Source organism: Microbacterium sp. Leaf179, assembly GCF_001423785.1.
Classification (GTDB): domain Bacteria; phylum Actinomycetota; class Actinomycetes; order Actinomycetales; family Microbacteriaceae; genus Microbacterium.
The window spans coordinates 1596276-1650770 of sequence record NZ_LMPH01000001.1 but is presented as its reverse complement, the minus strand read 5'-3'; the positions used below and the strand labels follow the sequence as shown (position 1 = coordinate 1650770).

57 protein-coding genes and 3 rRNA genes (1 of these 60 cut by a window edge) are annotated in these 54495 nt (G+C 69.2%); 25 read left to right on the top strand and 35 right to left on the bottom strand.

The window, feature by feature from the left end:
* Positions 1-74 precede the first annotated feature (74 nt).
* The 5 genes from rrf to rpsA all read right to left on the bottom strand — a co-directional run bounded on the left by rrf (position 75) and on the right by rpsA (position 7927).
* A 5S ribosomal RNA gene (rrf, locus tag ASF96_RS07580) occupies positions 75-191 on the bottom strand.
* Positions 192-292: 101 nt separating this feature from the next.
* A 23S ribosomal RNA gene (locus tag ASF96_RS07575) occupies positions 293-3404 on the bottom strand.
* A 426-nt stretch (positions 3405-3830) separates the two neighbouring features.
* Positions 3831-5352 (bottom strand): 16S ribosomal RNA (locus ASF96_RS07570).
* Together the 16S, 23S and 5S rRNA genes form the textbook arrangement of a ribosomal RNA operon.
* 839 nt (positions 5353-6191) lie before the next feature.
* Entirely contained in the window at positions 6192-6365 is a 174-nt protein-coding gene (locus tag ASF96_RS16855; RefSeq protein WP_156458758.1) for a hypothetical protein, read from the bottom strand.
* Between the two features lie 107 nt (positions 6366-6472).
* Entirely contained in the window at positions 6473-7927 is a 1455-nt protein-coding gene (gene rpsA / locus ASF96_RS07565; protein WP_055835770.1) for a 30S ribosomal protein S1, read from the bottom strand.
* Positions 7928-8342: 415 nt separating this feature from the next.
* Between rpsA and ASF96_RS07560 the strand changes: the two genes are divergently transcribed.
* The gene (locus tag ASF96_RS07560; protein WP_055937509.1) at positions 8343-9347 is read left to right on the top strand and encodes a lytic transglycosylase domain-containing protein; all 1005 of its coding nucleotides are present in this window, start codon (positions 8343-8345) and stop codon (positions 9345-9347) included.
* A gap of 28 nt (positions 9348-9375) precedes the next feature.
* Here ASF96_RS07560 and ASF96_RS07555 read toward each other — a convergent pair whose 3' ends face one another.
* Positions 9376-12333: a DEAD/DEAH box helicase family protein gene (locus ASF96_RS07555; protein ID WP_055937506.1), complete on the bottom strand. Its 2958-nt coding sequence runs from the start codon at positions 12331-12333 to the stop codon at positions 9376-9378.
* Between the two features lie 69 nt (positions 12334-12402).
* Between ASF96_RS07555 and ASF96_RS07550 the strand changes: the two genes are divergently transcribed.
* On the top strand, positions 12403-13524 hold the full coding sequence (locus tag ASF96_RS07550; RefSeq protein ID WP_055937503.1) for a hypothetical protein: 1122 nt from the start codon (positions 12403-12405) through the stop codon (positions 13522-13524).
* A gap of 29 nt (positions 13525-13553) precedes the next feature.
* Here the strand turns inward: ASF96_RS07550 and ASF96_RS07545 are convergent, their stop codons facing one another.
* The 6 genes from ASF96_RS07545 to ASF96_RS07520 form a co-directional block, all read right to left on the bottom strand.
* Complete coding sequence (locus ASF96_RS07545; protein ID WP_055937501.1) at positions 13554-15248, bottom strand: ABC1 kinase family protein; 1695 nt, start codon at positions 15246-15248, stop codon at positions 13554-13556.
* Between the two features lie 52 nt (positions 15249-15300).
* The gene (locus ASF96_RS07540; protein ID WP_055835753.1) at positions 15301-15879 is read right to left on the bottom strand and encodes a PadR family transcriptional regulator; all 579 of its coding nucleotides are present in this window, start codon (positions 15877-15879) and stop codon (positions 15301-15303) included.
* A 90-nt stretch (positions 15880-15969) separates the two neighbouring features.
* Complete coding sequence (locus tag ASF96_RS07535; RefSeq protein ID WP_055937498.1) at positions 15970-16875, bottom strand: hypothetical protein; 906 nt, start codon at positions 16873-16875, stop codon at positions 15970-15972.
* A gap of 365 nt (positions 16876-17240) precedes the next feature.
* A complete protein-coding gene (pgi, locus tag ASF96_RS07530) occupies positions 17241-18956 on the bottom strand; it encodes a glucose-6-phosphate isomerase (RefSeq protein ID WP_055937495.1) in 1716 nt (571 codons plus the stop codon).
* Between the two features lie 27 nt (positions 18957-18983).
* Positions 18984-19715, bottom strand: a complete 732-nt coding sequence (locus tag ASF96_RS07525; RefSeq protein ID WP_055937492.1) for an NUDIX hydrolase — start codon at positions 19713-19715, stop codon at positions 18984-18986.
* Between the two features lie 117 nt (positions 19716-19832).
* Complete coding sequence (locus ASF96_RS07520) at positions 19833-20810, bottom strand: dioxygenase family protein (RefSeq protein ID WP_055937489.1); 978 nt, start codon at positions 20808-20810, stop codon at positions 19833-19835.
* A 169-nt stretch (positions 20811-20979) separates the two neighbouring features.
* Between ASF96_RS07520 and ASF96_RS07515 the strand changes: the two genes are divergently transcribed.
* Positions 20980-21291, top strand: a complete 312-nt coding sequence (locus ASF96_RS07515; protein WP_055835734.1) for a hypothetical protein — start codon at positions 20980-20982, stop codon at positions 21289-21291.
* 49 nt (positions 21292-21340) lie between these two features.
* On the opposite strand, the gene ASF96_RS07510 is transcribed toward ASF96_RS07515, so the two are convergent.
* On the bottom strand, positions 21341-22168 hold the full coding sequence (locus ASF96_RS07510) for an SDR family NAD(P)-dependent oxidoreductase (RefSeq protein ID WP_055835731.1): 828 nt from the start codon (positions 22166-22168) through the stop codon (positions 21341-21343).
* 186 nt (positions 22169-22354) lie between these two features.
* Between ASF96_RS07510 and msrB the strand changes: the two genes are divergently transcribed.
* Both msrB and msrA read left to right on the top strand, forming a co-directional pair.
* A complete protein-coding gene (gene msrB / locus ASF96_RS07505; protein WP_055937486.1) occupies positions 22355-22813 on the top strand; it encodes a peptide-methionine (R)-S-oxide reductase MsrB in 459 nt (152 codons plus the stop codon).
* A 38-nt stretch (positions 22814-22851) separates the two neighbouring features.
* Positions 22852-23406, top strand: coding sequence for a peptide-methionine (S)-S-oxide reductase MsrA (msrA, locus tag ASF96_RS07500; protein ID WP_055835725.1), 555 nt, complete (start codon positions 22852-22854; stop codon positions 23404-23406).
* A gap of 48 nt (positions 23407-23454) precedes the next feature.
* Here msrA and ASF96_RS07495 read toward each other — a convergent pair whose 3' ends face one another.
* Positions 23455-23853 carry an arsenate reductase ArsC gene (locus ASF96_RS07495; RefSeq protein WP_055835721.1) on the bottom strand — a complete coding sequence of 133 codons (399 nt, stop codon included), beginning with the start codon at positions 23851-23853 and terminating at the stop codon, positions 23455-23457.
* Positions 23854-23916: 63 nt separating this feature from the next.
* Between ASF96_RS07495 and ASF96_RS07490 the strand changes: the two genes are divergently transcribed.
* On the top strand, positions 23917-25152 hold the full coding sequence (locus tag ASF96_RS07490; RefSeq protein WP_055937484.1) for an FAD-dependent oxidoreductase: 1236 nt from the start codon (positions 23917-23919) through the stop codon (positions 25150-25152).
* A 32-nt stretch (positions 25153-25184) separates the two neighbouring features.
* Here the strand turns inward: ASF96_RS07490 and ASF96_RS07485 are convergent, their stop codons facing one another.
* The 3 genes from ASF96_RS07485 to ASF96_RS07475 are packed head-to-tail and all read right to left on the bottom strand — an operon-like array spanning position 25185 to position 27422.
* Positions 25185-25700: a GNAT family N-acetyltransferase gene (locus ASF96_RS07485; protein ID WP_200934078.1), complete on the bottom strand. Its 516-nt coding sequence runs from the start codon at positions 25698-25700 to the stop codon at positions 25185-25187.
* Positions 25697-26650 (bottom strand): dipeptidase, encoded by a 954-nt coding sequence (locus tag ASF96_RS07480; protein WP_055937481.1) that lies wholly within the window; start codon positions 26648-26650, stop codon positions 25697-25699. Before ASF96_RS07480 ends, ASF96_RS07485 begins: the two co-directional genes overlap by 4 nt.
* 1 nt (position 26651) lies before the next feature.
* Positions 26652-27422: a sulfurtransferase gene (locus tag ASF96_RS07475; RefSeq protein ID WP_055937479.1), complete on the bottom strand. Its 771-nt coding sequence runs from the start codon at positions 27420-27422 to the stop codon at positions 26652-26654.
* A gap of 86 nt (positions 27423-27508) precedes the next feature.
* On the opposite strand from ASF96_RS07475, the gene ASF96_RS07470 reads away from it, so the two are divergent.
* From ASF96_RS07470 to ASF96_RS07460, 3 genes are all read left to right on the top strand, one after another.
* Entirely contained in the window at positions 27509-28342 is an 834-nt protein-coding gene (locus tag ASF96_RS07470) for a glycosyltransferase family 2 protein (RefSeq protein WP_235560541.1), read from the top strand.
* Entirely contained in the window at positions 28342-29172 is an 831-nt protein-coding gene (locus tag ASF96_RS07465; protein ID WP_055937473.1) for an endonuclease/exonuclease/phosphatase family protein, read from the top strand. The genes ASF96_RS07470 and ASF96_RS07465 overlap by 1 nt, the downstream gene beginning before the upstream one ends.
* A gap of 97 nt (positions 29173-29269) precedes the next feature.
* Positions 29270-29800, top strand: coding sequence for a hypothetical protein (locus ASF96_RS07460; protein WP_235560540.1), 531 nt, complete (start codon positions 29270-29272; stop codon positions 29798-29800).
* A 45-nt stretch (positions 29801-29845) separates the two neighbouring features.
* Here ASF96_RS07460 and ASF96_RS07455 read toward each other — a convergent pair whose 3' ends face one another.
* A complete protein-coding gene (locus tag ASF96_RS07455; protein WP_055937471.1) occupies positions 29846-31393 on the bottom strand; it encodes a catalase in 1548 nt (515 codons plus the stop codon).
* Positions 31394-31575: 182 nt separating this feature from the next.
* Between ASF96_RS07455 and ASF96_RS07450 the strand changes: the two genes are divergently transcribed.
* Entirely contained in the window at positions 31576-31791 is a 216-nt protein-coding gene (locus ASF96_RS07450; RefSeq protein WP_055937469.1) for a DUF2945 domain-containing protein, read from the top strand.
* A gap of 151 nt (positions 31792-31942) precedes the next feature.
* Here ASF96_RS07450 and ASF96_RS07445 read toward each other — a convergent pair whose 3' ends face one another.
* Complete coding sequence (locus tag ASF96_RS07445; RefSeq protein WP_055937467.1) at positions 31943-33400, bottom strand: cryptochrome/photolyase family protein; 1458 nt, start codon at positions 33398-33400, stop codon at positions 31943-31945.
* Positions 33397-33552, bottom strand: a complete 156-nt coding sequence (locus ASF96_RS16475; RefSeq protein WP_082509373.1) for a DUF2256 domain-containing protein — start codon at positions 33550-33552, stop codon at positions 33397-33399. The genes ASF96_RS07445 and ASF96_RS16475 overlap by 4 nt, the downstream gene beginning before the upstream one ends.
* A 113-nt stretch (positions 33553-33665) precedes the next feature.
* On the opposite strand from ASF96_RS16475, the gene ASF96_RS17520 reads away from it, so the two are divergent.
* Positions 33666-33800 carry a hypothetical protein gene (locus ASF96_RS17520; RefSeq protein ID WP_268768481.1) on the top strand — a complete coding sequence of 45 codons (135 nt, stop codon included), beginning with the start codon at positions 33666-33668 and terminating at the stop codon, positions 33798-33800.
* Positions 33801-33839: 39 nt separating this feature from the next.
* On the opposite strand, the gene ASF96_RS07440 is transcribed toward ASF96_RS17520, so the two are convergent.
* A complete protein-coding gene (locus tag ASF96_RS07440) occupies positions 33840-34331 on the bottom strand; it encodes a pyridoxamine 5'-phosphate oxidase family protein (protein ID WP_055835696.1) in 492 nt (163 codons plus the stop codon).
* Positions 34332-34382: 51 nt separating this feature from the next.
* Positions 34383-34739, bottom strand: coding sequence for a hypothetical protein (locus ASF96_RS07435; RefSeq protein WP_055937464.1), 357 nt, complete (start codon positions 34737-34739; stop codon positions 34383-34385).
* A 529-nt stretch (positions 34740-35268) separates the two neighbouring features.
* Between ASF96_RS07435 and ASF96_RS07430 the strand changes: the two genes are divergently transcribed.
* Both ASF96_RS07430 and ASF96_RS07425 read left to right on the top strand, forming a co-directional pair.
* Positions 35269-35472 carry a cold-shock protein gene (locus ASF96_RS07430; protein WP_055835690.1) on the top strand — a complete coding sequence of 68 codons (204 nt, stop codon included), beginning with the start codon at positions 35269-35271 and terminating at the stop codon, positions 35470-35472.
* Between the two features lie 246 nt (positions 35473-35718).
* Positions 35719-36834 (top strand): fatty acid desaturase family protein, encoded by a 1116-nt coding sequence (locus tag ASF96_RS07425; RefSeq protein WP_082509371.1) that lies wholly within the window; start codon positions 35719-35721, stop codon positions 36832-36834.
* Between the two features lie 84 nt (positions 36835-36918).
* On the opposite strand, the gene ASF96_RS07420 is transcribed toward ASF96_RS07425, so the two are convergent.
* Both ASF96_RS07420 and ASF96_RS07415 read right to left on the bottom strand, forming a co-directional pair.
* Positions 36919-37527, bottom strand: a complete 609-nt coding sequence (locus tag ASF96_RS07420; RefSeq protein ID WP_055937460.1) for a M15 family metallopeptidase — start codon at positions 37525-37527, stop codon at positions 36919-36921.
* Between the two features lie 68 nt (positions 37528-37595).
* On the bottom strand, positions 37596-38099 hold the full coding sequence (locus tag ASF96_RS07415; RefSeq protein WP_055937457.1) for a metallophosphoesterase family protein: 504 nt from the start codon (positions 38097-38099) through the stop codon (positions 37596-37598).
* Between the two features lie 52 nt (positions 38100-38151).
* Between ASF96_RS07415 and ASF96_RS07410 the strand changes: the two genes are divergently transcribed.
* Complete coding sequence (locus tag ASF96_RS07410) at positions 38152-38820, top strand: response regulator transcription factor (protein WP_055835675.1); 669 nt, start codon at positions 38152-38154, stop codon at positions 38818-38820.
* On the top strand, positions 38813-39910 hold the full coding sequence (locus ASF96_RS07405; RefSeq protein WP_055937454.1) for a sensor histidine kinase: 1098 nt from the start codon (positions 38813-38815) through the stop codon (positions 39908-39910). The genes ASF96_RS07410 and ASF96_RS07405 overlap by 8 nt, the downstream gene beginning before the upstream one ends.
* Here ASF96_RS07405 and ASF96_RS07400 read toward each other — a convergent pair.
* Positions 39883-40347 (bottom strand): VanZ family protein, encoded by a 465-nt coding sequence (locus ASF96_RS07400; RefSeq protein WP_055835668.1) that lies wholly within the window; start codon positions 40345-40347, stop codon positions 39883-39885. The genes ASF96_RS07405 and ASF96_RS07400 overlap by 28 nt on opposite strands.
* Before the next feature lie 182 nt (positions 40348-40529).
* On the opposite strand from ASF96_RS07400, the gene ASF96_RS07395 reads away from it, so the two are divergent.
* The gene (locus ASF96_RS07395; RefSeq protein ID WP_055937453.1) at positions 40530-40913 is read left to right on the top strand and encodes a DUF3054 domain-containing protein; all 384 of its coding nucleotides are present in this window, start codon (positions 40530-40532) and stop codon (positions 40911-40913) included.
* Positions 40914-40970: 57 nt separating this feature from the next.
* Here the strand turns inward: ASF96_RS07395 and ASF96_RS07390 are convergent, their stop codons facing one another.
* Entirely contained in the window at positions 40971-41483 is a 513-nt protein-coding gene (locus ASF96_RS07390) for a glycine cleavage system protein R (RefSeq protein ID WP_055835664.1), read from the bottom strand.
* Positions 41484-41544: 61 nt separating this feature from the next.
* Between ASF96_RS07390 and ASF96_RS07385 the strand changes: the two genes are divergently transcribed.
* Positions 41545-41823, top strand: coding sequence for a DUF6412 domain-containing protein (locus ASF96_RS07385; protein WP_055937451.1), 279 nt, complete (start codon positions 41545-41547; stop codon positions 41821-41823).
* A 165-nt stretch (positions 41824-41988) separates the two neighbouring features.
* Positions 41989-42720, top strand: coding sequence for a YidC/Oxa1 family membrane protein insertase (locus ASF96_RS07380; RefSeq protein WP_055937449.1), 732 nt, complete (start codon positions 41989-41991; stop codon positions 42718-42720).
* Here the strand turns inward: ASF96_RS07380 and ASF96_RS07375 are convergent.
* From ASF96_RS07375 to ASF96_RS07365, 3 genes are all read right to left on the bottom strand, one after another.
* Complete coding sequence (locus tag ASF96_RS07375; RefSeq protein WP_082509367.1) at positions 42650-43939, bottom strand: MFS transporter; 1290 nt, start codon at positions 43937-43939, stop codon at positions 42650-42652. The two genes, ASF96_RS07380 and ASF96_RS07375, sit on opposite strands and share 71 nt — an antisense overlap.
* 122 nt (positions 43940-44061) lie before the next feature.
* Positions 44062-44277 carry an SCO4848 family membrane protein gene (locus ASF96_RS07370; protein WP_055835654.1) on the bottom strand — a complete coding sequence of 72 codons (216 nt, stop codon included), beginning with the start codon at positions 44275-44277 and terminating at the stop codon, positions 44062-44064.
* Between the two features lie 9 nt (positions 44278-44286).
* Positions 44287-44640, bottom strand: a complete 354-nt coding sequence (locus tag ASF96_RS07365; protein ID WP_082509365.1) for a TraR/DksA family transcriptional regulator — start codon at positions 44638-44640, stop codon at positions 44287-44289.
* 52 nt (positions 44641-44692) lie between these two features.
* Between ASF96_RS07365 and ASF96_RS07360 the strand changes: the two genes are divergently transcribed.
* Positions 44693-45046, top strand: a complete 354-nt coding sequence (locus tag ASF96_RS07360; RefSeq protein ID WP_055835647.1) for a DUF2834 domain-containing protein — start codon at positions 44693-44695, stop codon at positions 45044-45046.
* Between the two features lie 72 nt (positions 45047-45118).
* Here ASF96_RS07360 and ASF96_RS07355 read toward each other — a convergent pair whose 3' ends face one another.
* Positions 45119-45979: an SDR family oxidoreductase gene (locus tag ASF96_RS07355; RefSeq protein ID WP_055937446.1), complete on the bottom strand. Its 861-nt coding sequence runs from the start codon at positions 45977-45979 to the stop codon at positions 45119-45121.
* A gap of 92 nt (positions 45980-46071) precedes the next feature.
* Here ASF96_RS07355 and ASF96_RS07350 point away from each other — a divergent pair, with 92 nt between their 5' ends.
* The 3 genes from ASF96_RS07350 to ASF96_RS07340 all read left to right on the top strand — a co-directional run bounded on the left by ASF96_RS07350 (position 46072) and on the right by ASF96_RS07340 (position 48229).
* On the top strand, positions 46072-46440 hold the full coding sequence (locus ASF96_RS07350; RefSeq protein ID WP_055835642.1) for a winged helix-turn-helix transcriptional regulator: 369 nt from the start codon (positions 46072-46074) through the stop codon (positions 46438-46440).
* A 27-nt stretch (positions 46441-46467) separates the two neighbouring features.
* Complete coding sequence (locus ASF96_RS07345) at positions 46468-47499, top strand: FUSC family protein (RefSeq protein ID WP_055937444.1); 1032 nt, start codon at positions 46468-46470, stop codon at positions 47497-47499.
* Positions 47500-47578: 79 nt separating this feature from the next.
* The gene (locus tag ASF96_RS07340; protein ID WP_055937441.1) at positions 47579-48229 is read left to right on the top strand and encodes an LON peptidase substrate-binding domain-containing protein; all 651 of its coding nucleotides are present in this window, start codon (positions 47579-47581) and stop codon (positions 48227-48229) included.
* A 93-nt stretch (positions 48230-48322) separates the two neighbouring features.
* Here the strand turns inward: ASF96_RS07340 and ASF96_RS07335 are convergent, their stop codons facing one another.
* The 3 genes from ASF96_RS07335 to ASF96_RS07325 form a co-directional block, all read right to left on the bottom strand.
* Positions 48323-49099 carry an isocitrate lyase/PEP mutase family protein gene (locus ASF96_RS07335; RefSeq protein ID WP_055937438.1) on the bottom strand — a complete coding sequence of 259 codons (777 nt, stop codon included), beginning with the start codon at positions 49097-49099 and terminating at the stop codon, positions 48323-48325.
* Complete coding sequence (locus ASF96_RS07330) at positions 49096-49770, bottom strand: SDR family oxidoreductase (protein ID WP_055937435.1); 675 nt, start codon at positions 49768-49770, stop codon at positions 49096-49098. Before ASF96_RS07330 ends, ASF96_RS07335 begins: the two co-directional genes overlap by 4 nt.
* 84 nt (positions 49771-49854) lie before the next feature.
* On the bottom strand, positions 49855-50253 hold the full coding sequence (locus ASF96_RS07325) for a YchJ family protein (RefSeq protein WP_055937432.1): 399 nt from the start codon (positions 50251-50253) through the stop codon (positions 49855-49857).
* A 48-nt stretch (positions 50254-50301) separates the two neighbouring features.
* On the opposite strand from ASF96_RS07325, the gene ASF96_RS07320 reads away from it, so the two are divergent.
* Positions 50302-51213 (top strand): 5'-3' exonuclease, encoded by a 912-nt coding sequence (locus tag ASF96_RS07320; RefSeq protein ID WP_055937781.1) that lies wholly within the window; start codon positions 50302-50304, stop codon positions 51211-51213.
* 3 nt (positions 51214-51216) lie between these two features.
* On the opposite strand, the gene ASF96_RS07315 is transcribed toward ASF96_RS07320, so the two are convergent.
* A complete protein-coding gene (locus ASF96_RS07315) occupies positions 51217-52209 on the bottom strand; it encodes a PHP domain-containing protein (RefSeq protein WP_055937429.1) in 993 nt (330 codons plus the stop codon).
* Positions 52210-52215: 6 nt separating this feature from the next.
* Positions 52216-53277 carry an anthranilate phosphoribosyltransferase gene (trpD, locus tag ASF96_RS07310; RefSeq protein WP_055835617.1) on the bottom strand — a complete coding sequence of 354 codons (1062 nt, stop codon included), beginning with the start codon at positions 53275-53277 and terminating at the stop codon, positions 52216-52218.
* Positions 53278-53410: 133 nt separating this feature from the next.
* On the opposite strand from trpD, the gene ctaE reads away from it, so the two are divergent.
* On the top strand, positions 53411-54082 hold the full coding sequence (gene ctaE / locus ASF96_RS07305) for an aa3-type cytochrome oxidase subunit III (RefSeq protein WP_055835614.1): 672 nt from the start codon (positions 53411-53413) through the stop codon (positions 54080-54082).
* A gap of 16 nt (positions 54083-54098) precedes the next feature.
* Positions 54099-54495, top strand: the beginning of a protein-coding gene (gene qcrC / locus ASF96_RS07300) for a cytochrome bc1 complex diheme cytochrome c subunit (protein WP_055835609.1). Its footprint extends 416 nt past the window's final position; only the first 397 of its 813 coding nucleotides appear in the window; it begins with the start codon at positions 54099-54101; its stop codon lies off the right edge, out of view.

Here is a 54495-nt window from a genome sequence, read left to right as displayed (position 1 = left end):
GACCACGAACACGAAATGTGCCCGTAAATGCGRAATGGCCACCCAACATTGGGTGGCCATTCCGACTAAAAGAAGTCCGGCGGTGTCCTACTCTCCCACAGGGTCCCCCCTGCAGTACCATCGGCGCTGAGAGGCTTAGCTTCCGGGTTCGGAATGTAACCGGGCGTTTCCCTCTCGCTATGGCCGCCGAAACACTATTGATGTTTCAAAAACCAACAACGACATSATCATTGTTGAGTTCCCGACCGTACATCGAGAACCACTCAGTGGACGCAAGCACCAAAAACGGTGTGTTATCAAGTCATCGGCTTATTAGTACCGGTCAGCTTCACGTATTGCTACGCTTCCACATCCGGCCTATCAACCCAGTAGTCTGGCTGGGAGCCTCTCGCCCCGAAGGGCATGGAAGTCTCATCTTGAGGCCGGCTTCCCGCTTAGATGCTTTCAGCGGTTATCCATCCCGAACGTAGCTAATCAGCGGTGCTCCTGGCGGAACAACTGACACACCAGAGGTTCGTCCAACCCGGTCCTCTCGTACTAGGGTCAGATCCTCTCAAACTTCCTACGCGCGCAGCGGATAGGGACCGAACTGTCTCACGACGTTCTAAACCCAGCTCGCGTACCGCTTTAATGGGCGAACAGCCCAACCCTTGGGACCTACTCCAGCCCCAGGATGCGACGAGCCGACATCGAGGTGCCAAACCATGCCGTCGATATGGACTCTTGGGCAAGATCAGCCTGTTATCCCCGAGGTACCTTTTATCCGTTGAGCGACAGCGCTTCCACAAGCCACTGCCGGATCACTAGTCCCGACTTTCGTCCCTGCTCGACCTGTCAGTCTCACAGTCAAGCTCCCTTGTGCACTTACACTCGCCACCTGATTGCCAACCAGGTTGAGGGAACCTTTGGGCGCCTCCGTTACATTTTGGGAGGCAACCGCCCCAGTTAAACTACCCACCAGGCACTGTCCCTGAACCGGATCACGGTCCTAAGTTAGATATCCAGAGTGACCAGAGTGGTATTTCAACAATGACTCCACACTCACTGGCGTGAATGCTTCACAGTCTCCCACCTATCCTACACAAGCCACACCGAACACCAATACCAAGCTGTAGTAAAGGTCACGGGGTCTTTCCGTCCTGCTGCGCGTAACGAGCATCTTTACTCGTAATGCAATTTCGCCGAGTTCGCGGTTGAGACAGTTGGGAAGTCGTTACGCCATTCGTGCAGGTCGGAACTTACCCGACAAGGAATTTCGCTACCTTAGGATGGTTATAGTTACCACCGCCGTTTACTGGGGCTTAAATTCTCAGCTTCGCCTTACGGCTAACCGGTCCTCTTAACCTTCCAGCACCGGGCAGGCGTCAGTCCGTATACATCGTCTTGCGACTTGGCACGGACCTGTGTTTTTAGTAAACAGTCGCTACCCACTAGTCTCTGCGGCCACCACACCCTTTCGGAGCAAGTCCTAATAAGTGGATGGCCCCCCTTCTCCCGAAGTTACGGGGGCATTTTGCCGAGTTCCTTAACCACGATTCTCTCGATCTCCTTGGTATTCTCTACCTGACCACCTGAGTCGGTTTGGGGTACGGGCGGCTTGAACCTCGCGTCGATGCTTTTCTTGGCAGCATAGGATCACCCACTTTTTATCCGCATCGTGTCTCAGCCTCAATGAGTGACGGATTTGCCTATCACTCGGCCTACGCACTTGCACCAGGACTACCATCGCCTGGCTTGGGCTACCTTCCTGCGTCACACCTGTTAATACGCTAGCCGCACCAGCATGGGGTCGAGCGTTCACACAGACGTCCATCACCCCGAAGGGATCCAAACAATTCTGAGCTAGGACTCTTAGCACCACTGGATTRACTTGGGCGGTTCTTCGCCGGTACGGGAATATCAACCCGTTGTCCATCGACTACGCCTGTCGGCCTCGCCTTAGGTCCCGACTTACCCAGGGAAGATTAGCTTGACCCTGGAACCCTTGGTCTTTCGGAGGACGTGTTTCTCACACGTCTTTCGCTACTCATGCCTGCATTCTCACTCGTGTGGCGTCCACGGCTGGGTCACCCCGCCGCTTCACTCGCCACACGACGCTCTCCTACCCATCAACACGGCTGGACCACGAAGGCCTACCAAAAATGCTAATGCCACAACTTCGGTGGCGTGCTTGAGCCCCGTTACATTGTCGGCGCGGAATCACTTGACCAGTGAGCTATTACGCACTCTTTCAAGGGTGGCTGCTTCTAAGCCAACCTCCTGGTTGTCAAAGCAACTCCACATCCTTTCCCACTTAGCACGCGCTTAGGGACCTTAGTTGGTGGTCTGGGTTGTTTCCCTCTCGACTATGAAGCTTATCCCCCACAGTCTCACTGCTGCGCTCTCACTTACCGGCATTCGGAGTTTGGCTGACGTCAGTAACCTTGTAGGGCCCATCGGCCATCCAGTAGCTCTACCTCCGGCAAGAAACACGCAACGCTGCACCTAAATGCATTTCGGAGAGAACCAGCTATCACGAAGTTTGATTGGCCTTTCACCCCTATCCACAGCTCATCCCCTCAGTTTTCAACCTAAGTGGGTTCGGTCCTCCACGACGTCTTACCGTCGCTTCAACCTGGCCATGGATAGATCACTTCGCTTCGGGTCTAGAACACGCGACTCAAACGCCCTATTCAGACTCGCTTTCGCTACGGCTACCCCACACGGGTTAACCTCGCCACGTATCACTAACTCGCAGGCTCATTCTTCAAAAGGCACGCTGTCACCCCTACTAAGGAGGCTCCAACGGTTTGTAAGCAAACGGTTTCAGGTACTATTTCACTCCCCTCCCGGGGTACTTTTCACCTTTCCCTCACGGTACTTGTCCGCTATCGGTCATCTGGGAGTATTTAGGCTTATCAGGTGGTCCTGACAGATTCACACGGGATTTCTCGGGCCCCGTGCTACTTGGGATACTTCTCACGCCAAGAACAGGCATTTCGACTACGGGGTTCGCACCCTCTATGACCGGCCATTCAAAACCGTTCGTCTATACCTACTTGTAACGTCGACTGCTCGGCAGAACAATCAGAAAAGTCCCGCAACCCCCAACGTGCAACACCTGCCGGCTATCACACACGCTAGGTTTAGCCTCTTCCGGTTTCGCTCGCCACTACTTACGGAATCGCTTTTGCTTTCTCTTCCTGTGGGTACTGAGATGTTTCACTTCCCCACGTTCCCTCTACCCGCCCTATATATTCAGGCGGGAGTCACCAGGTCGGCACGCCGCCCAGCGGGGTTTCCCCATTCGGACACCCTCGGATCAAAACTCGCTTATCAGTTCCCCGAGGCTTATCGCAGATTGCTACGTCCTTCTTCGGCTCCAGATGCCAAGGCATTCACCGTTTGCTCTTAAAGACTTGAAATCACATGAGTTGAATCGTCAAAAAATTGACTAATGATCTTTAAGATCATCTTCACCACACAACCCCGAAGAGTTGCATGGAAGATGCTCGCGTCCACTGTGTAGTTCTCAAAGTACGGGCGGTACCCCACCCCAACCACCGGAACACCGGCGCCGAGACGAGGCCCACAAGGAAACAGCCACCAACCACCCCAGCCCAAAGACTGACGCAATCAGCGCCCGGCCCCTCAGGACCCAACAGCGTGCATGTACTACCCGAACCAACCCCATCCCGTTCCCACCGCAAGCGGTGTACTGAGGACGAAGAAAACCCGAACAGCACCCCATCAAATGTTCCACCCATGAGCTACCGGCAGACACATTCGGTCTGATCCGGCGCCTGGACACCACACGCTCCAAAGAACCCGTGATGCCAGATGCTCCTTAGAAAGGAGGTGATCCAGCCGCACCTTCCGGTACGGCTACCTTGTTACGACTTAGTCCTAATTACCGATCCCACCTTCGACGGCTCCCTCCACAAGGGTTGGGCCACCGGCTTCAGGTGTTACCGACTTTCATGACTTGACGGGCGGTGTGTACAAGACCCGGGAACGTATTCACCGCAGCGTTGCTGATCTGCGATTACTAGCGACTCCGACTTCATGAGGTCGAGTTGCAGACCTCAATCCGAACTGGGACCGGCTTTTTGGGATTCGCTCCACCTCACGGTATTGCAGCCCTTTGTACCGGCCATTGTAGCATGCGTGAAGCCCAAGACATAAGGGGCATGATGATTTGACGTCATCCCCACCTTCCTCCGAGTTGACCCCGGCAGTATCCCATGAGTTCCCACCATTACGTGCTGGCAACATAGAACGAGGGTTGCGCTCGTTGCGGGACTTAACCCAACATCTCACGACACGAGCTGACGACAACCATGCACCACCTGTTTACGAGTGTCCAAAGAGTTGACCATTTCTGGCCCGTTCTCGTATATGTCAAGCCTTGGTAAGGTTCTTCGCGTTGCATCGAATTAATCCGCATGCTCCGCCGCTTGTGCGGGTCCCCGTCAATTCCTTTGAGTTTTAGCCTTGCGGCCGTACTCCCCAGGCGGGGAACTTAATGCGTTAGCTGCGTCACGGAAACCGTGGAATGGTCCCCACAACTAGTTCCCAACGTTTACGGGGTGGACTACCAGGGTATCTAAGCCTGTTTGCTCCCCACCCTTTCGCTCCTCAGCGTCAGTTACGGCCCAGAGATCTGCCTTCGCCATCGGTGTTCCTCCTGATATCTGCGCATTCCACCGCTACACCAGGAATTCCAATCTCCCCTACCGCACTCTAGTCTGCCCGTACCCACTGCAGACCCGAGGTTGAGCCTCGGGATTTCACAGCAGACGCGACAAACCGCCTACGAGCTCTTTACGCCCAATAATTCCGGATAACGCTTGCGCCCTACGTATTACCGCGGCTGCTGGCACGTAGTTAGCCGGCGCTTTTTCTGCAGGTACCGTCACTTTCGCTTCTTCCCTGCTAAAAGAGGTTTACAACCCGAAGGCCGTCATCCCTCACGCGGCGTTGCTGCATCAGGCTTCCGCCCATTGTGCAATATTCCCCACTGCTGCCTCCCGTAGGAGTCTGGGCCGTGTCTCAGTCCCAGTGTGGCCGGTCACCCTCTCAGGCCGGCTACCCGTCGACGCCTTGGTGAGCCATTACCTCACCAACAAGCTGATAGGCCGCGAGCCCATCCCAGACCGAAAAATCTTTCCAAACACGACCATGCGATCACGTCTCATATCCAGTATTAGACGCCGTTTCCAGCGCTTATCCCAGAGTCCAGGGCAGGTTGCTCACGTGTTACTCACCCGTTCGCCACTGATCCACCAAGCAAGCTTGGCTTCACCGTTCGACTTGCATGTGTTAAGCACGCCGCCAGCGTTCATCCTGAGCCAGGATCAAACTCTCCGTAAAAGAAAAATGCCCACCCAACCGGAATAAGGTCAAGGCAAGCGAGTTCAATCTGACCAAACAGGAAGTCAAAACTGACTATCCAGATGCCAACCCCCAAAAAGAGGATTGGACTTTGATCCAAAGGAATTCTCGCGATCCGAAGACCAACGAGGATANAACAGGAAGTCAAAACTGACTATCCAGATGCCAACCCCCAAAAAGAGGATTGGACTTTGATCCAAAGGAATTCTCGCGATCCGAAGACCAACGAGGATAAAATTGGCATTTGACAAGTGCACGCTGTTGAGTTCTCAAGGAACGGACGCACCCACAGAAACAATCTCTCGACCTACCCGTGAGGCAATACGCCTAACACCACCGACACAACCACAACACCACGCCCGAAGACGACCAGTGAAGGATCTACACGCCGAGTGGCAGGATCCCAACCATAGACCAGAGAACCGAAACTCTCAAGACCACAGATCAGGAAGTGGTTCGCTACATGAGGGGCTGCGGGGCCTTTCGGCCGCTCCGCTCTCCCCTGTGGGGCGAACAAGTAAAAGATTACGTGCGACACCCCGACTCAGCCAATCCAGCCACATCCCGGGCGTGTCGCACCCCCACACCCNGCTGCCTGAGTGGAAGGAAGTGGTTCGCTACATGAGGGGCTGCGGGGCCTTTCGGCCGCTCCGCTCTCCCCTGTGGGGCGAACAAGTAAAAGATTACGTGCGACACCCCGACTCAGCCAATCCAGCCACATCCCGGGCGTGTCGCACCCCCACACCCGCGGAAACACGCGGGAAACGACGAAGGCCCGCACGACGTGGAACGTCGCCGGGCCCGTGCTGCCGGATCGATCAGACGCGGAGAGCAGCGCTCGAAAACTGCAGCGCAGCCTCGGTGTGTCCACCGGTGAACTCGATCCCGCCGAAGAACATCGCGCCGATGACGAGGGCGAACACGAACGCGATCGACAGGAACAGCACGGCGACGCCGGCGAGGGTGATCAGAAGGGGAAGTCGAGAAGCCATGGATCCATCTTGCCCTGTCCTGCGCCCGGGAAACCAGGGCTTGTCCCCACCGACGACCGAAGGCCGACACCTCCGAAGAGGTGCCGGCCTTCGATGTGAAGCGGTGATCAGCGACCGGAGAGCTTCTCGCGAAGCGCAGCCAGCGACTCGTCATCGGCCAGCGTGCCCTGGGCGGGCGACTCCGACGAGAACGAGCCACCGAACGTACCGGCGTCGGTCGGGTTCGCAGCCTCGGCCTCGAGAGCCTTGGCAACGGCGGCCTTGTGGGCCTCCCAACGACCCTGGGCAGCGGCGTACTCCTGCTCCCACTGCTCGCGCTGGGTGTCGAAGCCCTCGAGCCATGCACCCGACTCGGGGTCGAAGCCCTCGGGGTACTTGTACTCGCCACGCTCGTCGTACTCGGTGGCCATGCCGTACAGCGCCGGGTCGAACTCGGTGCCGTTGGGGTCGACCGACTCGTTGGCCTGCTTGAGCGACAGCGAGATGCGACGACGCTCGAGATCGATGTCGATGATCTTGACGAAGACCTCTTCGCCGACCGACACGACCTGCTCGGCGAGCTCGACGTGCTTGCCCGACAGCTCGGAGATGTGCACGAGGCCCTCGATGCCGTCGGCCACGCGGACGAACGCACCGAACGGAACGAGCTTGGTGACCTTGCCCGGAGCGATCTGACCGATCGCGTGGGTACGGGCGAACACCTGCCACGGGTCTTCCTGCGTCGCCTTGAGCGAGAGCGACACGCGCTCGCGATCGAGGTCGACCTCGAGGATCTCGACGGTGACTTCCTGGCCCACCTCGACGACCTCGGAGGCGTGCTCGATGTGCTTCCACGAGAGCTCGGAGACGTGCACGAGGCCGTCCACGCCGCCCAGGTCGACGAACGCACCGAAGTTGACGATCGACGAGACCGTGCCCTTGCGGACCTGGCCCTTGTGCAGGTTGTTGAGGAACGTGGTGCGCGACTCGGACTGCGTCTGCTCGAGCAGGGCGCGGCGCGAGAGCACGACGTTGTTGCGGTTCTTGTCGAGCTCGAGGATCTTCGCCTCGATCTCCTGGCCGAGGTACGGCGTGAGGTCGCGGACACGGCGCAGCTCGATGAGCGATGCCGGGAGGAAGCCACGGAGGCCGATGTCGACGATGAGACCACCCTTGACGACCTCGATCACGGAACCGGTGACAACACCGTCGTTCTCCTTGATCTTCTCGACGTCGCCCCACGCACGCTCGTACTGTGCGCGCTTCTTGGACAGGATCAGGCGGCCTTCCTTGTCCTCCTTCTGGAGAACGAGGGCCTCGACGTGGTCGCCGACGTTGACGACCTCGTTGGGGTCGACGTCGTGCTTGATCGAGAGCTCGCGGGAGGGGATGACACCCTCGGTCTTGTAACCGACGTCGAGGAGGACCTCGTCGCGGTCGATCTTCACGACGGTGCCCTCGATGAGGTCTCCGTCGTTGAAGAACTTGAGCGTCTTCTCGACCGCGGCCAGGAAGTCTTCGGCGGAGCCGATGTCGTTGATCGCGACCTGCTTGATAGCGGGGGCGGTCGTTGCGGTAGTCATGTAGTGGGTTGTCCTAGTGGGTTTGGTATCGGGCTCCGACTCCTGCGCCCAGAGATCAGGGAGACCCGGGCCGTCGGCACTCGGCCGCCCGAGGGCGAACGGATGCCATGAGTCGAAGCAGAGCGGATTGTGTGATGCGGTGCCACGGGGTCGAACGAGAACGGTCGAAGCCCCAGGAGTGACACTCCAGCCTAGCGCACCCATCCACTCGGCACGGTGGTCCGCTCGCGCCCCGTGCGGAATGCGGGCCACGGCATTCGGATTCAGCCTCGGATCGGCAGTTTTGCCCGTGCTGTGACCCGACGTCTGCCCAGGTGGCATCCAGACTGGCATGCCAGGCTCCCGGTTTTGTGCCCGCTGGACGCGGGCCGGACGTGCGACACCCGCGCCGTCCCCTCTACGTGAAACCGGTTCTATGCGCTCTGATTCGACACCCCTGTCCAACCGCCGTGCCCGCCGTATCGCCTCCCGCCGCTCGCGTCGTCGCCCCGTGCTGACGGTCGGGGCGCTCGTCGTCGGCGTCTTGGCCGCCGCCACCCTGACCGGCACCGCTCCGGCCGCGACGGCCTCGCCCGCCGACCTGTCGACCGCGACGTTCACTCTCGCCTCGACCACCACTCCGACGGCCCTCTCGGTCTCGGCCGGCCCCGAGGCCTACGAGGCACGTGCCGCCACCGCCACCGCCACTCAGACCCTCGCCGCGGCGACGGCCGTGCAGAACGACATCGCGGCATCGGGTCTCGACATCGGCCAGCCGGCCGTCGTCGACACCACCGCTCTCGAGCAGGCGACCGATCGACTCGAGGACGCCGCGGTGCTCCCGCCCGCCTTCCTGCCCGAGATCTCCGACAGCGTCTCGGCTCTGACGACGACCGTCGACCAGCGCGTCGCGGAACTGCGCGGCGGTCTCGACGCCGCGATCGCGAAGAAGGCCGAAGAAGAAGCTGCCGAGAAGGCCCGCCAGGAGGCGGAGGCCGCCGCGGCCGCCGCGGAGAAGGCCGCGGCCGAGGCGCGCGAGTCGTCGTCGTCGGGCAGCGGAAGCGGCGGCGGCAACACCGGCGGTGGCGGCGGTGCGTACGTCCCCGCCCCGTCGGGCGGAGGCACCGGCGACAACAGCGTGTCCGGAGCGCGGGCCAGCGCCCGCGCCATGCTCGGCAACTACGGGTGGGGCGACGACCAGTTCGGCTGCCTCGTGTCGCTGTGGAACAAGGAATCGGGCTGGAACTACCAGGCTTACAACGGCGGCAGCGGTGCCTACGGCATTCCGCAGGCCCTGCCCGGCAGCAAGATGTCGTCGGCCGGCGGCGACTGGCAGACCAACGCCGCCACCCAGGTCGCGTGGGGCCTCGGCTACATCTCGGGCCGCTACGGCAGCCCGTGCGGCGCCTGGTCGCACTCGCAGTCGGTCGGCTGGTACTGACCCCGGCGCGCTGATCGGCCTCGACCGGTCAGCGCCACCGCACCATCGAGCGCGTCGCCGCGGAGGATCTTCCACGGCGGCGCGCTTCGCTGAGCAGCGGAAGATTCTCGGCCGACGTCAGCTCGTGGAGCACGACGGGTCCGACCCTGCGCCGCCACTCCCCCGCGAATCGGACGGCGTCTTCCCGACGGCGCGCGATGCGCGACGGCACGGGGAGGAAATCGCGCGAGGTCGTCGGCGAGGCGCGATCGAGCACCGCGCGGACGATCCAGGGGCCGCCGCGGTCGATCTCGAGCACGAAGCGCGGTGAGCGGATCGGGCCGTACAGCTCGTCGAGGGCCGCCGCGAAGGTGCGTTGATCCTCCGGGGCCGCCTGTGGAATCCGCACGTCGAGTCGCACGCGTCGGGCGTCGACGCCGGTGCCCGTCACGACCGGGGTGCCCGATACCGAGGCGACACGGTCGGTCGTCACGAGCGACTCCCAGACCACCTCCGCCATGCGGCGGTGCGATTCGACGGCGTCGACCGCCTGTCGGCGGACGTTCGCCCACGCTCGTCCGAGAGGAACCGCGAGCCACACGCCGGTCGCTGTGGCAGCGAGGGCGATCACCGTGCCCACCGCGGACGGCAGAAGGAACGCCGCCGCCACGAGTAATGCCGCAACAGCCAGGGTGCCTGCGAAGACCGCGCCGAGAGACCGTGCCGCGCCGACGGTCGTGCGGAACACGGGCGTCGCCCGATCCCGCTCCAGAACCGTCGACACCTCTTCCCGATCGTCGTACGGCTCGCCGATCCGCCACTCGAGACGCGTCTGCGCGCGGGGCGGAACGCTGCGCAATCCGTCGACGTCGGCGAGGGCCACCCCCGGGACCTTCGCGATGACGTCGCTCAGGGCGCGGCGGCGGGCGACATCGAGGGCGGCACCGAGCCCACGGACGATCTGCGTGGAGTCGTCGGCGTCGAGCCCCCACAGCCGTGCGTGTTTGCGGCGGAGGCGGGCGGCATCCGGTTGCGCCTCCAAGCCCACCGAAGGAGGGAGGACCGCCGTCACGGTCCAGTTGTGCGCGACCTTCTCGGCCCAGTCGGGGTCGAGGCGCAGGGTGCGTCCGCGCAGTTGCTGCGTGGCCGCCGCGGTGGCGACCATGCTCAGATCGATCAGCGTGTTGACCGCCGGGCAATCCCATCCCTCGCCGAACAGGCCACGGGTCCCCACGACGACGTGGATCACCCCGCGGTCCAGCAGGCGGGAGGCAGCGCCCACGATCCCGCTCCCCCCGATCCCCCGCACGACGGCGACCTGAGCGTCGTCGTCGCTCGCCTCGGCCGAGACCTCGACCCCGAGTTCCGCCGACAGCGCGGGCAGCAGCGTCGACGCGTCGCGCGCCGCGATGCGCACGGTCGAGGAGGTGACGAGGAGGGCACGGAGGCCGGAGGTCGCGGCATCCGTCACCAGGACCGAGAACGTCCGCACGGCGCCGGCTCCGCCCAGGAGACCGCCGTGGACGTTCCCGTGCCGCACGAAATCGGTGACGACGAGGGCTCGGAGTCGATCGTCGCCCACCTCCCGCCGCTCGAGCGCGAGGATGTCGCACGCCCCCCGGTCCTTCGCCGACGACGACGCCAGGACCGTGTCGATCGGGTCGCGCGTGCGGCGGATGCCGCGATCGGTGAGGGCGTATCCGAAGTCGGCCAGGACGCGGCGGATCCGCCGCCACTCGTCGGCGCGCTCGGGATCGGGCAGCACCCGATCGAGCGCGTACCGCCCGAGAAGACGCAAGGTCTCGTCGGTGGTCGGTGGGCGCTGCGCGACGGCCGGGAGGCGGGCGATCACCGGGTCGTCGGGAACGACGAGCGACAGCATGGCCGCCGCGGCCTCGGCGGCGGGGAAATCGTCGGCGAACGCGGCCGCGAGGCGGCGATCGAGCGCATCGGGGACGGCCCCCGGCGCGGGCGGGGCGAGCGGATCGGTCGGGGCCGGCGCAGCGAGGGGCGGCTGGAGCACGTCGAGCAGGAAGGCGCGGCCGGGTCCCCCCGCGAAGGTGGTGCGCAGCGACACCTGCAGGGCCTCGGCGTGCGCGGAGAGGAAGAGCTGCTCCTCGGGTGTCGGCTCGACGACGTGCACGAGATCGCGGTAGGGCGCGAGATCCCCCTCCCGCACGACCGCCGGCACCGGCACCTCGAGATCGACCTCGCCGAGCAGCGACACGTAGTTGTCGTATTCGTCGGCGTCGTCGGGAGACGGGAGCGTCGCCGTCAGTCCGATGACCAGCGGCTCGCGTCCCCCCGCGCGGATACGGGCGAGCAGCGCGGCGACGACGAGCGCCCAGTGGTCGAGCAGGTGGTGGCATTCGTCGAGCACGACCGTCTCGACCCCGGCCTCGACGAGCCGGTCGAGCAGGGCGCGGGCGTTCGGGTGGAGCGCGGAGGCCAGAACATCGGCGTCCTCGCGGGCGAGAGACCGGCGGATCGACCGCGAACGCGAGCGGATGCCGCGCCGGTAGGCCGCGGGATTGCTCTCGGCGAGGGCGCGGAGCCACTCAGCCGCGGCCTCCGGCGTGCGGTCGTCGGCTTCGAGCTGGGTCTCCCACCGGCGATGCGCCAGCGCAGCGAAGGGCGAGGTCGCATCCTGCACGCTGATCGCCTGATACGTCAGCGCCGTGAGGTCGGCGGGCGCGGAGGGATCGTCGGACACCGCCGCATCGGACACCGCCGCATCGGACACCGCCGCGTCGGATGACGCGAGGCCCCTCGCCGCATCGACCCACTGCGCGCGGATGGCGGTGGTCGGGGCGAAGACGACGGTGCGCCGGCCGCGGCGCGCGGCGAGCAGCAGCCCGAGAAGCGTCTTGCCCGAGCCGGGAGGCGCGACCAGGTGCACAGGCGAACCGGCGTCGACGTCCACCCGGGCGAGCGCATCGGCCTGATACGCGCGCAGCGTGCCGTCGAAGCGCCACGCCGAGAGAGGGCGCGGGGTTTCGGGCGTCACCGGGCCAGTCTAGGTACGCGCCCACGAGCGGGCGGGAGCGGGCGCGAGCCCCGCGGAACAGGAGTCGGCGTGGATCTGCGCTGGTTGGACGCCCCCGCCGACGACGTGGCCGCCGCTCTCGCCGCCGCGGCGCCTCGACCACGGCCACCCTGGGTGCCCACCCGGCGGCAGATCGCGCTGCACGTCAACAACGGGTTCTTCCTGTGGTTCCTCTTCTTCGCGTTCCTGTCGATCGGCATCCGGGTCGACGGTGTGCAGGACGGCGTGGTGCGCGAGGCGGATGCCACGGCCTTCGTCGTGTCGTCGGTGATCGCCGCGCTGTGGCTCGCCGGAACGGCCGCGCTGTGGTGGTGGTCGCGGCAGCCGATGGCCTCGCGCACCCGTGTGCGTCACGGTCGCCGCGACCTCACCGCGCTGGCCAACGGGTACGAGCCGTCGCCCAGCTCCGCGGCGACGTTCTCGTCACTCGTCACCGATCACCGCCTCGGGGTGCGCGAGTATCCGCGGTTCGCCGCGGGGCGGGTCGAGTTCGGCACCGTGCGCCCCCGCACCGCGCGCTCGCGACCACGACAGTACGTCACCGTCACGCTCGCCTCGCCGCTCCCCCACCTCGTTCTCGATGCACGGGGCAACGACGGATGGGGCGCCGCCCTTCCGGCATCCATCGCCCGTCACCAGCGGATCTCGCTCGAGGGCGACTTCGACCGGACGTTCCGCACCTACTCCCCGCGCGGCTACGCCGGCGACGCGCTGTACGTGCTGACCCCCGACGTGATGGCGGGGCTCGTCGACCACGCGTCGGGCTTCGACGTCGAGGTCAAGGACGCCCGGGTCGTCTTCTTCCGCTCGGTCGACGCCGACTACACCCGCGCCGACGATTGGGAGAGCGTCGACGCCGTGCTCACCCACGTGGCGCCGAAGATCCTCGCGTTGTCGCACCGCTACGTGGACGAGCGCGTCGACGGGCAGGACGCCGTGCAGGTGTCACGGGCATCGCGGGACACGGCCGCATGGCGACCGCCCCACCCGATCATCGGACCGAGCGGGCGACGCCTGGACGCGCGCACCCCGCAGACGGGGTGGTGGCCCCTCGTCGGCAGAGTCGCCTGGGTGGTCTTCCGCACGGGCCTGTACGTCTTTCCGGCGATCTTCGCGTTCGCCGGGTTCATGTCGATCGTCGACGGGCGCTGAGACCACGCCGCACAGGGTCGTCCGAGGGGTCAGGCTCCGTTGCGGCGCGCGATGAAGCCGGCGAGCAGGGCGTGCGACAGCGGGACCACCGACACGATCATCAGGATCGTGCCGAGCACGGACTGCTCCACCTGCAGCAGCACGCCGCCGACGAGCAGGCCCGTGAACAGCACCGACGACACGACTCGACGGATCATGCGCTCGAGATCGCGCAGGCGACGCTCGATGCGCGGCGTCTCAACCGAGAGCGAGCCCTCCTCCAGGCGCGAGATGAGGTTGTCGGCCCGGCGCGGCAGGCGCGCGGTGACAGCGGCGACCGCTCCCACCTCGCGAACGAAGGCCTGAGCGGTGTTGCCGCTCTCTTCGCGGATCAGGCGCTGGGCGTAGGGCTCGACGGCATCCCAGATGTTGAAGGACGGGTCGAGCGCGCTGCACATTCCGCTGGTCAGCGACATGGCACGCACGATGAGGAGGAAGTTCTCGGGCAACTGGAACGGGAGGGCGCGCACCACGTCTCCGAACTCGATCGCGAACGACCGGAACTCGCGCGGATCGACCTCTTGGAGCTCGGCGAAACCCATTCCGCCGAAGCGCGAGAACAGCTGGGTCATCGCGCGTTCGAGCTGGATGGTGTCGGCGGAGGGCAGCAGCACCCCCACGTCGCGGATGCCGTCGACCAGGCCCTTGCCGTCACGCGAGGCCGCGGCGATCAACACGCGTCGAAGCCCCCGACGGAGGCTGGGAGGCACCTCGCCCATCATCCCGAAGTCGATGAACGTGAACCGCCAGGCCGGGGTGGCGGCATCCGGGGTCGAGACGGGCGTGACGAAGACGTTGCCGGGGTGCGGGTCGGCGTGGAAGAACCCGTCGTCGAAGAGCTGGTCGAACATGACGGCCGCGAAACGCGCCGCCACCTCGGACGGGTCGATGCCCGCCGCACGGAGCGCGTCGACGTCATTGATCTTGATGGCCGTGACGTCCTGCAGGGTCAGCACGCGACGGGTGGTGCGCTCCCACACGACCTCGGGCACCGCGACTCCCCCCTCGCCGCCGAAGTCGGCGGCGAAGCGCTCGGAGTTCGCGGCCTCGTGCAGGTAGTCGATCTCTTCGAGGCTGGTGATCGCGAACTCCTCGACGAGCGAGGGCATGTCGACGCGGTCGCGGACGAGCGCGACTTTACTCAGCCAGACGCCCACCTTGCGGAGCGCCCGCAGGTCGACGTCGACGATCCGGTCGATACCGGGGCGCTGGATCTTCAGCACCACCGCGCTCAGGCCCGTCTCGGCGGCCAGCTCGTCGGTGAGAGTGGCGCGGTGCGCCTGGCCCAGCGACGCCGCGGCGAGCGGACGCTCGTCGACCCGGGCGAAGGCCCGTTCCAACGGCATCCCCAGCTCGGCCTCGGCGCGGGCGCGCATCTGGGCGAACGGCACCGCCGGCACCTCGTCCTGCAGGCCCTCGAGCTGCTTGGTGATCGAGGGGGGCAGCACGTCGAGGCGCGACGACATGAACTGTCCGACCTTGATCATGAGACCGCCCAGGTCGACGGCCAGCACGTGGAAGCGCTGGGCGATGCGCTCGAGCCGCCGGGTGCGGCCCCGGGCGGAGATCCACCCGAGACCGAACCGCGGCAGGAACAGCTCATACCACCAGGCCTGCACGAGGTATCTCGCGGCGAACCGCGTGATCCGTCGGTAGCGGGCCTTCATGAGGGCGTCGTCGGTCATCGAATCTCCTGGATGCCGACGAGCGCTCCGCACGCGTCGAGCTCGAGCAATCTCAGCCCTGGGCGAGGATGGAGTAGAGCTTGCGACGCGCCTCGTCGAGGATCTCGACGGCCTGCGCGACCTGCTCCTTGTCGCCCGTGCGCGCGACCTGCGCCGCCGCCTGGGCCAGTTCGACGCCGGCCTTGGGCAGTGCCGTCATCCGGCCGCTGTCACGCGAGGTCGCGGACTCCCACGGCGCGGTGCGCTCGGTGGTCTCGTCTCCCGCGGCCGCGCGGCCCTCGGCGGTGAGCGAGTAGGTCTTGCGACCGTTGGACTCCTCGGACTGCACGAGTCCTTCGTCGGTCAGCAGCTGCAGGGTGGGGTACACCGAGCCGGGGCTCGGCTTCCACGATCCCCCGCTGCGGTCCTCGATCTCGCGGATGATCTGGTAGCCGTGCATGGGCTGCTCGATCAGGAGCGAGAGGACGGCCGAACGCACGTCGCCCTTGTTCATACGCGGGGCGGCGTTGGTCTTCTGCTCGAACTGCGTGCGCAACTGCTCCATCGCGTCGAGGATGTTGGACATCGGCCAGCCGGGGGTGTTGTTGCCGCCGCGTCCGCCGAACGCGTCTCCCAGGAATGAACCACTCATGACGACCTCCTTCGCGCGGACCCGATCTGGGCCAGCGATACATAACGATATATCGCTATCGGTCGGCGAAGGTCGCTCGCGGGCGAATTCTCAGTACCAGTTCACCGACTGCGAGTGCCCCCAGGCGCTGCACGGCGTGCCGTATCCGCGCGAGATGTAGTCGAGGCCCCACGCGATCTGGGTGGCGGCGTTGGTCTGCCAGTCGTCGCCGAACGACGCCATCTTGCTGCCCGGCAGCGACTGCGGGATCCCGGTCGCACCGCTGGAGTTGTACGCCTGGTAGTTCCAGCCCGATTCCTTCTGCCACAGCGACGAGAGGCACGAGAACTGGTCGCTTCCCCAGCCGTACTTCTGGGCCGAGAGCTGCGCCGCGTAGTCGCGCGCACCGTCGGGGGTGTTCACGCGGGCGAGCATCGCGGCGGCGTCCGCCTGTCGCTGCGCCTCGGCGGCGGCTGCGGCCTCGGCCTGTCGCTGCGCTTCGGCGGCGGCATCGGCGGCCGCCTTGGCGGCCTTCGCCTCGTCGAGGCTCCCCTGCACCTGCGCCACGCGCGCGGTGACGCGCTCGGTCTCGGCCTGCGCGTTCTGGCTCAGTGCGGGCACGAGCAGGACCGGCAGCAGGTCGGTCGAGTCGAGGCGCTCCACTGCGTCTTGGAGCGCGCTCGTGTCGATGGAGGCGTCGCCGATCGACAGCGGAAGGCCGGTCGTCGCGACATCGGCCTCGACGGCCGTTGCACTCGACAGCGCGGCCTGCGCCGCCGAGGTCGCGGTGGCGGCGCCGGTGCTGATGGCGTCGAGGGTCGGCGCCGTCGACACCGGTGCGGCGGTGCCGGGAGCAGAGAAGGAGGATGCCGAGGCATCGGGCAGCGACGTGGGCGCGGCGATCGCGAGCCCCGTGGTCGCCACGAGCCCGAAGGCGAGTCCGGCGCACGTGGCGGCGGTGACGAGGGTGCGACGGGCGCGGTGGACGTGGGCGAGCTTCAGGTCGGAACGCAGCAAGGAGGAATCTTTCGTCGGGGGCGCGACTCGTCGGGATCGAGAGCGAAATCGTGCCGTCGGGTCGGCACAAGTCCCCGAGTGTGGGTGGCGCTTCTGAGCGTTATCTCTTCGTTACCTGGGAGGGGCGTGAGAGCGCAGTGTCCTCGAACCACCCCTGGGCGGAGCCTGAGCGCGGCACCGGCGGGTGCATCGGGAGCGGAGCAATTTACGCCTGACCGGGATTTCCCTCACCGTTCGCGCGCCCCGACGGGGGTCGGCACCTCGCTCCACGGGCATCGCCAGCGCTCCCACGCGAAACGGGCCGATCCGCGAGCGAGAATTCTCGGCGGATCGGCCCGTTCGGCCGCGGTCGGCGGAATCGACCGTCAGGCTCGGTGCGCGCGGTAGTACTCGAGCAGGGCGGCGGTGGAGGCGTCTTGGGCGGCGAGGGCCTCGTCGTCGCCCTCGATCGCCGGAGCGATCTGGAGGGCCAACTGCTTGCCCAGCTCGACACCCCACTGATCAAAGGAGTTGATGCCCCAGATGGTGCCCTGCGTGAAGGTGATGTGCTCGTAGAGGGCGATGAGCTGGCCCAGCACCGACGGCGTCAGCGACGGCGCGAAGATCGACGTGGTCGGGCGGTTGCCCGGGAAGGTGCGTGCGGCGACGAGGGCGCCGGTCGTTCCTTCGGCCTCCACCTCTTCGGCGGTCTTGCCGAAGGCCAGGGCCTTGGTCTGGGCGAGGAAGTTCGCCAGGAACAGCCCGTGCACGTCGCGTCCGTTGTCGGCGAGCGGGTAGGCCGGGTTCGCGAAGGCGATGAAGTCGGCCGGGATGAGCCGCGTGCCCTGGTGGATCAGCTGGTAGAACGCGTGCTGACCGTTCGTGCCGGGCTCGCCCCAGAAGACCTCACCGGTGTCGGTGGTGACGGGAGTGCCGTCCCACCGGACCGACTTGCCGTTGGACTCCATCGTGAGCTGCTGCAGGTACGCCGCGAAGCGGTGCAGCTGCTGGGCGTACGGCAGGACGGCGTGCGACTGCGCGCCGAGGAAGTTGGTGTACCAGACGTTCAGAAGGCCCATCAGCACGGGCACGTTCTGCTCGACGGGCGTGGAGGCGACGTGCTCGTCGACGACGTGGAAGCCGGCGAGCAGCTCGCGGAACGCGTCGGGGCCGAGGGTGATCGCCAGCGACAGACCGATCGCCGAGTCGACGGAGTAGCGGCCGCCCACCCAGTCCCAGAAACCGAACGCGTTGGTCGGGTCGATGCCGAAGGCGGCGACCTTGTCGAGCGCCGTCGACACGGCGGCGAAGTGGTGGGCGACGGCGTCGGTGCGCGCGGCGTCGGTGTCGTCGATCGCCCCCGCTGCGGCGAGCTTCTGCCACAGCCAGTCGCGAGCGAGGCGGGCGTTGGTCAGGGTCTCGAGCGTGGTGAAGGTCTTGGACGCGACGATGAACAGCGTGGTCTCGGGGTCGAGATCAGCGGTCTTCTGCGCGATGTCGGTGGGGTCGATGTTGGAGACGAAGCGCGCGTGGATGCCGGCGTCGGCGTACGGAAGGAGGGCCTCGTAGACCATGACCGGACCGAGGTCGCTGCCGCCGATGCCGATGTTGACGACGGTGGTGACCTTCTTGCCGGTCACCCCGCGCCACTCGCCCGCCCGCACGCGATCGGCGAAGGCGCTCAGGCGGTCGAGCACCTCGTGCACGTCGTGATCGATCTGCTGGCCGTCTACCACGAGGGCAGGCGCGGCGCCCGCCGGGCGACGCAGGGCCGTGTGCAGCACCGCGCGGTCTTCGCTGGTGTTGAGGTGTCCGCCCCGCAGCATGTCGGCGAAGCGCTCGCGCACGCCCGTCTCGCCCGCGAGAGCGACGAGGGCGTCGAGCACCTCGGCGGTCACGAGGTTCTTGGACAGGTCGACGTGGAGGTCGCCGACGCTACGCGTCAGGGTGCTCGTGCGGTCGGCATCCGCGGCGAACCAGCCGCGCAGGTCGGGCTCGAAGGCGTCGCGCAGGGCGGTCAGTCGGGACCAGGCGGCGGTGGTGGTGGGGTCGATAGGCGCAGTCACGAACTCCACGCTAGCGATCCGGACGGCAGCGCACATCGCGGATGACGAAGCCGGAGGAACACGCTAATGATCAGCAGTGTGGGGAGAAGGGGTCGAGCCCGGGTCGGGGAGCGCGATCTCGCGCTCGGCATCCCACGGCTCGGTCCAGCCCAGGCGGTCGAACAGCCCGTCGAGCACCATCGCGGTGAACCCCCAGACCGTCTGCGGACCCCCGGCCGTCTCGAGCGAGAACGCAGGCCCCCTCCACTCCCGTCCGTCGCGGCGGATCACCGTCGACCCGCGACGAGCCGGGTCGAGCAGATCCGCGACGGGCGCGCGGAACACCTCGGCCGACTCGGCCCGGTCCACGGCGCGCACGGGCGTCGGACGCGACCACCAGCCGATCACCGGGGTGACCTCGTGCCGGGAGAACGCCAGGGGGACGGCGTCGAGCGCGCCCAGCACCTCGACCCCGGCCGGATCGAGCCCCGTCTCCTCTCGTGCTTCCCGCAGCGCCGCCGCCACGGCATCCGCATCGTCCGGGTCGACCCGCCCACCGGGGAAGGCCACCTGGCCGGGGTGGGCGCGCAGCGTGCTCGCCCGAGCCAGGAGCAGGACGTCGAGGTCGCTCGGAACGTGGGTCGCCCGTCGCCGACTCGGGATGCCGTCGAGCACGCCGAACAAGATGAGCACGGCCGCCGCGCGCGCCTCGCCCTCGACCGGCAGCGCCTGCAGGGCGGTGAAGGCGTCGGCGGGTGCCGGTCCGGTCCGCGGCCGACGGACGAGGTCTTGCAGTTGTGCGCGCGGCGAGGGCATGGATCGATTAGATCACCGCGCCCGCCGCTCGCTCAGCCGTTGCAGGCCCAGCCGTCGAGATCTCACCGTGAGGCGGTGGCGTTCAGGACGGTGAGGGTGGGGTGGGGTCCTCGTCGGTCAGCCGCGTCCGCCGGGAGCGGCGCCCGCGGTCGGGGTGGTGGTGCTGTCGACGCGGACGCCCAGGGCGACCGTCCAGCCGGCGGTGTTGTCGCCCGAGGCGGTGGCGAGCTCGAGCGCTCCCCCGTCGTCGCCGAACACGTTGTCGCTGGCGAGCGAGACGCGGGAGAGATTGGATGCCGACGAGGGATACGCCGCGTCCGCGTAGACGACGTCGCACGCGGCCTGCGGCAGGGCCACCTGCGAGGTCGCGATCGCCTGGGAGGCATGGGTGATGGCATCCCCGTTCGGGTACACCTCGAAGTGGATGTGGGGCCAGCGGCCGTCGTAGCAGCCGGGGAAGATCGAGGTGAACGACAAGACGCCGTCGGATCCGACGACCTGCACGCCCCGGAGGTACGTCTGGTCCTCGATGCCCGAGGAGTACATCGAGTAACGCCCCTGGGTGTCGCAGTGCCACACGTACACGGCGGCACCGGCGAAGGGCACGTCGCCGCCGGCGGTGTCGAGAATCGTGAGGTTCAGGGTCATGGGCACGCCCGTGGCCGCAGCGCCTCCGTCGAGGCTCGTGCGCAAGTCGCTGCGCACGATGCCGGACCGCTCGAGGACGTCGGGGCCGTTCGACCCGTCACCCGGGTAGGGCCCCGCGGTCTCGTCGGGGATCTCGCCGGCGGGCAGGGCGGCGGCCGCGCTCGCGGCCGAGGCGGTGGGTGTCGCCGAGGCGGTCGGAGTGGCGGTGGGCGTGGCGGTGGGGGTCGCCGTGGGCGTCGCCGTCCCGGTCGCGGCCGGGGTGCAGGCGGCGAGCGCGACCGCACCGGCACTGAGGGTGACGAGACCCAGGATGCCGCGGCGCGACACGAGCGTTCGGATGTCGAACGGTGCCCCCTGGTCGACGACCGGCTCGTCGGCACGGTCGAGCAGACGGCCCTCGTACGCGGGGCCGTCGGGGGTCATCTGGGTGTCGGGAATCCTGGTCATGGCCGCCTCCGGGTGTCGGGTGATGTCGATGGGTCGACTGTGCGCGACGCACCCTGTCCGAGACTTGACCGATCCTGTGCGCGAGCTATGCGATCCGCCGCCCCGCGATCGTCGCCCACGACCCGCGCGCGGAGTCCGCGTGTGAAGATGAACCGACAGGAGGTGGGCGATGTCCGAAACGCTGCACGCGGTGACGCTGGTCGTCGACATGCCCATCACCAAGATCGACGCGTTGGATGTCATCGCGCTCGCTGCCGACGGAGGGGTCGACGACGCCGGAACGGCGCGCCCCCGGGTCTGGTTGGCCCCGCACGCCTGGGCCGAGGTCGAGATCCCGAAGTTCGCCGATCCGCCGCCGTTCGCGATCGACGTCTACTCCGACGTGTCGGGTGAGATCGCCTGGGCGCAGGCTCGCCGGTTGCACGACGGCCTCGAGCGCCTCGGATGGAACGTCGGGCCGCCGCGCGCGGGAGTGCGCTGACCGCACGCGCGGGAGCCGTCCGCGCGGCGGCGACCCGCGACGGCTCGGCTCAGAGCGGCAGGTCCGCGAGCACGGCGCTGCGCTCCCAGAGCTGTCGCGCCACCACGGGGTCGTCGGCCAGCCGGTTGGTCTTGGCCGCCTTGTTGTTCGAGTAGAAGCCGCCGGGCACCCAGTCGACGCCCGGCTTGCCGAGGGCGAGCCAGGTCAGGCGCGCGCCGCCGACCGACGTCGACGTCATGAGGCGTTGGGCGAGAGGTCCGCCGTAGAGGAACTTCCACGGTCCGTCACTGGTCGATCCGAAGTTCGAGGCGATCACGCCCGGGTGGAAGGCCACGGCCGAGAGACCGGCGTCGCCGAAGCGGCGATTCAGCTCCTTGGTGAACAGCACGTTCGCCAGCTTCGCGTTGCCGTACGCCGCGGTCGAGGAGTAGCGGTGCTCTCCCTGCAGATCGTCGATGTCGAAGCGGGGGAAGAGCCTGGCCGCGGCGCTCGAGGTCTGGATCACCGACGCCTGCGACTCGATGAGCCGCTCGCGCAGCAGGTTCGTGAGCAGGAAGGGCGCGAGATGGTTCACCTGGAACGTGGTCTCGTAGCCGTCGGCCGTCAGGGTGCGCTCGCCGAACACGCCCCCGGCGTTGTTGGCGAGCACGTCGATGCGGGGGTAGCGCTCCAGAAGGGAGGCGGCGAGCTCGCGCACCTGCGACAGCTCGCTGAAGTCGGCGACGAACGACTCCACCCCGAGCGTGCGCGCCACCCGGGCGGTCTTCTCGGGGTTGCGCCCGACCACCACCACTTCCTCGCCGAGCTGGGCGAGTTGTTTCGCGGACGCGGCGCCGATGCCGTCGCTGGCGCCGGTGATGACGATGGTGCGGGTCATGCGAACCTCCTGGTCGATGTCGTCACGCTAGTGCGGGCACCGGTGACAACCGCGGGGCTTGCCCTCGGCATCCGCCCTCCCCGACAACTCACAGCCCGCTCCCAGCCCCGCGGGACCAAAACCGGCGGCGACGACGTTCTTCCCCGTGTCGCCCGATTCCGGGCGTCTGAACGAGAGGACACACCCGTGAGCACGGAGTACCGGAAGACGTCGGAGGCGTTGAGCCGTCTCACCGACCGCCAGTTCGCCGTCACGCAGGACGACGCCACCGAGCCGCCGTTCCGCAACGAGTACTGGGACAACCACGAGGACGGGATCTACGTCGACGTCGTGTCGGGGCAGCCCCTGTTCTCGTCGAGGGACAAATTCGAGAGCGGTTCGGGCTGGCCGAGCTTCACCCGCCCCCTCGACGACGCCGCCGTCGTCGAGAAGAAGGACCGCACCCTGTGGATGACGCGCACCGAGGTGCGCTCCTCCGGAGCGGACAGCCACCTCGGGCACCTGTTCGACGACGGCCCCCGCGATGCCGGCGGGCTGAGATACTGCATGAACTCGGCGGCGATGCGTTTCGTGCCGGTCAGCGAGCTCGAAGCCCAGGGGTACGGCGCGTACCTCCCCCTGTTCCGCGAGAGCCCCGCCTCGTGAACCTCTTCCCGTTCCGCAACCGCAAAAGGAGCACCACCATGACCAGCGGACCTTCCGACACCGGCGAGATCACCCGCCGCCCCGGCACCGAGACCGCCGTCCTCGCGGGCGGCTGCTTCTGGGGTGTCGAAGACCTCATCCGTCGCCAGCCCGGCGTGCTCGACACGCGCGTCGGGTACACCGGCGGTCAGAACGAGCACGCCACTTACCGGAACCACCCCGGGCACGCCGAGGCCGTCGAGATCGTCTTCGATCCCACGCAGACGAGCTACCGCGACATCCTGGCGTTCTTCTTCCAGATCCACGACCCGTCGACGCTGAACCGTCAGGGCAACGACGTGGGCACGAGCTACCGCTCGGCGATCTTCCCGCTCTCCCCCGAGCAGGAGAAGGTCGCGCGCGACACGATCGCCGACGTCGACGCCTCGGGCATCTGGCCCGCGAAGGCCGTCACCACGATCGAGCCCGAGGCCGCGTTCTGGGAGGCCGAGCCCGAGCACCAGGACTACCTCGTGCGCATCCCCCACGGCTACACGTGCCACTTCGTGCGCCCCGGTTGGGTGCTGCCGAAGCGCGAGGAAGCCTCCGCGTAAGTCGCCTGACGAGGGCCCGGATGCCACGGCATCCGGGCCTTCGTCGTATCAGGCGAGCAGTTCGTCGAGCAGGCGCTGCACCCGGGTCTTGATGTCGTCGCGGATCGGCCGCACCTCGTCGAGGCCCTTTCCCGCCGGGTCGGTGAGCTCCCAGTCCTCGTAGCGCTTGCCGGGGAAGATCGGGCACGCGTCGCCGCAGCCCATGGTGATCACCGCGTCGGACGCGCGCACGTCATCGGTCAGCAGCAGCTGCGGCACCTCCGCGCTGATGTCGATGCCCTCCTCGGCCATCGCCGCGACCGCCATCGGGTTGAGCGTCGCGCCCGGGGCGCTGCCTCCGGACAGGACGGTGACGCGGTCGCCGCCGAGCGCGCGCGCGTAACCGGCGGCCATCTGGGAGCGTCCGGCGTTGTGGACGCAGACGAAGAGGACGGTGACGGATTCCATGCCCTCATCATCGCGCACGGCAACCCCCGCTCGCGCCGGTAACGCGCTGCATAGGCTCGCCGGATGAGTGCATACGACGTCATCGTGGTGGGCGCGGGCCTGGCCGGGCTCCGCTGCGCGACCCACCTGGCCGAGTCCGGTCGCGACGTCGTCGTGCTGGAGGCCGGCGACACCGTCGGCGGGCGAGAACGCACCGGCGTCGTCGACGGGTTCCGCCTCGACCTCGGGTTCCACGTGCTGAACCCGGCGTACCCGGCCGTGCGACGGTGGGTCGACGTCGACGCCCTCGCCCTCCGGCGCTTCCCCGTCGCCGTGGGCGTGCGGCTCGACGACCGCCTCGCACGGCTGGCGCATCCGCTGCGCCACCCGCTGTCGATCCCCGCGACGGTGTCGAGCGGACTCGTGCGACCCGCCGACCTCGTCGCCCTGGCGCGCTGGGCGGCCCCCACCCTCGCCTCCGCCCGCGCGGCGAAGACCGGCCCCGACCGCACGCTCGCCGAGGCGTGGGATCGCACCGGGCTCCGCGGCGCGCTGCGCGAGAGCGTGCTCGAGCCGTTCCTCGCCGGTGTCCTCGCCGACGATCGGCAGGAGACCTCCGACGCCTTCGTGCGCCTTCTCATCCGCAGCTTCGCCCTCGGCCGCCCGGGCGTCCCCGCCGCGGGCATCGGCGCGCTTCCCGCGCAGCTCGCCGACACCGCCCGGCGTGCCGGGGCCGGCATCCGGCTGTCTCACCGGGTCGTCTCCACCCGCCGCCGCGCGCACGGCTGGCACGTGGGCGTCGAGGGCCACGAGGCCGTGACGGCGCGCGCCGTCGTCGTCGCGACCGGGCTCGCGCCCGACCTCGACGTCCCGCTCCCCCGCCCGCGGGGCCTGCAGACGTGGTGGTTCGCCGCCGACCGGGCGCCCAGCGCCGACGCCGCGCTGCGCATCGACGGGCGCCGTCGCGGACCGATCGTCAACACCGCGATCATGACGAACACGGCCCCCACCTACGCGCCGCGCGGGCAGCACCTCGTGCAGGCGACGTGCGTGATGCCGTCGGAGGCGTCGGAGGACGGCATCCGTCGCCAGCTCGCCGAGATCTGGGATGCCGACACCCGCCCCTGGCGCCTGCTCCGCCGCGACGATGTCGTCGGCGCGCTCCCCGCGCAGGACCCGCCCCTGCGGCTGCGTCGACCCGTCAGGCTCGACGACGGACGGTACATCGCGGGCGACCACCGCGACACCGCGTCGATCCAGGGCGCGCTGGTGTCGGGGCAGCGGGCCGCCGAAGCCGTGCTCGCAGACCTCGCTCGCTGAACGGGCACCCGGGAGGTCGGCGAGATGCCGTCTCAGACCGCTCCGGCGACCTCGCCGCGCGCCGCCAGCGCGGTCAGGGCCTCGCCGGTCACGCGACGCGTCGTCCACTCCTCCATCGCCTCGGCCCCGAGCGCGCGGTAGAAGCCGATGGCGGGCTCGTTCCAATCGAGCACGGTCCACTCCAGACGCGTGTACTGCTTCTCGAGGCACTCCGCGGCGAGCGCCGACAGCAGGGCGACGCCGTAGCCGTGCGAGCGGTACTGCTCGTGCACGTACAGGTCTTCGAGCCAGATGCCGTGGCGGCCGGTCCACGTGGAGTAGGTGAGGAACCAGATCGCGATGGCGCGGATGCCGTCGGGCCCCTCCACGACGAACGCGAAGGCGCGGGGGTCGTCGCCGAACAGGGTCTCGGCGATCATTCCGGCCGTGTTGTCGACGGCATCCGGCTCCTTCTCGTAGTCGGCCAGCGCCTGGATGCACGCCAGGATGCCGTTCTCGTCGCCGGCACGCGCGGCGCGCAGCACGGCGCCGTCTCGAAGGTCGGTCATGGGCGGGGCTCCCAGCTCTCGGCTGCGACCCGGCGGAAGTTGCCGCCGAGCACCGCAGCGACGTCGGTGTCGCTCCATCCTCGCGCCTGCAGCGCTGCGCCCAGGTCGACGAACGTCTCGGGCGGCATCCACTGCATCGGCCCCCACCGGGTGTAGCTCTCGTCGTACAGCTCGGGGGTCCCGGCGATCGTGGCGCGGAAGGTCTGCCAGTCGAACGAGAAGTCGGTGCTCACACCGACGTGCCGGATGCCGACGACCTCGACGGCGTGATCGAGGTGGCGCACCATCGCCTCGAGGGTGGGGGTGTTGGGGCCGAGGAAGATCCCCACCCCCGTGATGCCCACCACTCCCCCGGTGTCGGCGACGGCTCGCGCCTGGTCGTCGGTGATGTTGCGCGGGTGCTCCCACACCGCACGCATGTTGGAGTGGCTGAAGACGACCGGTCGGGTCGAGACCGCGCACAGGTCGAACGTCGTCCGCGCGCCGACGTGCGAGCCGTCGGGCACCATGCCGCTCGCGTTCATCTCGGCGACGAGGTCGCGCCCCCACCCGGTGAGGCCGTCGTCGACCGCGTCCAAGCAGCCGCCGCCGGCGCGGTTGGCGTGGTTGTAGGTCGGCGCCAGGGTCCGCACACCTTGCGCGACGAGGCTCTGCACCGCGTCGAGGTCGCCGCCGAGCGGCGCGCAGTCCTCGAGGTCGAAGGCGACGGCGGTGTCGCCTCGCGCGGCGATGCGGTCGATGTCGGCGACCGTGGCGGCCAGCTCGAGGCCGTCGATCGCGGTGACCTGCGCCCGGAAGGAGCGGAGCAGCGATGCCGTGAGCGCGGGCGAGTGGGGGGCGAATCCGACGTTGAGCGAGACGTACCCCCCGCCGCCGCCGCGGTAGCGGAGCAGTTCGCCGAGGTCGGCCGTCTCGACGAGCTCGACGCAGGCGTGCTGGTCCCAGAGCATCTCAGACGCCCGTGGGAGAGAAGCCCGCGGGAGCGAGGGCCGTGCCCGCCGGGGCGAGCGCCGGGTCGACGGCCTCGCGCTCGTCGAAGACGAAGCACTCGCCGTTCCAGTGTGCACCGCCCTGGGCGGCGAACCACCCGAGGATGCCCCCGTCGAGCTGATAAGCGTCCAGCCCCGCGTCGCGCAGGTACAGCGCCGCCTTCTCGCAGCGGATCCCCCCTGTGCAGAAGCTCACCACCGTCTTGCCGGCGAGTTCGTCGCGGTGGGAGTCCGCGGCATCCGGGAACTGGGTGAAGCGCTCGATGCGCCAGTCCTTCGCACCCGCGAAGGTGCCGTAGTCGACCTCGAACGCGTTGCGGGTGTCGACGAGCACGACCTCGCGGCCGTCGTCGTCGCTGCCCCGATCCAGCCACCGGCGCAGGGTCTCGGGCGACACGGCGGGGGCCCGGCCGTCCTGCGGGCGCACCTCGGGGCGGTCCATGCGGATGATCTCGCGCTTGACCTTCACCAGGAGCCGCCCGAACGGCACGGTGTCCGACCAGCTGTCCTTCGTCTCGAGGGCGGCGAACCGCTCGTCGGCGCGCAGTCGGTCGACGAAGGCGCGCACGGCGTCCGGCGCTCCGGCCAGGAAGAGGTTGATGCCCTCCTCGGCCAGCAGGATCGTTCCCCGCAGTCCCGCCGCCCCGGCCCGATCGCGGAGCGTCTCGCGCACGACAGCGGGATCGTCGATGCGTGTGAAGAGGTACGCCGAGACGTTGAGGACGGATGCCATGTCTCCAGCGTACGAAAGCGTCAACCCGGCGAACGCCCCTCGACGCATCGCTTAGCGTGGCAGGACGACCCCGTCTGGAGCCCGCCGTGCCCGAAAGATCCGCTGCGACGCCCGATACTGTGCCGCTCAACACCGTGTCGGTCGTCATCCCCGTTCTCGACGACGGACCGCACCTGCGGCGGTGTCTGCGAGCCCTGGCGGCGCAGACCACCGTCGCCGACGAGATCGTCGTCGTCGACAACGCCTCGACCGACGACAGTGCCGACATCGCCCGCGCCGCGGGTGCCCGCGTCGTGTTCTGCGGCGAGCGCGGCATACCCGCCGCCGCCGCGGCCGGATACGACGCCGCCCACGGCGACCTGATCCTGCGCCTCGATGCCGACAGCATCCCCGAGCCCACGTGGGTGGCGAGCATGGTCGACGCGCTGAGCGACCCCGCGGTCGATGCCGTGACCGGCGGCGCCGTCTTCCACGACGGTCCCGTCGCCGGGCGAGTGGCCATGTCGCGCGCCTTCTTGGGCACGTACGCCGCCTTCGCGTTCCCCGCGCTGGGCCACACGCCGCTCTGGGGGTCGAACATGGCGTTCCGGCGACGCGCCTGGAATGCGGTCCGCGGTGAGGTGCACGTGGACCCCGAGCTTCACGACGACCTCGATCTCGCGTACCACCTCGGCCGACGTCACCGTATCCGCTTCGTCCCCGGCCGGCACATGCGGGTGTCGTCGCGTACGGTCGAGCCGCGCCGCTTCGTCCGCTGCTTCCGCCGCGGGGCGGGGACGGTGTTCGCACACTGGCCGGGCGACATCCCGCCCGCACGGTGGGCGCGGCTCGCGCGCCGACGCGCGACCCACGCCGGCCGCGCCCGCGAGGTCGGCGCTCCGGGTCAGTCGCGCGGCACGCGCAGCGGGGCGGGTCGCTGATGGCCGGCATCCTGTTCCCGACCGTCGACGCGCCCGACCTGCACGTCATGAGCTTCAACGTGCGACGCCGCTTCGAGCGCCTCACGTGGCCGCCCGCCGACCGGTGGCCCCTGCGCAAGCAACGCCTGCGCACCTTCCTCGGCGCGAACCGCCCGCATCTGCTCGGCTCGCAGGAGGCGATGCCCGACCAGGCTCGCTGGGTGCAGGACTCGCTGGGCACGCGCTACGGACGGGTGGGCCTCGGTCGCGGCAAGGACCGCGGCGGCGAGGGCACGCCGCTGTTCTACGATCGCGACCGCATCGAGCTGGAGGACTGGGAGCAGGTCATGCTCTCCGACACCCCGACCGTGCCGGGTTCGACGGGGTGGGGCAACACCATCCCCCGCGTCGCGGTCATCGCGCAGCTGCGCGACCGCGCGACCGACGCGCGCTTCACCTTCGTCAACACCCACTTCGACGCGTTCTCACGACGAGCCCGCAAGCGTTCGGCCACGTGGCTGCACGACCTGGTCGCCGATCGCACGCGACCGCTGCTGTTCACTGCCGATGTCAACGCGCCCATCCGCTCCGACGAACTCGCCGAGATGTTCGCCGCGGGTCTGCTCGTCGACACGTGGTCGTACGCCCCCACCCGACGGACCGCCGAGTGGGGCACCTTCAACAACTACGCGCGCCCGAAGCTCGGCGCTCGGCGCATCGACGCCGTGCTCGCGACCCCCGACGTCGGGGTGCGCGCCGTGGGCATCGACCCCCGGCCGACGGGCACGCAATGGCCGAGCGACCATCTGGCCGTGCAGGCCGTCGTGCGCATTCCCACCGGGGCGGCATGATGGCGCACGGACGAGCTGTCGACACGAGGGAGGGGCACCCGTGATCCGGGCCATGTACGCGAACCTGAAGCGCCCGCCGCGAAGCGTCACGGATTGGGTGACCGATGCCGTTCGTGCGCTCGCCATCGTGCTCGTGATCGTCTCGCTGTTCACCCTGCCGTTCACGGACTTCGCCGTGCTGTCGATGTCGCTGCCCGCGGTGATGCTCTCGCGCATGATCGGCCTGCGTTCGGGCCTCGACCTCGTCACCTGCGTCACCGTGTTCGTCGCCGCCGGCAGCAACGTGCTCGAGCTGTATCGGGCATGGACGGGGTGGGATCTCGTCGTGCACCTCGCCTGCACCGGTCTGCTCGCCGCCGTCGCCCTCGTGCTGCTCGACGATGCCGGAGTCGTCGCGCCGACCGGGCGTCGCCGCACGCCGATCGTCGTGGCCACCCTCGCGGGCCTCGCGCTCAGCGCCGTGTGGGAGATGATCGAGTGGTTCGGCTACCGCTTCATCACCGACGCGATCTTCGTCACCTACGACGACACCATCGGCGACATGATCGCGGGCGGGGCGGGAGCACTCATCGCCGGCGTGCTGGCATCCCGCTTCCGGCTGACGCGCGAGGAGCGCGCGCCGCTCTGAGGCGTGAACCGGCGACGCCCCGCGGGGCGCCGCCGGTCGCCGACCTCAGATCTTCCCCGCCACGTCCGTTCCGACGAGGTCACCGTCGGGGTTCGGCTCGCTCAACTGCTCGCCGGGCGCGGTCGACCCCTCGAGCGGGGGCAGCGCGGCCTCGACGCGGGAGCCGACCTCGGCATCCACGTTCTTCCAGTACTGCACGGCGCGCTCGCGCACCTCGGCGCGGGTCACTCCGCCGACGTGCCCGGTGATCGTCTCGACGAGGCGGTCGCGCTGCTCGGCCGACATGACCTCGCGCACCAACGTGCCCGCCTGACCCCAGTCGTCGTCTTCGGGGTGCAGGGTGGCCGCCGAGCGGACGAGGTCGCCGTCGCTCTGCCAGCCGCCGTCGCCCGCGCGGCGCGGGTCGGCCGCGGGGCCCCCGACCGAGTTGGGCGCGTACACGGGCACCTCGGGCGGGTTGTACTCGTAGCGCATCGCGCCCTCCTTCGAGTACGAGTGCACCTCGGTGTGCGGCCGGTTGACCGGCAGCTGCTGGTAGTTGGTTCCCACGCGGTAGCGGTGCGCGTCGGCGTAGCTGAAGATGCGGGCCTGCAGCATCTTGTCGGGGCTGCCGTCGATGCCGGGGACGAAGTTCGACGGTTCGAAGGCCGCCTGCTCGATCTCGGCGAAGTAGTTGCCCGGGTTGCGGTTCAGCTCCATCGTGCCGACCTCGATCTCGGGGTAGTCGCTGTGCGGCCACACCTTGGTCAGGTCGAAGGGGTTGAACCGGTACGTCTTGGCGTCGTCGTACGGCATGATCTGCACCTTGAGCGTCCACGTCGGGAACTCGGCCCGCTCGATCGCGGCGTAGAGATCGCGAATATGGAAGTCGGCGTCTTGACCGGCGATCTGGTCGGCCTCGTCTTGCGTGAGTGTCTTGTGGCCCAGGTCGGTGTGGAAGTGGTACTTGACCCAGAACCGCTCCCCCTCGGCGTTGATCCACTGGTACGTGTGCGAGCCGTAGCCGTTCATGTGACGCCAGGATGCCGGGATGCCGCGGTCGCCCATCAGCCAGGTCACCTGGTGCGCGCTCTCGGGAGACAGCGTCCAGAAGTCCCACTGCATCGTGTTGTCGCGCAGGTGGCTGCCCGGCAGGCGCTTCTGCGAGCGGATGAAGTCGGGGAACTTGATGCCGTCCTTCACGAAGAAGACCGGGGTGTTGTTGCCGACGAGGTCGTAGTTGCCCTCTGTCGTGTAGAACTTCAGCGAGAAGCCGCGCGGATCGCGCCAGGTGTCGGGGCTGCCCTGCTCGCCGGCGACCGACGAGAAACGGGCGAGCATCTCGGTCTCGACGCCGGGCTGGAACAGAGCGGCGCGCGTGTAGGCCGACACGTCGCCGGTGGTGCGGAACGTGCCGAACGCTCCGCCGCCCTTGGCGTGCACCACGCGCTCCGGCACCCGCTCGCGGTTGAACTGCGCGAGCTTCTCGATGAGGTAGTGGTCGGTGAGGGCGAGGGAGCCGTCGGCTCCGACGCTCTGCGAGTGTTCGTCACTGGCGACCGGGGCGCCGTTGTTGGCGGTGGTCGGGCTCTGCGGGGTGGTCGGCTCGGTCATGGCTCTCCTGACGTCGTGGGCCGCGAAACGAAGGCCCACCTCGACGCTACGCAGGGGCTCCGACATCACTCGGGCATTGCGGTTGCGCGCCCGACCACGTAGTGGGTGCAGCCGGTGTCAATCCCCCGAGCGCGCCCTCGCGCTGCCGAGAGCATGAGCGCACACGAACGGAAGGACGCACCATGTCGAAGGATCTGTCGAAGGGCGACCGGGTCAGCTGGAACACCCCGCAGGGGCGCACGCAGGGTGAGGTCGTCGAGAAGAAGACGAAGGATTTCGAGCACGACGGCCAGAAGTTCACGGCATCGGATGACGACCCGGCCTACCTCGTGAAGTCCGAGAAGTCGGGCGCGAAGGCCGCGCACAAGGGTTCGGCACTGAACAAGCTCAAGGGCTGACCGGGCACGCGGTGCCGAACTCCTGAGTTCTCGGCGGCCGGGCGCGGAGATCGCCCCGACGCGGCGCGGACGCGCGAGAACTCAGGAGTTCGGCGCGCGGCGCCGACGGCTTCGCCGACCGCCGACGAAAGCGCGGCGCCCGAGGGACCGCCTACTCTTTCGCGTCGCGCCGCTTTCGCATCTGGGCCAGTGCGAGGCTCAACCGGTGGTTGCCCGCCAGCACGTCCTCGTGGCGTTCGAGGAACGCCCAGTACGCCTCGGTGAACACGGAGTCCTTGGCATCCGCCGCCGACGGCCACCACGAGCCCATCTTCTGCAGGTACGCCCCGCCCGACACGTACGGCTTGGTCGCGACGAAACCGCCGTCGGCGAACTGGCTCATCCCCATGACGTTGGGCACCATGACCCAGTCGTACGCGTCGACGAACAGGGCCAGGAACCAGTCGTTCACCTGTCGCGGGGCGTAGCCCTGCAGCAGGAACCAGTTGCCGAGCACCATCAGCCGCTCGATGTGGTGCGCGTAGCCCCACCGGTGCACGCGTTCGAGCACCGTGCGCACGGGGATCGGCAGGGTGCCCGGCATCCGTTGCGCGGTATACCAGTACTTCTCGATGCGCTGCTCGAGGTGCAGCGCGTTGACGTACTCCAGCTTCGGGTGCGCCCGGTACATGCCGCGCATGTACTCGCGCCATCCGATCACCTGGCGGATGAACCCCTCGACGGATGCCAACGGGGCATCGGTCCGCGTCGCCGCGGCGACCACCTCCTCGACGGTGAGCAGGCCGATGTTCAGCATCGGCGAGATGATCGCGTGGAAGAGGAAGGGCTCGTCGGCCTTCATGGCGTCCTCGTACCGGCCGAAGTCGTTCAGGCGCTCGGCGACGAACACGTCGAGCCACTGCCTCGACTGCTCCGGCGTGACCGGCAGCCAGAACTCCCCCGCCGCGCCGGGCTGGTCGGGGAAGAGCTCGTCGACCTCGGCGATGACCTCCCTCGTGATGTCATCATGCTCGAGCTGCGGCAGTGCCGGGATCTCGACCCCCTTCTTGGGCAGCGGCTTGCGGTTGTCGGCGTCGAAGTTCCAGCGACGCCCCGCGGGCTTCCCCCCGTCCATCAGGATGCCGGTGCGCCGACGCTGCCAGTGGTAGAAGTCCTCCATGAGCGGCGTCGGGTGCTCGGCGAACCACCGGTCGACCTCGTCTTCGGGGGTGAGGAACAGCCCGTCCGAGAGGATGTCGGTGTCGACTCCCCGCTTCTCGCACAGACGCGCGATGCGATCGTCGACCGGGCGGTTCGGGTCGCTCATCCACCGCAGCGTCCCGACGCCGTGATCGTCGAGCAACCGCGTCAGGCCGGCCGCGAACCCGAGATCGTCGCGCAGGGTGATCCGACGCACGGTGCGCCCCTCGGACTCGAGCCGTGCGGCGGTGTGCCGCATCGCCGACACGAGCAGCACGATCTTGTGCCGGTGGTAAGGGAGCTTCCGGAACCTCGGCGCGGATTCGATGAAGAAGAACTCGTCGACGTCGGCGTCGGCGTAGGCGGGGTGCTCCTCGAACTGCTGCGTCGCCAGGATGAGCGCCGCGGTGATCTTCGTCGACGCACTCACGCGCTCCTCCGAGCGGCTGCGGCCTTGGCTCGGCATCCACGCGAGCAGTAGAGCACCTGATCCCACTGATCGCGTCCGCTCCAGCGCTTGCGGTCGGTGAAGGGCCGGCCGCAGAACGCGCAGGGCTTGGAGCGCACCTCGGGTCGTGACATGACGTCATCGTCGCAAGACCCGACCGTTCGCCCCGGGGGCTTGCGCCTCGCACACGGGTACGGTCCGCGCAATCCCCGCGCGCGATGAGCACGGGCCGTGGTCGGGTGTCGGCATGAACTCGACACCCGACCACGGCCACGACGACACCGCCGATCAGCCCGACGAACTCGAGACGGCGGACGCCCCCGAGATCCCCGACACCACCGACGGCGACGACGTGCCGGTCGACAACCCCTGGGGCGGCTGAGCCGGCGCCCTCGCCCGGCGAGCCGCTGTGGGGGTGCTCTCAGTCGGTCAGGTCGAACGTCTCGTTCTCGCCGCCGCGAGGACGTTCGCCGGTGACCTTCGACGTCACCAGGGCCACCGCCGTGGCGATGCGACCGCCCGCACTCCCCCAGTACTCGCCGGTCAACGCCGACACCTTCAGCAGCGTCACACCGGGCGACTCGGGCCCCTCCGGGAACCACGCCTCGACGCTGGTCGACCACAGCTCCTTGAGCTTGGCCAGGTCGTCCACCACCTCGCCCTCACCGGCGAGCGAGAGCCAGAGACCGTCGGAGCTGAACGACAGGCCCACCTTCGGGTCGCGCCGCACGTGCTCGACGGCCGACGCGTGCGTCCCCACGATGAACCACAGGTCACCGTCGGACTCGGTCTCCTGCACCGTGAGCGGGTGGGCATGCAGGTCGCCGCCCTCGGCCCGCGTGGTGACCATCGCGAAACGGAACTTCTTGAGCAGATCGTTGAGCTTCTCGAGCTCGGACGGGGTGGAGGACATGACGGTTCCTTTCATCGGAACTCTCAGCAGACCCCGACGGCGAGCGGCACGCTACGGATTGACCTCGCCGCCGGCATCTGCTCCCGAGGCGGGCGGTGCGAGCCCGTCGAGCTCCTCGACGGCGTCGGCCGCGCGACCGATGCGCGCGTCGACCTCCTCGTCCCACCAGCGCGGGCCGCGCTCTCCGAGGCCCGTCTTCGCCAGGCCCACCCGACGGCGCGCCGCAGCGACCGCGGCGTCGTCGCCCGCGCGCTTTCCGGTGCGCACGGCGGAGCGCGCCCGGCCTAGATGCGAACGCAGACGTGCGGCGAGGTCGTCGGGCAGGGCGGGGTCGGTACGCCGCCAGCGACGGCCGTCGATCACGAGCCACCGTTCATCGTCGGAGGGGGAAGGATCGCCGGATGCCATGACTCCAGTGCACACGTTCGACGCCGTCAGCATCCTCTTGGGCACAGAACCGGTATCCGTGATAACGTGGAGGCATTAATTCTGGGACTTGCTTCATGGACGACCGCCTCATCGCAGAGATGCCGGGCGCACAGCGCCGAGCCGTGAGTGACAGCATTCCCTCCCCCTACCATCGCGTGCCTCGCTCGACGGCTTCGGTCCTCGCCTCGCACTCGCGGAAAGTTTCTGTGTCCTTGCTTCACCTTTCGCCACTATCGTGGCGCCAGGCCGATCTCGACGTCTTCGTCGCGATGGCCGGATCCGACTACGCCGGTTTCGTCGGCGCGGGCACCTCGGGCTTCGAAGCCCAGGGTCCGCTCGGCGAGAATCTCGGTGTCCACACGTCCGTCGACGCGGCTCAGGCCGCCGTCAACGGGCATCGCGTACGAGCCACCAGTACGGTGACTCGGCGTAACCCGTCCGCTCCGCACGCGCCGGAGCGGCGCCCACGGCCGCGACTGCGGCCCAACATGAATAAAGGAAGAACACGATGGCCACTGGCACCGTGAAATGGTTCAACTCCGAAAAGGGCTACGGCTTCATCGCTCCCGATGACGGCTCCGCCGACCTGTTCGCGCACTTCAGCGCGATCCAGGGCAACGGCTTCAAGGAGCTGCAGGAAGCGCAGAAGGTCGAATTCGACGCCGAGCAGGGCCCCAAGGGCATGCAGGCTGCGAACATCCAGCCCCTCTAAGCTCCGCTTACCTCGGAAGCCGGGACCCGTCGCCTCGCGACGGACCCGGCTTTCGTCGTTCCCGGGGGGCGTCGGCGACCTTCGCGCCCGCGCCGGCGTCCTCTGCGTCTCTTCGCCTTTCCCGTGAGCCTCCTGCACATGTGGATGTATTCCGAACGCCCCATACGGTCCCCCGTAGTGTGATCCTCAGACCGGGGTATCCACCTCGACTCCCGACCACGGTCAACCCGATTAGAGGAGCAGTCCATCGCCTCCACCATCGTCGAGTCCCGCCTCGGCCCCGTTCGTCAGACGTACTCCGGGACCACCGAATTCCCCCCGATCGCGAAGGCCTACACAGAGTTGTCGTCGGTCGTCCGCGAGAGCGGCCTCCTGGCCCGCACCCCCCGGTTCTACCTCGTGGTGGGCATTGCGATCACCCTCGGGTTCGCCGCCACCATCACCGGTTCCATTCTTCTGGGTGACAGCTGGTTCCAGCTTCTGATCGCCGCGGCACTCGGCATCCTGTTCACCCAGGTCGCGTTCCTCGCCCACGAGGCGAACCACCGCCAGATCCTGGCATCCGGTCCCGCGAACGACCGGTTGGCACTGTGGATCGGCAACGGCATCGTCGGCATGAGCCAGTCGTGGTGGGCGTCCAAGCACACGCGGCACCACGCCAACCCGAACCGCGTCGGCAAAGACCCCGACATCGAGATCGACACGATCTCGTTCCTCGACGAAGACGCCGCCAAGGCCCGCGGCATCCAGCGCTGGATCACCCGGCGACAGGGATGGCTGTTCTTCCCCCTGCTCACGCTCGAGGGCCTGAACCTGCACGCCCTCGCCTTCCGCCACCTGTTCTCGCGTCAAGAGGTCAAGGGCCGCTGGCGCGAGTTGGCTCTGCTGGCCGTGCGCCACGCGCTGGTGCTGACGCCCATCTTCGTGTTCCTGCCCCTCGGCATGGCGTTCGCCTTCCTGGGTGTGCAGCTCGCCGTCTTCGGCGTGTACATGGGAGCGTCCTTCGCACCCAACCACAAGGGCATGGCCGTCATCGAACCCGGAGCGAAGCTGGACTTCTTCAGCAAGCAGGTGCGCACCTCGCGCAACATCTCCGGCGGCTGGTGGGCCACCTGGCTCATGGGCGGCCTGAACTACCAGATCGAGCACCACCTGTTCCCGAACATGGCCCGCCCGCAGCTCAGCCGCGCCCGCGCCATCGTGCGCGAGCACTGCCAGACCCTCGGCGTGCCCTACGTCGAGACGACCCTGCTGCAGTCCTACGGAATCGTCATCCGCTACCTCAACGAGGTCGGACTCGCGGCCCGCGACCCGTTCGACTGCCCGCTGACCGGCTCGTCGCGTCACCTCGCGGTCAAGTAGCAGCACGCAGCACCACGACGGCGCCGCCCCCTCCGGGGGACGGCGCCGTCGCTGTATCACCCGCGGGCTCTCACCCGCGGGCTGTCACCCGCGGGCGTCGGTGCGCGGCTCGGGGCAGTCCTCCCCGTCGCGGGTCGCGCGCTCGAAATGCCATCGCTCGTTCGCATACGTCTGGCAGAGCCCCCACGCGCGACCGTGCTCGATGAGCCACAGCTGCGCGTCGAGCGAGCCGATGTCCACCGCCCGCCCCGTCACATGACTCGACCGCTCGGGCGTGGCCACGAGCTCGCGCGCCGTCTCTTCACTGCCGGAGGTGGCGATCGCGTCGGCCAACAGCCACCGTTGATAATCGGCGCTGCGCCACCCGCTCGTGATGTCGAAGGTGACGCCGTCGTCGAGGGCGGCGACCTGCGCCGCGCGCAGGGCCTCACGCAGACCGTCGTCGAGGCGCACCATCGCGGGATGTTCGTCTTCGTCGACGCTCAGCGGGAGTGCCGCGTCGACGACGCCGTCGTCGATCGTGGGGGCGGATCCCGTCGCCGCGAGCACGCCCGAGGTGAACGAGGTGGCCGTCGTCGAGGCGGCCAGGGTGATCGCCGCCGTGAGGACGACGACGAGGCCGCCGCCGATGGTGAGCAGCGCCAGACGGCGTCGGTGTCGAGAAGAAGAGGGAGCAGAGGTCGGGGGTGCCATGGACCCAGTCGAGCGCCCGCCGCGTTGCAGGGTCGTATGCGACGCCGCATACGACGCCGATACCGCGTTCAGTCGCGCGACACCTCGTGCAGTTCGACGTCGTGCACCCCGGCGTCGGCGAGGGTCAGCGTCATCACCGTGCACGCCGGCTGACGCCGCCGGTCGGTGGGCGACCCGGGGTTGAGCAGTCTCAGGCCTCGCGGAGTCACGGTGTCCCAGGGGATGTGGCTGTGCCCGAACACCAGCAGATCGGTGTCGGGGAACGCCGCGTCCATTCGCCGCTCGCGCCCCGCCGCAGCGCCCGTCTCGTGCACCACGGCGACGCGCACGCCGTCGACGTCGGCGCGGGCGACCTCGGGCAGACGCGCCCGCAGGTCGTCGCCGTCGTTGTTGCCCCACACGCCGAGGACCGGTCCGAGGGCGCTCAGCTCGTCGAGGACCGCCGCCTCGACCCAGTCGCCCGCGTGCACGATGAGGTCGACTCCGGATGCCGCCCGCCGCACGGCATCCGGAAGCACGCGCGCCCGCTTCGGCACGTGGGTGTCGGCCAGCAGGAGGAGTCGCGTCGCCATGCCCCCCACGCTACATACGCCCGCAATACACCGGTCGGCCTACGATCGCGGTATGCGTGTGCTGATCGTCGAGGACGAGCCCTACCTCGCCGAAGCGATCCGCGATGGTCTGCGGCTCGAGGCGATCGCGGCCGACATCGCCGGCGACGGCGACACCGCTCTGGAACTGCTCGGGTACACCGCCTACGACGTCGTCGTGCTGGACCGCGACATCCCCGGCCCCAACGGCGACGAGATCGCGCGCGAGCTCTCGGCTCGGCCGGCGGCCCCGCGCGTGCTCATGCTCACCGCCGCCGACCGACTCGACGACAAGGCCCGCGGGTTCGAGAGCGGCGCCGACGACTACCTCACCAAGCCCTTCGTGCTCAAGGAGCTCGTGCTGCGCCTGCGCGCCCTCGCCCGGCGCCCCGCGGCCGGGACTCCCCCGGTGCTCGAGCGCGACGGCATCCGCCTTGACCCCTTCCGGCGCGAGGTCTACCGCGACGGACGCTATGTGTCGCTCACCCGCAAGCAGTTCGCGGTGCTCGAGGTGCTGCTGGCCGCGGCCGGCGGGGTCGTGAGCGCCGAGACGCTGCTCGAACGCGCGTGGGACGAGAACGCCGATCCCTTTACCAACGCCGTCCGCATCACGATCTCGACGTTGCGCAAACGGCTCGGCGAGCCGTGGCTGATCCAGACGGTCGCCGGGGTGGGCTACCGCGTCGGGTCCGCCGATGAGTGAGCGCCCGGCGGGACTCTCGGTCCGGCTCAAGCTCACTCTCAGCTACGCGGCCTTCGTCGTGGTGGTGGGCGTGGCGGTGTTCGTGCTGGGCTTCCTCGTGCTGCGGTTCCTGCCCGAGGGCAACCTCTCGTCCGAGAGCGGGGCCTTCACCCCCGGCCGGCGCGATCTGGTCGAGGCGTTCGTGCGATACGCCTGGTACACGGTGATCGGCCTCGCGGCCCTCGGCCTCGGCGGCGGATGGTTCGTGGCCGGACTCATGCTGCGCCCGCTGACGCGCATCACCGACGCTGCCCGTGCCGTGCGCGACGGCGACCTGCAACACCGCGCGGCGCTGCCCGGGCGCCGCGACGAGCTCACCGATCTCGCCGACACCTTCGATGCGATGCTCACCCGCGTGGGCGAGACCCTCGACGAAGAGAAGCGCTTCGCGGCCAACGCGTCGCACGAGCTGCGCACCCCCCACGCCACGATGCGCACGCTGCTCGAAGTGGCGCGCGCCGATCCCGCGGGCGTCGACCTGTCGACACTCCTGCACCGCCTCGAGGTCACCAACGAACGGGCCATCGACCTCACCGAGGCGCTCCTCGATCTCGCGCGGGTCGACCTCGCGGGCGCCGGACGAGCCGGTGAACGGCCGCGGCTCACGACCGATGTCGGAGCCCTGGTCACCGCGGCGGTCGACGACGAACGCGACGGGGCCGCCGCCGCCGGCATCGATCTGGCCGTCCCTGCCGCGACGGGCGTCGTGGCGCGCGTCGATGCGACCCTGGTCCGCCAGGCGGTGGGGAATCTCGTCCGCAACGCCGTCGTGCACAACGTCGCCGGCGGTTGGGTGCGGGTCGCGGTGGGCGGCGACGAGACCGACGTCATCGTCGACGTCGCGAACTCGGGGGCCCCGCTCCCGCGCGAACTCGTCGCCACGCTCGCCGAGCCCTTCGTGCGGGGAGCGGGCCGCACCCGAGGCCGGTCCGACGGAACGGGTCTCGGACTCGCCATCGTCGCCTCGGTCGCCCGGGCGCACCGGGGCCGGCTCGAGCTGTGGCCGAGGGCGGACGGCGGGCTTCACGCCCGTCTGCGGCTGCCCCGCTGAGCCGACCCGCGATCCCCGCGGAACATCACCCGCGCGAAGACCACGACGACCGTGCCGACCAGGGCGCCGGCGGCGTTCGCCACCACGTCGCCCGGATCCGACACGCGACCGGGCAGCACCGTCTGCGCGACTTCCACCGTGAGCGACACCGCCGCCGCCACGAGGACGGATGCCGGAGACCACCGCAGTGGCAGCAGGAGCGCGAGCGCGGCGCCGAGCGGCACGAAGAACGCGATGTTGAGCGCGGTGTCGGCGTTGCCGCCGAGCAGCAGGTCGTTCCACCGCGGCGGGAGGTGGTCGAGCGCATCGAGGACGAGCGTGCGCGCGGGCCAGGCGACGGCCCGCGGAGCGAGCGTCAGCCCCGCCACGACGGTGAGCACGGCGGTGGCGAGCAGGATGCGCGCGGTGGTCGGAGAGGGGGCTGAGCGATCGGACACGGAAACCTCCAGCAGAACGGGAACCTCAGTCCATCGCCCGCGGCGTTGCCGGAACGTCTGCGCCCGGCGATACATCCGCGATATCCCGCGCGCGCGTACTCACCCGCGCGAGCCCGTGCGCGCGGGTGCGTGCGCGCGGGTGCGTGCGCGCGGTCGCCCTGCGGGGCGAGGACAATGGTGGGGTGCCGACTCCTCGCCGCTCCCCCGTCCTGCCGTTCGTCCTCGACGCCGTGCTCGTGGTCGTCTTCGCCGGCATCGGTCGCTCCACGCACGACGGCGACGTGTTCGGACCGTTCGGCTCGCAGCTCGCGATCACCGCCTGGCCGTTCCTCGCCGCATTGGCCATCGGCTGGCTCGTCACGCGCGCCTGGCGTCACCCGCTGGCGGTCGTGCGCGCGGGCCTGCCGCTGTGGGCCATCACGGTCGCGCTCGGCATGGTGCTGCGCGCGGTGAGCGGTCAGGGCGTCGCGGTGGCGTTCGTCATCGTCGCCGCGATCACCCTGGCGCTCCTGCTCGTCGGGTGGCGCGGCATCGCGCGGCTGGTCGTGCGGTCACGCCGACGCTGAGCGACAGCCCGACGCTCCCGGCCGCGGGGAGGAGTCCCCGCCGCCTCCGCGTTCGGACTACTCCAACAGTGAGACGTCGACTTGGATCTCCGCCGCGAGGTGCTCGAGGTCGGCCACCAGGTCGTCGACGACGACGTCGGGGCCGAGCGTGGCGGTGATCACGGCCTCGAACAGGCGACCGCCGGCCATCGCGGCATCCGTCGTCTGCGTCGACATGCGTTCGATGCTGGCGCCCCGCGCACTCAGCGCGGTCGAGATCTCGCGCACGATCCCCGGCCGGTCGTTGCCGACCACGTCGAGAGTGACGGTGCGGGGAACGGATGCCGCCGGCGCGGGCGTGCGGGCATGCACGGTGACGGTGAGGGTTCCGGCCAGGCCCTCGAGGGCGGCGCGCAGGCCATCGGCGCGGTCGGGCGCCACCGACACCTCGACGATCCCGGCGAACGCCCCGGCCAGTTCGGCCAGTTCGCTGTTCTCCCAGTTGCCGCCGTGGGCGTCGACGATGTCGGCGACCGCCGAGACGAGTCCGGCGCGATCGTCGCCGACGACGGTGAGCACGAGGGTGGTCATCGCCCCAGCGTAGCGAGCGGGCCCTGCTAGCGTGGAGCCCGACCGCAGAGGGGGTGGCCACGTGTTCGCATCGCTGATCAGCATGCTCACCGTGCTGTTCGCCTCCGCCGAGCTCGCCCTCACCCCGGGCGACGGCGCACCGCTCCTGGCGATCGTGCTCGCCGCGGCGGTCGTGGTCACCGCGGTCGTGGTGCTCGTGGTCCTCCCCGCACTGCTGGCGTCTGTCTCACCGCCGTCGTCGCGGCCGATTGATCCGTCGGCGCCCGTCGCGCAGAGCGACCCCGACGCGGCCGGGCATCCTCGTCCCCGCGCGCCGGGGCACGCGGTCCGCACCGCGTAGTCCCGCGCCCCGAGCCGTCTCTCGCGACGGTGTCCTCGGCATCCCGGGACCCGCGATGCCGGTCGCCCGCGCTCACGCGCGCCGCACGCCCGTCCCCGGATGCGTGCCGTCGCGCCCGCGCCCCGCGACCGATCGACCCGTGATCGCCGCACCGAACGGACACCCGTGGACCTCTTCGCCCTTCCCCCCCTCGCCCTGCTCCTCGACCTCACCACGCGAGCGATGCTCGCCCTCACCGCCGCCCTCGATCCCGTCGCCGGCACCGCCGCGGCCGCTCTCGCGGTCGTCGTCGTCACCCTCGCCGTGCGCCTCCTGCTCATTCCCGTCGGCGTCTCGCAGGCTCGGGCCGAGCAGACCCGCGCGCGTCTCGCTCCGCGCCTGAGGACGCTGCGCGAACGCTGGGGGAAGAATCCCGAGCGCCTGCAGCGCGAGACCCTGCAGCTGTACCGCGACGAGGGAACCTCTCCCGCGGCGGGATGCCTGCCGATGCTCGCGCAGGCTCCGATCGTGGGACTGCTCTACGCCGTGTTCCTGCATCCGAACGTCGGCGGTCAGTCCAACGCCCTGCTCTCGCACGATCTGCTGGGCGTGCCGCTCGGACGCAGCCTGATCGGCGCGCTCGGCTCGGGAACGGTGGATGCCGCGACCCTCGCCCTGATCGGAGCGCTCGTCGTGGTGATCGCGGGCGTGGCCGAGCTCACGCGGCGGCTCCTGCGGTCTCCCGTCGACCCCTCGGCCCCCGCGTGGACGACGGGCATGGTGGGCGCGCTGCAGTTCACCACCGCCGTCGTCGCCCTGTTCGTGCCGCTCGCGGCGGGGCTCTATCTCACCGTGACGACGGTGTGGACCCTGGTGCAGCGTGTGCTGCTGCGGCGCCGGTACCCGCTGTCGTCATGACGGCGTCCCATCGCGGGGCGGCGGAGGCGTTCAGCGCGGCCATCGCCAGCACCAGCAGGGCCGCGACCGCGGGGAACAGCATCGCGGTCTGCACCGAGACGCTCTCGGCGACGGCGCCCGTCACTGCCGACGACAGCGCCTGCGCGAGGGTGAGGGCCGAGGCGAGGATCGTCATGGTCGACGCCGTGCGCCCGCGTGGTGCGCGGTTTCCGGCGAGGCTGAAGAGCGTCACGAGCGAGGGGCCGACGCCGATCCCCATCAGGCACAGCACGGTGGTCACGGTCGTGACCGAGCCGCCGACCGTGTACGCCCCGGCCGAGGCCGTGAGGATGATCGAGAACGCGACCAGGCGCCACCGGAGTGAGAACCGCACGGGGAGCGCGGCGACGGCCAGCGCGAGCACGGCCGACCCCACACCCATCACGCCGTACAGCAGTGCCCCCGCCTCGGGCGCCCCCTGCGCCTCCATGAACGCGGTGAGCGAGGTGAGCGTCGAACCGAAGAACAGCCCGACGCCGAAGACCGCGGCCACCAGCACGAGCATGCGCGGATGCATCAGCTCGCAGAAGGGGGCCATCGCCGCCCGCGCCGAGCGTTCGGGCACGGCCCGCCCGGTCGGGTGCAGCGCGAAGGCGGTGACGAAGACGAAACTCAGCACCGCGGCACCGGCGATGGGCGCCCACGGGGCGATGAGGGCGGCGAGCACGCCGACGACGAACGGTCCGATGACGAAGGCCGTCTCATCGGCGGCGGACTCGTAGGCCATGGCCCGCGAGAAGGTGCGTTCGCGGCGCGCGGGGTCCACCCGGTCGCCGATGAGGGCCATCACACGACTGCGCGACATCGCCGCCGTCTGCGGTCCGGTCAGGCCGATGGCGGCGGCCGCCGACAGCAGCACCGCGTCAGCGCCGGCGTGCGCCACGACCAGGGGGAAGATCGCGAGCAGGATGCCGTTGGCCACACCGACCGGCACGAGCACGCGCCGCTGCCCGAAGCGGTCGGCGAGGTCGCCGAGCACGGGACCGGCGATCACCACGCCCAGGCCCACGGCCGCCGAGGTGAGACCACCGAGAGCGACGGAGCCGCGCATCGCGACAACCAGCGCCAGAACTCCCACCGTCATCATCGCGAACGGCAGTCGTGCGACGAACGCGACGGGGAAGTACCAGAACCCGGTGTGGTGGATCAGCGGGCGATGGGCGGCGACGGGCGTGGTCATGGAGCGTTCTCCGGTGGGGGCGATGGAACGTGCCGCCTTGCCGGTGAGGTAGGTAGTTGCACAATGTGCGGCGGGCGAACCCGCGACCCGATTCTACCGTGGGGCGCGCAGGACCGCCCCGATCAGCCGACGAGGGCGGCGATGCCGGCGATCAGCGAGGCGAGCGCGAGGGTCAATGCCAGGGCGATCAGCACGGTGTGCACGATGAGGAACGGCGTGGCCTTGCCCGCGGCGTTCTTGGCACGGGGGTCTTTCGCCACGCGCACGTAGAAGCGCGGCCAGACGACCGCGTTGAAGACGGCATTGGCGAACAGCAGCGTGATGAGCACGGGTTCCATGCGTCGAGCCTACGGGCGTCGCCCGCTCGCGCAGTCGATGCAGCGGCGGGCGAAGGGGCGGGCCTCGAGCCGGGCCTCGGCGATCGGGCGGCCGCAGTTCTCGCAGACGCCGAACGTGGCGGCGGCCACGCGTTCCCGCGCCGCGAGGATCTCGTCGCGCTCGGCCTCGGCGCCGCGCCGCAGCGCGTCGACTTGCGCCCACTCACCCGAGAGGGTCGAGCCCTCGGGGTCATGCTCGTCGTCGGCCGTGGCGTCGGCGCGGTCGTGACGCAGGCTCGCTTCGTCTTCGCGCAGGCGCGACAGTCGGTGGTCGACCTCGCGCTGGCGCTCGTCGAGCATGCGGGCGGCTCGTTCGGCATCCATCCCCCGACGCTAGCCCCCACCTCCGACACTCGGGGTGCGCGAAGATCGGGTCATGAGAGAGCTCCGCCGTCACTGGACCCCGACCGCCGTCGTCTTCCTCGCGTTGGCCGTCGCCGGCCTCGTGGGCACGTGGACCTTCAACGTCTTCGCGATCGTGCAGATGCGCGACTTCGTCGGCGACCTCGTCTCGAGCGGACCGGCCGTGTCGTCGATCACCGTCGACCTGCTGGTCGTCGCCGTGGCGGGGAGCATCTTCGTCATCGTCGAGGCGCGTCGTATCGGAATGCGCTTCGGCTGGCTGTATGTCGTGCTGTCGGGGGTGACGGCGTTCGCGTTCACGTTTCCGCTCTTCCTGGCGATGCGCCAGCGTCACCTCACGGCGCACCCCGACCGCAGAACGGCGTGAGGAGCCGAGAATCGTCGCTTCGAGGGGGCGCGAAGCGACGAATTCCGGCTCCTCACGCGGTGGTCACCGCGCTCAGCGCGCGGCGAGACCGGCGCGCAGGCCCTCGACCAGCGGAGTCGTGGGGCGACCGATGATGCGCGCGAGCGTGCCGTCGGTGCGCGACAGCGCGCCCCGGGCGATCGCGTCGTCGATACCGGCGACGAACGCCGCCGTACCGGCATCCAGTCCCGCCGCCTGCAGCCCCGCGGTGAGCTGCTCCACCGACACCGACGTGTAGGTCACGGGGCGACCCACGACCTCGGATGCCGCCCGCGCCAGCTCGTCGTAGTCCCAGGCGACGTCGCCGCCGAGCTCGAGCGTCTGACCGCGGAACTCGTCGCCGATGAGCGCCACGGCATCGGCCTCGGCGTAGTCGCGCCGGCTGGCGCTGGCCACGAGGGCCTCGCCGACGGCGGCGACGATCTCGCCCGTCTCGGTCGCCCGGGCGACGGCGTCGAGGTAGTTCTCGGTGTACCAGTTGTGGCGGAGGATCGTGGCCTCCAACCCCGACGCGGCGATCGCGGCCTCGGTCGCCTTGTGGTCGGCGCCGAGGGCGTAGTCGACCTCGTCGACGCGCGGGGCGCTGGTGTAGACGAGGCGCTCGACGCCGGCCGCGCGCGCGGCGTCGATGACGTTGCGGTGCCCCGCGACGCGATCCGCGTCGGTTCCCGAGATGAGCAGCACGCGGGTCACCGACGCGAAGGCCGGGGCGAGCGTCTCCGGGCGGGAGTAGTCGAGCTCGACGACGCCCACGCCGCGCGCGGCCAGGTCGTCGGCCTTGGCGGGGGTGCGCACGCCCGCGACGATGTCGGATGCCGAAACCCCGCGTTCGAGCAGGGCGTCGATGACGAGACGGCCGAGGTGTCCGGAGGCGGCGGTGACGAGGAGGGTCATGGGGTGTCCTTTCGATCGGTACGACGAAGCCAACGCCGATCTGCTCCGTGCATTCCGGAATGCAGGTACCCACTTTCTGGTTAGGTACTCACATGAACGTCAGTCTTGCGGATCTCCGCGCCGAACAACCGGGTGTTTTCCAAGACGGGTGCCCCACCCGCACGGTGCTCGACCACGTCATGGGCAAATGGGGCGTGCTCGTGCTGATGGCCCTGTCCGACGGCACCCAGCGGTGGGGCGTGCTGCGGCGCAACGTCTCGGGGATCAGCGAGAAGATGCTCGCCAGCACGCTGAAGACCCTCGAGGCCGACGGTCTCGTCGACCGCACCGCCTACCCCGAGGTGCCCCCGCGCGTCGAGTACCGCCTCACCGACCGGGGGCGCGATCTGATGGAACGGGTGATCCCGCTCATGCAATGGGTCGCCACGCACGCCGATGACATCGTCTCGCGCCGGAGCTGAGGCGTGCGCGCCGCCTAGGCTCGATTCATGCGCGACAGCCTGACGTTCCGCTCCGCCCGGCGCATCCCGCTCCTGCAGGTCGCGAAATCTGCCGTCGCGGTCGTGGCCGCCTGGCTGATCGCCGGGTGGCTCGTGCAGGGCCCGCCGCCGATCTTCGCCGCCATCGCGGCCCTGCTCGTGGTGCAGCCGAGCATCAACCAGTCGTTCACCCGCGCGGTCGAGCGCAGCGTCGGCGTGATCGTCGGCGTCGTGATCGCCGCACTGCTCGGGCTCGTGTTCGGCTCCCAGCCGTGGGTGGCGCTGCTGTCGGCGGGCGTCGCACTCGTCGTCGCGTGGGCCGCGCGCATGTCGCCCGGAGCCACCAACCAGATCGCGATCAGCGCCCTGCTGGTGCTCGCCCTCGGGACGGCGACCCCCAATTACGCCCTCGACCGCGTGCTCGAGACCCTCATCGGCGCGGCGATCGGCATCGTCGTCAACGCCGCGCTCGTGCCGCCCGTGCTCGTCCCCGCCGCGCGCGAGAAGGTCGAGGTGCTAGGGCGGGAGCTCGCCGAAGCACTCGAACGCCTGGCCGACGCGCTCGAGGCACCGCAGACCCCCGGCTCGCTCGAGGAACTGCTGCTCGAGGCCCGTCTGCTGCGCCCCGTGCGCGACGGCGCCGCCGATGCGATCCGCGATGCGGCGGACTCCCTGGCGCTGAATCCCCGCAGCGGCCGTCACCGCAGCGATCTGGCCGCCATGGGCGACCTGCTCGAGCGGTTCACCCCCGTCGTCACGCAGACGATCGGCATGACCCGAGCGGTGTACGACGGGTACGAGAAGACGATCGTCGACGAGCCCGCCGTGCGCGCGATCGCCGAGCAGCTGCACCGCGCGGCGCACGACGTCCGCCTCGCGTTCGCCCTCGACGCGGGTCCCGAGCGGGTGGTCGTCGAGGAGCCCGCGCTCACCCGCCCCCTGCAGATCCGTACGCCCTCGACGGCGCACTGGGTGCTCGTCGGGTCGCTGCTCATGGATCTGCACCGCATCCACGAGACCCTGCGCGACGTCGACGCGTGACCCCGCTCGCGCGGACTGCTCGCACCGCGGATGCCGCAGCCGCGGCCCCGACGCGCACGCACGCTGGTTGACTGGAGCCATGGGTACCGCGATGTTCCCCCTGGGCGCCGTCCTCTTCCCGCACACGCCCCTGGCGCTGCGCATCTTCGAGGAGCGCTACCTCGTCATGCTCGGTCGGCTGCTCGATGAGACCGACCCCTCGTTCGGCGTGGTCCTCATCGAGCGCGGCAGCGAGACCGGTGGGGGCGACCAGCGCTTCGCCGTCGGCACGATGGCGCAGCTGAGCCACGTCGTGCCGCAGGCCGGCCAGATGCAGATCGTCGCCCGCGGCACGGAGCGCTTCGAGATCACGGGGTGGCTCGACGACGCACCGTACCCCCGGGCCGATGTGCGGGCCCTCCCCGACCTCGAGTGGAACGACGCGCTCGCCCCTCTGCTCGAGGAGGCCGAGCGCATCGTGCGGCGGGTGCTGGGGCGTGCTCAGCAGTTCGGCGGCACCCGGTGGGATGCCGAAGTCGAACTGTCGGAGCAACCCCTGCCCCGGGCCTGGCAGATCGCCGCGATCGCGCCGCTCGGCGAGCTGGACCAGATGGAGCTGCTGCGCTCGGCGACCCTCGGCGGTCTGCTGCGCGCCACGATCGACCTCACCCTCGCCGCGGAACCCCTGCTGGCCGATCCCGTGCCCGACGGCGTGATCGTCGTCGACGACGAGGACGACGACAGCCTCTGACCCCCGGCGTGACGGGCTCGTCCTCCGCGACCCCCACGACGACGGCGAGGCCGGCCCCCGGTTCGGGACCGACCTCGCCGTGCGGATGCGTCGTCAGTTCAGTGCGCGCACCGAGGCAGGAATGACGCCATCGCCGTAGAGGTCGATCGCCAGGTCCTGCAGGGCGGTCAGGGCGACGCGCTGGGTCTGCGGACCGTACGAGATGCGGGCGACGCCGAGCGCCTCGTACTCGGCCGCGGTGAGGGCTCCCGGCACGCCGATGACGCTGAGCGTGCGCTCCCCCAGACCCTCGACCAGGCGCCGGGTGGTCTCGGCGTCGAGCAGTCCGGGCACGAACACCGAGGTCGCCCCGGCAGCGAGGAAGGCGCGGCCGCGCTCGATGGCATCCGCCACCTTGTCGTCGAGCGGACGGTCGGCGCCCGTGAGGAACACGTCGGTGCGGGCGTTCAGCACGAACGGCACGCCCTCGGCCTCACCCGCCGCGATGACGGCCTCGACCGCGGCGACCGCGTCGGCCAGCGGCTTCACCTTGTCTTCGACGTTGGCGCCGACCACACCCACGCCGATGGCGCGGCGGGTCGTCTCACCGGGGTTGCCGAAGCCGGAGTCGAGGTCGGCCGTGACCGGCACATCGACGGCGGCGACGATGCGACCGACCATGTCGAGCATGAGCTCGACGGGGATGTTCTCGCCGTCTTCGTAGCCGAAGGTCGCGGCGATCGAGTGACCGGCCGTCGCGAGGGCCTTCGTCTCGGGCAGGGCGGCGATCGCCCGCGCCGAGACCACGTCCCAGATGTTCACGACCCGCAGGATCTCGGGGGCGGTGTGCAACCGCGCGAACGACTGCGCCTTGTCGCTGAGAGCGCTCATGCGTGCACGCTCCCGTCGTTGTCCGAGCCGTCGACGAGGGCTTCGGCGATGAGGGTCTCTCCCCCGCCGAACCGGATGAAGCGACCGATCGTGGCGGGCTGCACGAGCGCCGCCGCGGCGACGGCGGCGACATCGGCGCGGCCCACCTCGGCCTTGCCCTGCGGCGCGGTCGTGATGCGCCCCGAGGCGGGGTCGTCGGTCAGGGTCCCGGGGCCCAGGATCGTCCAGTCGAGGTCGCTCGCGCGCAGGTGGTCGTCGGCGGCGAGCTTGGCGTCGGCGTACGCGTAGAACCCGTCGTCGGGGTCGATGCCGTGGTCGGGGGTCGATCCGATCCACGACACCATGACGAACCGGCGCACGCCCGCGCGAGATGCGGCGTCGACGGCGCGCTGCGCAGCGTCGCGGTCGACGGCGTAGGTGCGCTCCGCGCTGCCTCCGCCCGCTCCCGCGGACCAGATCACGGCGTCGGCGCCCGAGAAGGCCTCGGCCATCTCATCGGTGTCGGCGTTCTCGACGTCGAGCACGAGCGGCGTCGCGCCGGCCTGCTCGATGTCTGCCGCCTGGTCGGGGTTGCGGATGACCGAGGTGGCCTCGTCTCCGCGCTCGGCCAGCAGCCGAGCGAGATGCAGAGCCACCTTTCCGTGGCCCCCGATGATCACGATGCGTTCCATGTCGTTGTCCTCCCGCGTTGTCGATCGTCGTTCGTGATCGACCGTACGCCGCACCACCGACAGCCGCGGGCGGGGTTGACGCCCTTACTCGACGTCTCCGTCCACGTAGACCCAGCGGCCCCCGCGGCGGACGAACCGGCTGCGTTCGTGCAGCTCCCCAGCCCGCCCGTCGTGGCGGTACCGGGCACGGAAGTCCACGATCGCGGCATCCCCGTCTTCGCGGGCCTCGACCACCTCGAGAGCCGTCCACTCGGTGCCGTCGTCGACGACGACCTCGTCGGGGCGGGTCCGCGGATGCCACGACCGCACCAGGTGCGTCGTGTCACCCACGGCGAAGGCGGTGTAGCGCGACCGCATGAGCCGCTCCGCGCTCGGCGCCGCTTCCCCGTCGAGGATCGGCGCGCAGCACGTGCCGAAGGTCCCCCCGCCGCACGGGCAGGGTGCCGCCGCGGGAGGACGACGGGAAGCCGAGCCGAAGGACATCCCGACAGCCTAGGACGAGGGCCGTGCCCCCGTGCCAGGATGACTCCCGTGACCGACCGCATCATGCTCCTCGACACCGCGTCGCTGTACTTCCGCGCCTTCTACGGCGTTCCCGACAAGGTCACGGCGGCCGACGGCACCTCGGTGAACGCCGTGCGCGGCCTGCTCGACATGATCGCGAAGCTCGTCTCCACCTACGAACCCACGCGTCTCGTCGCCTGCTGGGACGACGATTGGCGCCCGGCGTGGCGCGTCGACCTGATCCCGAGCTACAAGGCCCACCGCGTCGTCGAGGCCGTTCCCGTCGGCGCCGACGTCGAAGAGGTCCCCGATCCGCTCGAGGCCCAGATCCCGCTCATCCGTGAGGCTCTCGCCGTGCTCGGCATTCCCGTCGTCGGCGCGGCCGAACACGAGGCCGACGACGTGATCGGCGCCCTCGCGACCCACGCCGACGTCCCCGTCGACATCGTCACGGGCGACCGCGACCTGTTCCAGCTGATCGACGACGAGCGCGGCGTGCGCATCGTCTACACGGCCCGCGGAATGAGCAACCTCGAGATCGTCGACGACGCGGCCGTGCTCGGCAGGTACGGCGTGCACGCCGCGCAGTACGCCGATTTCGCGGTGCTGCGCGGCGACCCCTCCGACGGCCTACCCGGTGTCTCGGGCATCGGCGAGAAGTCGGCGGCGTCGCTGCTCACCGCCCACGGCTCGCTCGACGGCATCCGGGCGGCGGTCGCCGACGGGTCCGCGGGCACCCCGAGCCAGCGGGCGAAGATCGCCGCCGCCGCCGACTACCTCGACGTCGCGCCCGCCGTGGTCCGCGTCGCCCGTGACCTCACCTTCGCGCCCTTCGACGATCACCTGGGGGCCGCGGACGAGACCGCCGCTCACGCGCTGGCCGAGAAGTGGAACCTGGGATCCTCGATGACCCGCGCGCTGACCGCGCTCGACCGCTGAGTCTCAGCGCGAGCGCTCCAGCCACTCCCGCAGGCGGTCGAGGGGCCACGTCGTGACGATGCGGTCGACGGGCACCTTCGCCGCCTCCGCGCGCGCGGCTCCGTAGTCCAGCAGCGACAGCTGCCCGGGCGCGTGCGCGTCGGAGTCGATCGAGAAGAGGCACCCCGCCTCGATCGCCAGGGCCAACAGCTCGTCGGGCGGGTCCTGACGCTCCGGACGCGAATTGATCTCGACCGCCACCCCCGAAGCCGCGCATGCCGCGAAGACCGCCTCGGCGTCGAAGTCCGACGGCGGACGCGTCCCCCGCGCCCCCTCGACGAGCCGCCCGGTGACGTGCCCCAGCACGTCGACCCGCGGGTCCCCCGCCGCGGCGACCAACCGTCGGGTCATCGGACCGCGTTCCATGCGCAGCTTCGAGTGAGCGGATGCCACCACCACGTCGAGCTCGTGCAGCAACGCGTCCTCCTGGTCGAGGTCGCCCTCGTCGAGGATGTCGACTTCGATCCCGGTGAGCAGCGTGAAACCGTCACCGCGGTGCCCCCGGACGATCTCCATCTGCGCCCGCAGACGCTCGGGGGAAAGGCCATTGGCCACGGTGAGGCGCGGCGAATGGTCGGTGAGAGCCAGGTACTCGTGACCCAGCCCCCGCGCGGCCTCGACCATCGCCTCGATCGGGGTGAGCCCGTCCGACCATTCGCTGTGGCTGTGCAGGTCGCCGCGCAGCTTCGCCCGCACGTCCGAACCACCCACGGGCGCGTTCTCGGCCCGCAGGGCCGCCAGTCGCTCCGGGACACCGCCCGCCAGCGCCTGCTGGATCACCGCGAAGGTCGACTCGCCGATCCCCGCGCGGCGCCGAAGACCCGGGTCGCGCAACTCGTCGTCGCTCAGCCCCTCGATCGCGGCCGCGGCGGTGCGGAACGCCTTCGACTTGTATCGCGACGACCGTTCCCGCTCGAGCAGATAGGCGATCTCGGTGAGCGCGTCGAGCGGGTGCACGATGGCCTACTCCGCCAGAGCCTTCGTGGTGTCCACCCAGTCGGTGAGCTTGGCTGCGGCACGGCCGTCGTCGACGGCGGCGGCGGCGTCGGCCATCGCCTCGGCGAGGCGTTCGATGATCGGACGCTGCACCTCGGCGGCATCCTGGAACAGTCGGTACGACACCAGACCCGCGGCGGCGTTGAGCAGCACGATGTCGCGCACCGGACCGGTCTCGCCTCCCAGCACGCGCCGCACCACCTCGGCGTTGTGATCGGGGGAACCACCGAGAAGGTCGTCGATCTCGGCGAGGGGGATGCCGAGATCCCGGGGATCGAGATCGTGCTCGTGCACGTCACCGCGACTGATCTCCCAGACGCGACTGTGGCCGGTCGTCGTCAGTTCGTCGAGGCCGTCGTCGCCGCGGAACACGAGCGCCGTCGCGCCGCGGGTGCGGAACACGCCGGTGATGAGGGGAACGCGATCGAGGTGGGCGACACCGACGGCGTTCGCCTCGGCGCGCGCCGGGTTGCACAGTGGCCCGAGGAAGTTGAAGACGGTGGGAACGCCCAGCTCCGCGCGCGTCGAAGCCGCGTGGCGGAACCCCGGGTGGAACGCCGAGGCGAAGGCGAAGGTGATGCCGGTGCGCTCGAGCGTCTCGGCGACCTGCTCCGGAGTCAGCGTCAGCGCGACTCCCAGCGACGAGAGCACGTCGGAGGATCCGGATGCCGAGCTCGCCGCCCGGTTGCCGTGCTTGACCACGGGGACTCCCGACGCCGCCGCCACCACCGCCGCCATGGTCGACACGTTCACGGTGCCGTACCTGTCGCCACCGGTGCCCACGATGTCGAGCACCTCGGCGCGCACGGGGAGCGGCACGGCCGCCTCGAGGATCGCGTCGCGGAAGCCGACGATCTCTTCGACCGTCTCGCCCTTGGCCCGCAGGGCCATCAGGAATCCGCCCAGCTGCGAGGGCGTCGCCTCGCCCGCCATGACCTTGCGCATGGCCCACGTCGACTCGGACACGCTGAGGTCGTTACCGGCCAGCAGCGCCGAGAGCAGATCGGGCCAGGTGAAACGTTCCGCCATGCCATGATCCTTTCACACGCGTGTCGCCGATCCGCGCGGTCCGCACGTCTGATGGAACCCACGCCGTACCGGGGATTCCTTGCAGATTCTGAGGCTTCCCTAAGTCTCGACGATGGAATATCTCAAGTTGAGGATGGGAATATCGGGCTCCGTCATCGCGCATAATGGAACGGTGACGACCTCAGCGACGTATTCCCAGGCCGTGCGTGCCGTGAAGCGGCCCGACCCGGTCGCGGTGGGCACCATCGTGTGGCTGGGCAGCGAGGTCATGTTCTTCGCCGGCCTGTTCGCGATCTACTTCACCCTGCGCAGCACCTCCGCGCCCCTGTGGGCCGAAGAGACGCAGCTGCTCAACGTCCCCTTCGCGACCGTCAACACGATCATCCTCGTGTTGTCCTCGGTCACGTGCCAGATGGGCGTCTTCGCCGCGGAGCGGTACCAGCCGTACCGCACCGGCAAGGCCACCGGCATTCTGAAGTGGGGAATGGTGGAGTGGTTCTACCTCACCTTCATCCTCGGCGCGGTCTTCGTGTCGGGTCAGGTGTGGGAGTACGCGACGCTGGTCGCCGAGGGCATGCCCATCAGTGCCAACCCCTACGCCTCGGCCTTCTACATCACCACCGGCTTCCACGCCCTGCACGTGACGGGTGGCCTCATCGCCTTCCTGCTCGTGATCGGTCGCGCCTACGCCGTGAAGAACTTCGGCCGCAAAGAGATGACCACCTCGATCGTCGTGTCGTACTACTGGCACTTCGTCGACGTCGTCTGGATCGCCCTGTTCTTCGTCATCTACTTCCTCAAGTAAGAGAGCTGCACTTCACATGGCACGCGAGAAGAAGACTCGTCGGGCGTCCGGACGCCGTAGTCCCCTGGCCGCCGCTGCACTGATCGGCATCGGACTCCTCCTCACCGGAGGCGTCTACGCCGGCGCATCGGCCGCGATGGCGGCGACCAACGCCACCCCCACGAGCGAAGCGAACTCGGCGACGGCCGTCGAAGAGGGCCAGAAGCTCTTCCAGGCCAACTGCGCCACCTGCCACGGCCTCGACCTGCAGGGCAGCCAGCAGGGCCCGTCGCTGTTCGGCGTCGGCGAGCTGTCGGTGCACTTCCAGGTGTCGACCGGCCGCATGCCCCTGCAGGCGCAGGGTCCCCAGGCTCCCGTGAAGCCGGTGCAGTTCACCGACGAGCAGATCAACGCGATCGCCGCGTACGTGCAGT

Bases quoted from the DNA above. Each gene is read 5' to 3' on its own strand.
- ASF96_RS16855 (WP_156458758.1), bottom strand. From the start codon at position 6,365: ATGGCTTCTCGACTTCCCCTTCTGATCACCCTCGCCGGCGTCGCCGTG.
- rpsA (WP_055835770.1), bottom strand. From the start codon at position 7,927: ATGACTACCGCAACGACCGCCCCCGCTATCAAGCAGGTCGCGATCAAC.
- ASF96_RS07560 (WP_055937509.1), top strand. From the start codon at position 8,343: ATGCGCTCTGATTCGACACCCCTGTCCAACCGCCGTGCCCGCCGTATC.
- ASF96_RS07545 (WP_055937501.1), bottom strand. From the start codon at position 15,248: ATGACCGACGACGCCCTCATGAAGGCCCGCTACCGACGGATCACGCGG.
- ASF96_RS07540 (WP_055835753.1), bottom strand. From the start codon at position 15,879: ATGAGTGGTTCATTCCTGGGAGACGCGTTCGGCGGACGCGGCGGCAAC.
- pgi (WP_055937495.1), bottom strand. From the start codon at position 18,956: ATGTGCGCTGCCGTCCGGATCGCTAGCGTGGAGTTCGTGACTGCGCCT.
- ASF96_RS07525 (WP_055937492.1), bottom strand. From the start codon at position 19,715: ATGCCCTCGCCGCGCGCACAACTGCAAGACCTCGTCCGTCGGCCGCGG.
- ASF96_RS07520 (WP_055937489.1), bottom strand. From the start codon at position 20,810: ATGACCAGGATTCCCGACACCCAGATGACCCCCGACGGCCCCGCGTAC.
- ASF96_RS07515 (WP_055835734.1), top strand. From the start codon at position 20,980: ATGTCCGAAACGCTGCACGCGGTGACGCTGGTCGTCGACATGCCCATC.
- ASF96_RS07510 (WP_055835731.1), bottom strand. From the start codon at position 22,168: ATGACCCGCACCATCGTCATCACCGGCGCCAGCGACGGCATCGGCGCC.
- msrA (WP_055835725.1), top strand. From the start codon at position 22,852: ATGACCAGCGGACCTTCCGACACCGGCGAGATCACCCGCCGCCCCGGC.
- ASF96_RS07495 (WP_055835721.1), bottom strand. From the start codon at position 23,853: ATGGAATCCGTCACCGTCCTCTTCGTCTGCGTCCACAACGCCGGACGC.
- ASF96_RS07490 (WP_055937484.1), top strand. From the start codon at position 23,917: ATGAGTGCATACGACGTCATCGTGGTGGGCGCGGGCCTGGCCGGGCTC.
- ASF96_RS07485 (WP_200934078.1), bottom strand. From the start codon at position 25,700: ATGACCGACCTTCGAGACGGCGCCGTGCTGCGCGCCGCGCGTGCCGGC.
- ASF96_RS07480 (WP_055937481.1), bottom strand. From the start codon at position 26,650: ATGCTCTGGGACCAGCACGCCTGCGTCGAGCTCGTCGAGACGGCCGAC.
- ASF96_RS07475 (WP_055937479.1), bottom strand. From the start codon at position 27,422: ATGGCATCCGTCCTCAACGTCTCGGCGTACCTCTTCACACGCATCGAC.
- ASF96_RS07465 (WP_055937473.1), top strand. From the start codon at position 28,342: ATGGCCGGCATCCTGTTCCCGACCGTCGACGCGCCCGACCTGCACGTC.
- ASF96_RS07455 (WP_055937471.1), bottom strand. From the start codon at position 31,393: ATGACCGAGCCGACCACCCCGCAGAGCCCGACCACCGCCAACAACGGC.
- ASF96_RS07450 (WP_055937469.1), top strand. From the start codon at position 31,576: ATGTCGAAGGATCTGTCGAAGGGCGACCGGGTCAGCTGGAACACCCCG.
- ASF96_RS16475 (WP_082509373.1), bottom strand. From the start codon at position 33,552: ATGTCACGACCCGAGGTGCGCTCCAAGCCCTGCGCGTTCTGCGGCCGG.
- ASF96_RS17520 (WP_268768481.1), top strand. From the start codon at position 33,666: ATGAACTCGACACCCGACCACGGCCACGACGACACCGCCGATCAGCCC.
- ASF96_RS07440 (WP_055835696.1), bottom strand. From the start codon at position 34,331: ATGTCCTCCACCCCGTCCGAGCTCGAGAAGCTCAACGATCTGCTCAAG.
- ASF96_RS07435 (WP_055937464.1), bottom strand. From the start codon at position 34,739: ATGGCATCCGGCGATCCTTCCCCCTCCGACGATGAACGGTGGCTCGTG.
- ASF96_RS07430 (WP_055835690.1), top strand. From the start codon at position 35,269: ATGGCCACTGGCACCGTGAAATGGTTCAACTCCGAAAAGGGCTACGGC.
- ASF96_RS07420 (WP_055937460.1), bottom strand. From the start codon at position 37,527: ATGGCACCCCCGACCTCTGCTCCCTCTTCTTCTCGACACCGACGCCGT.
- ASF96_RS07415 (WP_055937457.1), bottom strand. From the start codon at position 38,099: ATGGCGACGCGACTCCTCCTGCTGGCCGACACCCACGTGCCGAAGCGG.
- ASF96_RS07410 (WP_055835675.1), top strand. From the start codon at position 38,152: ATGCGTGTGCTGATCGTCGAGGACGAGCCCTACCTCGCCGAAGCGATC.
- ASF96_RS07405 (WP_055937454.1), top strand. From the start codon at position 38,813: ATGAGTGAGCGCCCGGCGGGACTCTCGGTCCGGCTCAAGCTCACTCTC.
- ASF96_RS07390 (WP_055835664.1), bottom strand. From the start codon at position 41,483: ATGACCACCCTCGTGCTCACCGTCGTCGGCGACGATCGCGCCGGACTC.
- ASF96_RS07375 (WP_082509367.1), bottom strand. From the start codon at position 43,939: ATGACCACGCCCGTCGCCGCCCATCGCCCGCTGATCCACCACACCGGG.
- ASF96_RS07370 (WP_055835654.1), bottom strand. From the start codon at position 44,277: ATGGAACCCGTGCTCATCACGCTGCTGTTCGCCAATGCCGTCTTCAAC.
- ASF96_RS07365 (WP_082509365.1), bottom strand. From the start codon at position 44,640: ATGGATGCCGAACGAGCCGCCCGCATGCTCGACGAGCGCCAGCGCGAG.
- ASF96_RS07360 (WP_055835647.1), top strand. From the start codon at position 44,693: ATGAGAGAGCTCCGCCGTCACTGGACCCCGACCGCCGTCGTCTTCCTC.
- ASF96_RS07355 (WP_055937446.1), bottom strand. From the start codon at position 45,979: ATGACCCTCCTCGTCACCGCCGCCTCCGGACACCTCGGCCGTCTCGTC.
- ASF96_RS07350 (WP_055835642.1), top strand. From the start codon at position 46,072: ATGAACGTCAGTCTTGCGGATCTCCGCGCCGAACAACCGGGTGTTTTC.
- ASF96_RS07345 (WP_055937444.1), top strand. From the start codon at position 46,468: ATGCGCGACAGCCTGACGTTCCGCTCCGCCCGGCGCATCCCGCTCCTG.
- ASF96_RS07340 (WP_055937441.1), top strand. From the start codon at position 47,579: ATGGGTACCGCGATGTTCCCCCTGGGCGCCGTCCTCTTCCCGCACACG.
- ASF96_RS07335 (WP_055937438.1), bottom strand. From the start codon at position 49,099: ATGAGCGCTCTCAGCGACAAGGCGCAGTCGTTCGCGCGGTTGCACACC.
- ASF96_RS07330 (WP_055937435.1), bottom strand. From the start codon at position 49,770: ATGGAACGCATCGTGATCATCGGGGGCCACGGAAAGGTGGCTCTGCAT.
- ASF96_RS07325 (WP_055937432.1), bottom strand. From the start codon at position 50,253: ATGTCCTTCGGCTCGGCTTCCCGTCGTCCTCCCGCGGCGGCACCCTGC.
- trpD (WP_055835617.1), bottom strand. From the start codon at position 53,277: ATGGCGGAACGTTTCACCTGGCCCGATCTGCTCTCGGCGCTGCTGGCC.
- ctaE (WP_055835614.1), top strand. From the start codon at position 53,411: ATGGGAATATCGGGCTCCGTCATCGCGCATAATGGAACGGTGACGACC.